The organism is Intestinimonas sp. MSJ-38, assembly GCF_018917925.1.
Taxonomy (GTDB): domain Bacteria; phylum Bacillota; class Clostridia; order Oscillospirales; family Butyricicoccaceae; genus Pseudobutyricicoccus.
The window spans coordinates 1-56,769 of sequence record NZ_JAHLPO010000016.1 but is presented as its reverse complement, the minus strand read 5'-3'; the positions used below and the strand labels follow the sequence as shown (position 1 = coordinate 56,769).

The following is a 56,769-nucleotide window of genomic DNA, read 5'->3' as shown; positions in this document are numbered from 1 at the left end:
CACCACCGCAAGTCTGGTGGTGGCCCAGCTGCTCTATCTGGAGAGCCAGGACCCGGACAAGGATATCAGCTTTTATATCAACAGCCCCGGCGGCTCCATCAGTGCCGGTATGGCCATTTATGACACCATGCAGTATATCAAGTGCGATGTGAGCACCATCTGCATCGGCATGGCGGCCAGCATGGGCTCCTTTTTGCTGGCGGCCGGCGCCAAGGGCAAGCGCTATGCGCTGCCCAACAGCGAGATCATGATCCACCAGCCCCTGGGCGGGATGCAGGGTCAGGCCACCGATATCAAGATCCACGCCGACCACATCATCCGCATCAAGGACCGGATGAACCGTCTGCTCAGCCAGATGACCGGCCAGCCTTTGGAGGTCATCCAGCAGGACACCGAGCGGGATAATTTCATGACCGCGCAGCAGGCTCAGGAATATGGCCTGATCGACAAGGTGTTTGAGCATCGGGAGTAATCTCTGATTTTCAAAATGTCAAACCGATGGAAGAGGTAAGTCATGTCCGAAGAAGAAAAAGAGATCCGCTGCAGTTTCTGCGGCCGATCTCAAAAGGAAGTGCGCCGGATCATCGCAGGCCCCGGGGCCTATATCTGCAACGAATGCATTGAGATCTGCAAAGATCTTCTGGACGAGGAGCGGGCGGAGGAAGCCCGCTCCCGGGGCAAGAAGAAAGAGGATGAACTGCTCCGGCCTGCCGAGCTGAAAAAGATCCTGGACGAATATGTCATCGGCCAGGACCGGGCCAAAGTGGTGCTTTCGGTGGCGGTGTACAACCACTATAAGCGCATCCGCTCTTTGGAAAAAGGCGGCGAGGACGGGACCGATGTGGAGATCCAGAAGAGCAACATCCTTATGCTGGGTCCCACCGGCAGCGGCAAAACCATGCTGGCCCAGACGCTGGCCCGCACCCTCAATGTGCCCTTTGCCATTGCCGACGCCACCACTCTCACCGAGGCTGGGTATGTGGGCGAAGATGTGGAGAACATCCTTCTGCGCCTGATCCAGGCTGCCGATTACGATGTGGAGCAGGCCGAAAAGGGCATCATCTACATCGATGAGCTGGATAAGATCGCCCGGAAGAGCGAAAATCCCTCCATCACAAGAGATGTGAGCGGAGAAGGGGTGCAGCAGGCCCTGCTGAAAATTCTGGAGGGCACTGTGGCCAATGTGCCGCCTCAGGGTGGACGGAAGCACCCCCAGCAGGAGTTCATCCAGATCGACACCAGCAACATCCTCTTTATCTGCGGCGGCGCTTTTGACGGCCTGGGCCAGATCATCGAAAAGCGCTGCGGCAACCAGGGACTGGGCTTCGGCGCCCAGGTGCTGTCCAAAAAGCAGAGTGAGAAAAACGACATTCTCCAGAAGGTGGAGCCTCAGGACATCCTGAAGTTCGGTATCATTCCCGAACTGATCGGCCGTCTGCCCATCATCACCGCTCTGGACCCCCTGGACAAGGAGGCTCTGGTCAGCATCCTCACAAAGCCCAAAAATGCTCTGACCAAGCAGTACCAGTATCTCTTTGATCTGGACGGGGTAGAGCTGGAGTTTGAAGAGGACGCTCTGGAGGCCATCGCCGAAAAGACCATGGAGCGGAACACCGGTGCCCGTGGCCTTCGTTCTGTGCTGGAAGATATCATCACCGGCATCATGTTCGATGTGCCTTCCGACCCCACCATCAGCCGTGTGGTGGTCACCCGGGATGCGGTGGAGAAGAAAGCCGCCCCCAAGGTGGAACACGACCGGAAACCGCCGAAGAAAAAAGGATAACACCGGAATATGTTTAGAAAAAGTGGCTTTCGGGCCACTTTTTCTTTTTCACTCCATTTGAATGAAGAGGCGTCATTTTTTGCGAAGTGCACAATCTTTTTCTGCAAAAACTTGTGAAAATTGCGGCGATGTGCTATACTGATTTTATCTATGATGACTTATATAAAACCGTCCCCCATGGGGATGGGAAGGAGAACTTATGCAGAATACAGAACAAAACACCTCGGCCCGGCCGATGCTGCTGCTGCCCCTGCGGGGCCTGGCGATTTTCCCGGGTATGGTGTCTCATTTTGATGTGGGGAGACAGAAATCCATCAAGACCCTGGAGCTGGCCATGTCCCGGCGGGAGCCGGTGTTTTTGCTGGCCCAGCGGGATATGAAGGTAGACGACCCCCAGCGGGAAGATCTTTATGACATCGGCACTGTGGGCCATATCAAGCAGATCCTCAAGATCCACGGGGATGTGTTCCGCGTGCTGGTGGAAGGGGAGTGCCGGGGCAAATTGCTGGAGCTGACCAGCACGGAGCCGGTGTTCTCCGCCATGGTGGAGCCCATCCAGCCGGAAGAGCCGGCCCATCTCACCAAGCGGGATGAGGCCATGATCCGCAATGTGCAGGAGCTGTTTGTGGATTATACTGATCTGGTGCCCAAGGTCAACAGCGATGTGGTGCTCAATGTGATGGAGAGCCGGGACATGGGTTATCTGTGTGACTATGTGGCCCAGAACACCGCCCTCAAATACCCGGACAAGCAGGAAGTGCTGGAGCAGCTCAACCCCCGCCGCCGGATGGCTTTGCTCATCAAGAAGCTGGCCAGTGAGGTGGATATCCTGCGCATCGAGGATGAGATCCAGAACAAGGTGCGCAGCCAGATGGATCAGAACCAGCGGGATTACTATCTGCGGGAGCAGATCAAGGTGATCAACGAGGAGCTGGGGGAGGACGAGGACACCGCCGCCGAAGCCCAGCGCTACACCGAGCGGATTCTGGCCCTGGGCCTTGAGGAGCGATCGGAAAAGAAGATGCTCAAGGAGGCCGCCCGCCTCCAGAAGCTGCAGCCTTTTTCTCCCGAGGCCGGTGTGGTGCGCACCTGGCTGGACACCTGCCTGGATCTGCCCTGGAAAACCGTGACGAAGGAGAATACCAGCCTGAAAAAGGCGGAAACCATTCTGAACAACCAGCACTACGGCCTGGAAAAGGTGAAGGAGCGGATCCTGGAGCTGTTTGCCGTCAAGCAGAAGGTGGGCAGCATCAAGGGCCAGATCCTTTGTCTGGTGGGCCCGCCGGGCGTGGGCAAAACCTCGGTGGCCCGGTCGGTGGCCGATGCGCTGGGCCGGAACTATGCTCGGCTTTCTCTGGGCGGCGTGCGGGATGAGGCCGATATCCGGGGCCACCGGAAGACCTACATCGGCGCTATGCCCGGACGGATCATCAACGCCTTGCAGCAGGCGGGCAGCCGGAATGCACTGATTCTGGTGGATGAGATCGACAAGATGGCCAGCGATTTCCGGGGCGATCCGGCCTCGGCCCTGCTGGAGGTCTTTGACACCGAGCAGAACCACGCCTTCCGGGATCATTTTGTAGAGCTGCCCTTTGATCTCACCGATATTCTGTTCATCACCACGGCCAACACCCTGGACACCATTCCTCGGCCTCTGCTGGACCGGATGGAGATCATCGAGCTGCCGGGGTACACCGTGGAGGAAAAGGTGCAGATCGCAAAGCGCCACCTGATCCCCAAGCAGATGGAAAAGCACGGTTTGAACGGCAAGGAGTTGAAAATCAGCGAAAACGCCCTGCGGAAGATCATCTCGGGCTATACCCGGGAGGCCGGTGTGCGTACCCTGGAGCGGCAGATCGCCCGGGTGTGCCGGAAAACCGATAAGATCCTGCTGGAAAAGAAGCAGAAGTCAGTGTCTGTGACCCCGGCCAACTTGGGAGATTTCCTGGGCGTGATCCGGTATAAGGAAGAAGTCCATTCCCAGCGCAGCGAATGCGGTGTGGTCAACGGCCTGGCCTGGACCAGCGTAGGCGGCGAGATATTGGAAGTGGAAGTCAATGTGATGGAAGGCAGCGGTAAGCTGGAGCTGACAGGCAACCTGGGCGATGTGATGAAGGAGTCGGCCAAGGCGGCCATCAGCTACATCCGCACCCGCACCAAGACCCTGGGCATCCAGGATGATTTCTACAAGAAGAAGGATATCCATATCCATTTCCCCGAAGGGGCCGTGCCCAAGGACGGCCCTTCGGCGGGCATCACCACCTGCACCGCACTGGTGTCGGCTTTGATGGATGTACCCATGCCCCAGGACATCGCTATGACCGGGGAAGTGACCATCCGGGGCCGGGTGCTGCCCATCGGCGGACTGAAGGAAAAAACCATGGCAGCCTATCGGGCCCACATGAAAACCGTGATCGTGCCTGCGGACAATGAGCCGGATATCAGCGAGATCGATCCGGTGGTGGCCAAAAATCTGCGCTTTGTCTATGCCAAGCACATGGACGATGTGCTGGAGGCCGCTCTGGGCGTGCGCACCGGGCCGGAGGAATCCCCCCAGGTGCTGCCCCATCCCACAAAGGAAAGCGAAAGCCTGCCTTTGCGGCAGTAAGAAACAAAAGGCGGAAATAAGATGAATTTTTCCAAAGCGGAATTTGTGCGCTCGGCGGCATCGTCCCGGGATTTTCCCCGGGACAGCCTGCCCCGGGTGATTTTTGCAGGCAGGTCCAATGTGGGCAAGTCCTCCACCATCAACTGCCTGCTTCAGCGGAAGAACTTTGCAAGGGTCAGCGCCGTGCCGGGAAAGACGGTGTTTGTCAACCTGTTTCTGGTGGACAAGGCGCTGTGGCTGGTGGATCTGCCCGGCTATGGCTATGCTCGGGTGTCCCAGCGGGAAAAAGAACGGTTTTCCCAGCTGATCGAGGAATATATGAACGCTGACAGGTCCAATGTGGGCAGGGCCTATCTCATTGTGGACGCCCGCCACGATCCCACTGCCGACGACCGGCTGATGGCCGATTGGTTCCGGGCCTACGGGATTCCCATGGCGGTGATCGCCAACAAAGTGGACAAGCTGAAAAAGAGCCAGGTGGAGCCCAATATGGAGCGGATCCGCCAAGTGTTGGAACTGGAGGAAAACACCCCGCTGTTTCCCTTTTCCGCCGAAAAGGGGACGGGCCGGGAAGAGGTGCGCCGGGATATCCTGGGGCTTTTGAACCGTTAGAGAGAAAAAGGAGGGGAGATCATGGAAGAATATCAGAGCTTTTCCCTGGGCAGCCAAGGGGAACTGACCATGGGAGGGGTGAGCCTTCCCGCTTTGGCCGAAAAATACGGCACCCCCTTGTATGTGATGGATGAGGAAAAAATCCGCCATACCTGCCGGGCCTATCAAAGGGCCATGAAGCGGAACTTTGGAGATGCGTTCCATGTGTCCTATGCCAGCAAGGCCTTGTGTGTCAAAGGCATCTATCCCATTTTGAAAGAAGAGGGAATGTGTGCCGATGTGGTGTCTGGCGGAGAGCTTTACACCGCTTTGCAGGCCGGGTTTGATCCGGCAAAACTGCATTTTCACGGCAACAACAAGTCCTGGGAAGAGATGGCGATGGCCATCAAGGCGGGCATCGGCTCCTTCATCGCCGACAGCGAGGAGGAGATTCACACTCTTAATGAGCTGGGGGGTCAGCTGGGCAAGACCGTCCAGGTGGCCCTGCGGGTCAAGCCGGGAGTGGACGCCCACACCCATGAGTTTATCTCCACCGGGGATCTGGACAGCAAATTTGGCTTCGGCTATGAAAACGGCCGCGCTCTGAAGGCGGCCTGTCTGGTGTCCAGCCTGCCCCATCTGGAGCTTTGCGGCATCCATTGCCACATCGGCTCTCAGGTGTTCCTGACAGAGCCCTATAAGCTGGCCTGCCGGGTGATGTTCCAGTTGCTCACCGAGATCGGCCGGGAGACCGGAACAGTGCCGCCGGGGCTCAATCTGGGCGGCGGCTTCGGCATCGCCTATGGCCCGGAGGACAAGCCTTTGCCGGTGGATGAGATGATCGACGCCCTGGGGGAAGCGGTGCGGGAAGGATGCCGGAAGCACGATCTGCCCCAGCCCTTCATGACCATTGAGCCGGGACGGAGCATCGTGGGCCCGGCGGGAGTGACGCTGTACCGGGTGGGCTCGGTGAAGCACATTGAGAATGTGCGCACCTATGTGGCCGTGGACGGAGGAATGCCCGACAATCCCCGTTACGCCCTGTACGGAGCCAGCTACCAGGCGGTGAAAGCCACCGATCCCAAAGGGGAGCGCAACCTGCGGGCAGCCATTGCCGGCAAGTGCTGTGAAAGCGGAGACCTTGTCACAAAAGATGCGTTGATCCAGCCGGTACAGGCCGGGGATCTGCTGTGTGTCTTTGCCACCGGCGCCTATAACTATTCCATGGCCAGCAACTATAACCGTCTGCCCCGGCCGCCCATCGTCATGGTGCGGGATGGGAAGGATCGGCTGCTGGTGAAGCGGGAAAGCTATGAGCAGCTGGTGCAGAACGATATGTGAGCAGAACGATATGTGATTGGAACCTTGATAAGGAGACGCCATGTTTGGAAACTCTCTTCAGAAATACATGATCCTCATCCCGGCGGTGCTCATCGCCTTGATGTTTCATGAATTGGCCCACGGCCTTGCGGCATACTGGCTGGGGGACGATACCGCCAAGCGGGCCGGGCGGCTCACCCTCAACCCTCTGGATCATCTGGACCCGCTGGGTACATTGTGTATGATCTTTTTCGGCTTTGGCTGGGCCAAGCCGGTGCCGGTGAACACTAGCCGGTTCCGCCATCGGAAGGTGGGCATGGCCCTCACCGCTCTAGCCGGGCCGTTGGCCAATTTCCTTCTGAGCTTTGTGCTCATCTTGATAGCCCTTCTGATGCAGACCCTGGCTCCCACAAACCAGATTCTGCTGGCTCTCAGCCGGTTTTTCATTCAGACCGGACAGCTCAGCGTCTGCCTGGGCGTATTCAACCTGATCCCCATTCCGCCGCTGGACGGCTCCCGGGTGCTTCAGGTGCTGCTGCCCAACCGGATTTATTATAAGCTTTATCAGTACGAGGCCTATTTCCAGATCGGCCTGATCGTGCTTTTATTCCTGGGGGCCTTCAACAATCTGCTCTACACCCTCCAGGTGGATATGCTCTCCCTCATTGTGGGGGGGGCGGCCCGGGTGCTTTCGGTGCTGGGGCTTCTATGAAAAGCCCGCTGACCTATCATCTGGAGGCCTTTGACGGGCCGCTGGATCTGCTGCTTCATCTGATTTCCAAAAACAAGGTGAGCATTTACGACATCCCCATCGCTCAGATCCTGGAACAGTATATGGATGAGCTGCGCCGGATGGAAGCGATGGATCTGGAAGTCACCAGTGATTTTGTGGCCATGGCGGCCCAGCTGATGTACATTAAGTCCAAAATGCTGCTGCCGGTTTATCCGGAGGAAGGGGAGGAAGATCCCCGGAAGCCCTTGGTGGCGGCCCTGCTGGAATACAAGAAATGCAAAATGGCAAGCGGCCTTCTGGAAGAGCGGATGGAGCTGGGCCGGGACCTTTACACCAAACCCCCAGAGGTGCAGAAAAGAGAAGAACAGCCGGAATACCATTACACCGCCCAGGTGCTGCAAAAAGCCATCGAGACCATTCTCCAGCGCCAGGAGCGGAGGAGCCCGCCTCCTTTGCGGCTGTTTCATGGGGTGGTGGGAAGAGAGCCGGTGCCGGTGGCAGGGAAACTCCAGATGATCGCCCATCGGCTGGCTGTGCAGCACCACCTGGATTTTGAAAGCCTGGTGCTGGAGTGCCGCAGCCGTTCCGAGGTGGTGGCCCTGTTTCTGGCGGTGCTGGAGCTTTCCAAAGCCCATAAACTGGCCATTGTGGAGCAGGAAGAGGGATATCTTTTGACGCTTGCGGGAGAATAGAATGGAAGCCAATGAATTGCAGTGTGCTCTGGAAGCGGTGCTTTTTGCCGCAGGGGAGCCGGTGGCCGTGGATAAGCTGTGCCAGGTGCTGGAAGTGCCGGAGCAGGCTCTCCACGAGGCCGCCCAGGCTTTGGCGGGAGAATATGACTACGGCCGCCGGGGCATCAAACTGGTGCGGCTGGAGGACCGGTATCAGCTGTGTTCCCGGGCCGATTACGCTCCGTGGGTGCGCCGGACGCTGGAGACGCGCCGGGCCCCCACTTTGTCGGCGGCGGCTCTGGAAGTGCTGGCCATTGCCGCCTACCGGCAGCCGGTGACCAGGGTGTATATCGAACAGGTGCGGGGCGTGGACAGCAGCTATACCATTCGTTCTTTGTGCGAAAAGGGGCTGCTGGAGGAATGCGGGAAGCTGGATGTGCCTGGCCGGCCCACTCTCTTTCGCACCACCGGTGATTTTCTCCGTTCCTTTGGCCTTTCCTCCCTTACCGAACTGCCGGAGATCGAGGGGCTGGAGGACGAGCGGATGGAGCAGCTGACCCTGCCCATGATGGAAGAAGAAGCGAAAACGGACACCGAAGGGGCGGAGGCGGCGAACGAGTGAAGATCCTGTTATGGGTACTGATAGGGCTGGGAGGGCTTCTCCTTTTCCTTTTGGTGCTTTTGCTCCTGGTTTTGCTGCTCCCCGCCAGGGTGCGGGTGATGCTGCGGCAGGAAAAGTTCTTTTTATGGGTGGGGTTGGGGCCTTTCCGGCTGCGGCTGCTGCCATGGAAAGAGAAAAAGCCCAAAAAACAAAAAAAGTCTGAAAAACCGGAAGAGGCAAAGCCGCAGAATCGGGAACCCCCACCTTCGCCGCCACCCCAGGCAGAAAGACCCGGGGAGGCGGCCAGGCCGGCGCCTCAGATCCGCAAGGAAAAGGAAAGTACCCCTGTTTCCGGCGGCATGGAGAAACTGGACATCCCCTATATTATGGATCTGATCCATCTGGGGCTTTCGGCCATGGGGCAGTTCCGGCGGGCGCTGCGGGTGGATCGTTTTCTGCTGGATTGTGCCATTGCCACGGGGGACGCCGCCAAAACCGCCATGGCCTATGGGGCCGCTGCCGCGGGAGTGGGGATGTTCCTGCCTTTGCTGGAGGAAAATCTGCGGGTGCGGAAAAAAGACATCCAGGTAATTTGTTATTTTGAAGGAACAGAAAGCCAGATCTTCTTGGAAGTACAGGTATCAGCGCTGGTTTTCCAGCTGCTGATCATTGGAATCAAAGTGCTGCGGGGGTTCCTGCGGCTTCGGAAACAACATGACCAGGAGGCAGTGTCTGTATGAATGAGATCAGCGATGTGATGAAAGAGACCATGTCCAAAATCAAAGAGATGGTGGATGTGAACACCATCGTGGGCAACCCCATCACCACCCCCGACGGAGTGACCCTCATCCCGGTTTCCAAGGTGACCTTCGGCTTTGCCGCCGGAGGCAGCGACGGAAAGACCAAGGAAACCGGCAAGCCGCCGGTGCGTTTTGGCGCGGGAAGCGGCGCCGGTGTGACCATTTCGCCGGTGGCCTTCATCGTCCTCACCGGAGAAAATGCCCGGCTTTTGTATGTAGATCCCCCGGCCAACACGGCGGTGGACAAGATCATCGACCTGGTGCCCCAGGTGGTGGATAAGATCAAGGAATACAAAGAAGGCAAAGAATAATCTTTCCGGCCTGCCCGTAAGTATCCCATGGGCAGGTGAGAAAAATGAAAAAACGATTGACAGCAGCGATTCTGGTGTGTTTGCTCCTTTTTCCCTTGGAGAGCCTGGGAGTGTGGCGGCAGCTGGAGGGAACGCAGGTGTCGGCCAAAGGGGCCGCCTTGTATGACCCCGCGGCCAAAACATTCCTCTATGAAAAGCAGGGGGATACCCAGCTTCCCATGGCCAGCACCACCAAGATCATGACGGCCCTTCTGGTTCTGGAGCATCTTCCGCTGGAGGAGGAGCACATCATAAAGCCGGAGTGGACGGGGATCGAAGGCTCCTCCATCTATCTCAAGGCCGGAGAAAAGCTGACCACCTATAATCTGCTTTGCGGCCTTTTGCTGGAAAGCGGCAACGATGCGGCTGTGGCCCTTTCCTGCCTGGTTTCCGGCAGCGAAGAGGCCTTTTGCCGTCTGATGAATGAAAAAGCGGCAGAATTGGGCCTTGTGAATACCCATTTCCAAAGCGCCAGCGGCCTGGATGGTGATGCACACTATACCACCGCCAAGGATCTGGCCGTTTTGACCGGTGTGGCCATGGCGCAGGAGGAGTTTGCTGCCATCGTTTCGCAAAAGACCATCTCCACCGGGGATCGGGTGATGAAAAACCACAACAAACTGCTGACCCTTTCCCAGGAAGTCTGCGGCGTTAAAACCGGCTTTACCAAAAAGGCAGGCCGGTGTCTGGTTTCGGCGGCCCGGCGGGAGGGGCGGCTGCTCATTGCCGTCACTCTGGGTGCCCCCGATGACTGGAACGACCATCTGCGCCTGTATGACAGCGCCTTTGCTCTGTGTGCTCCCCAGCAAGTGCTGGAGGGCGGAGCGGCGGGAAGCGCACTGGTGCTTTCCGGGGAAAAAAGCCAGGTTGAGCTTTACTATAATGGCTCGTTTGCCCCATTCCTCACAGAGGAAGAAAGGCAAGATGTAAGCGTGCAGGTCACAGGCCCACGGACGGTATGCGCCCCGGTGCAGGCCGGGAAGGTTTACGGCACGCTTCAGGTGCGGCTGGGGGATGGGGTGATCTACGAAACCCCGGTCTATTACAAAGAGACAGTGGAAAAACTGCCTCCGGCCAAAACCTTCTGGCAGAAGATCTGGCAGGGGCGGTGGGGCGGAAAATAAAGAAAAACGGGAAAGGGGGAAGGATCTTGAAGGAAAGACTGCAAAAAATTCTGTCGGCCAGCGGCGTTTGCTCCCGGCGGAAAGGGGAAGAGCTGATCGCCCAGGGGCTGGTGACGGTGAACGGCCAGAAAGCCCAGGTGGGCGACAGTGCCGACCCGGAAAAGGACATCATTGCCGTGCGGGGAAAGCCTTTGGGTCAATCCCCCCCCGGCCTTTACATCATGCTCCACAAACCCCGGGGCTATGTGACCACCGTCCAGGATGAAAAAGGACGGAAAACGGTGCTGGATCTGCTGAGCGGCGTTCCTGGCCGGGTCTATCCTGTGGGGCGGCTGGATATGGATTCGGAAGGATTGCTGCTTCTGACCAATGACGGCGATCTGACCCTCCAGCTGACCCACCCTTCCCATGAGGTGGGAAAGGAATACCTGCTGGAACTGGATACGCCGGAAGAGGACCCGGTGGTGGGGCTGACCCGTCCCATGAGCCTGGATGGACGCCCGCTGGCTCCGGTGCAGGCCAAGCGGGTGAAAGAGGAAAAGGGCCGCACCTTTTTGCTGCTCACCATCCATGAGGGCCGCAACCGGCAGATCCGCCGGATGTGTCAGCAAAGGGGCTACCGGCTGCGCCGGCTCAAACGGGTGGCCATGGGGCGGCTTTCTTTGGGGGATTTGCCGCCGGGGAAATGGCGGCATCTGACGGCCGGCGAAGTGGCCTATTTGAAAAACCTTGGGTCCATAAAGGATAGAGGATAGGGGAAAAAGAGAATGAAACGAATCAACGACGCCATCAACGAATCCTTCGGGGATTTCACCAAAAACCAAAAGGTATTGTCTCAGTTCATCCTCAGCTACTGCGACAAAGCCGCTTTCATGACGGCGGCAGAGATCGCCGCAGCCTCGGGGGTGAGCCAGTCCACCGTGGTGCGTTTTGCCTGGGCCCTGGGGTATGAGAGCTTCACCGCCTTTCACGACGCGCTCCAGAATGAACTGAAATACCGGATCACCGCTTTGGAAAAATTCGAGCTTTTGAACAGCGAGGAGCTCTCCGATTCCTCGGTGTTTGAAAGCCTGGCCCAGGCCGACACCCTGAACATCAAAAAGACACTGGCGGTCAACAGCTCTGATGGGCTGAAGAATGTGTGCACCCGGCTGCAATTTGCCTCCAAGATCTACATATACGGCCAGGGGGCCTGCCAGTGCGGGGCGGTGTACCTGGGTTCCTATCTGCGCACTTTGCTGGGCAGCGTGTGCGTGGTCAATCAGACGGGGGAGGACCCGCTCACTTCCATTGCCGCCATCGGCGGCAGCGATCTGCTGTTTTGCATCAGCCTGCCCCGGCATACCGAGCAGACCCGGATGCTGCTGGAATACGCCCAGGAGCGGGATGCCTGCATCATCACTGTCAGCGAGGGCCCCGAGTCGGAGACGGCGGCCATGGCGGATATCAACCTCAGCGCCGAATGCGGCGATTATGGAGCCGCCGGGTCTCTGGCCCCGCTGCTCACTTTGCTCAACACTCTGGTGTGCCTCATCGTCCGCAGCGATGACAAAGCGGAAAAGCGGCTGCGTCTGGTGGACGAGCTTCCCCGGTATCTGCTGCGGGAGGAAGACCGATGAAAGAGGTTTTGGTCATCGGTGCCGGAGCGGCCGGCATGATGGCGGCCATCTGGGCCGCTCAGCAGGGCTGTAAGGTCACCGTGCTGGAAAAGGGCAGAGGGCCGGGCACCAAGCTGAATATCACCGGCAAAGGCCGGTGCAATGTGACAAACGACTGCGATGTGGACACCTTGATCCGCAATGTGCCCCGCAATGGCCGGTTTCTGTTCAGTGCCTTTCATGGCTTCACTTCCCAGGATGCCATGGCCTTTTTTGAAGAACTGGGCGTGCCGCTGAAAACCGAACGGGGTCAGCGGGTCTTTCCGGTGAGCGACCGGGCCAGGGATGTGAGCGGCGCTTTGCGGGACCGGATGCACCGTCTGGGCGTGAGGGTCATTTCCGCCCGGGCTAAGGAGATTTTAACAGAAGAAGGAAAAGTCTCCGGGGTGCTGACGGCCAAAGGGGAGCGTCTGACGGCCCAGAGTGTCATTGTGGCCACGGGGGGCCTCTCCTATCCCACCACCGGCTCAGACGGAGACGGTTTCCGGATGGCCCAGAGCCTGGGGCACATGGTAGAAAAGCCTCGGCCCTCCCTGATCTGGCTGCGCACCCGGGAAAAAGACCCGGCCCGGCTGGAGGGACTTTCCCTGCGGAATGTGCAGGTGTCCATCCGCAAGGGGAAAAAGAAGATCTATGAGGATTTCGGAGAGATGGTCTTTACCTCCCAGGGGGTGTCGGGGCCGGTGATTCTCAGCGCTTCGGCCCACATCTGCCGGAAACTGCCGGAAGAGGAATTTGATCTGTTCATCGACCTGAAGCCGGCCCTGGACAGAGAGACTCTGGACAAGCGTGTGCTGCGGGATTTTGAAAAGAACATCAACCGGGACTTTATCAATGCCCTAGGTGAGCTTTTGCCCCACAAACTCATCCCGGTGGTGGTGGAGCGCTCGGGTATCGACGGGCGGAAAAAGGTGCATGAGATCACAAAAGGAGAGCGGGAACGCCTTTGTGAGGCTATAAAGGCTTTCCGCTTGACAGTGGTTGATGCAGGCCCTATGGAAGAGGCCATCGTCACTTCCGGCGGGGTGAAAGTGAAGGAAATCGACCCCCGCACCATGGAATCCAAATTGGTGCCGGGTCTTTACTTTGCCGGGGAAGTGATGGATGTGGACGCTTACACCGGCGGCTTTAATTTGCAGATCGCCTGGTCCACCGGCCATGCCGCCGGAATGGCCCAGGGAGAGGAGAGATAAGATATGGGGAAAGAAACCATCAATGTGGCCATTGACGGCCCTTCGGGAGCGGGAAAAAGCACCATGGCCCGGTTGCTGGCCCAGCAGCTTCAATTCGTTTATGTGGACACCGGGGCCATGTACCGGGCCATCGGCCTGTTTGCCCAAAGGGCCGGGCTGAAAGAGGAGAACATTCACCGGCTGGAAGGGATGCTCTGCGGCATTTCCATCGACATCCGCTATGAAGGGGGCTTCCAGCAGATCTTCCTCAATGGGGAGAATGTGTCGGAACGGATCCGTACCGAGGAAATTTCCCGATATGCCTCCCTGGTGTCGGCTCTGCCGCCGGTGCGTCAGTTCCTTCTGGGGCTGCAGCGGCGCCTGGCGGAGGAAAACGATGTGGTGATGGACGGCCGGGACATCGGCACGGTGATTTTGCCCCAGGCCCAGGTGAAGATTTTCCTCACCGCCACGGCGGAAGAGCGGGCCCGCCGCCGTCATCGGGAACTGCTGGAAAAAGGGGAGCAGATCTCCTATGAGCAGGTTTATCAGGATCTGCTCCGGCGGGACGAAAAGGATACCACCCGGGCGGCGGCTCCCCTTCGTCCGGCGGAGGACGCCGTGCTCTTCAACAGCACGGAATACAACCTGGAAGAGACACTGTGTGAGCTGAAAAAAATCATAAGGGAGAAAACCGGCCATGCTGTATAATCTCATTGTGTATGTGGTGTATTTTGCCCTGCTTCCCATTTACCGGCTCAAGGTGAAGGGGGCGGAAAAGATCCCGGAAGGGGCCGCAGTGGTTTGCGGCAACCACACCGCCCGGGTGGATGCAGTGGTGCTGTTTCTGGCTCTGTTCCTGAATGGGAACCGGCCGGCCATCATCGGCAAGTCCGAGTTGTTCCGCAATCCCATCGCCCGGTGGTTCTTCACTTATATGGGCGCATTTCCCGTGGATCGGGGCAAGGCCGACCTGATGGCCATCAAAAAAGCCCTGACTGTGCTGAAACAGGGACAGAAGCTGATTATTTTCCCTGAGGGCACCCGGGTGAAGGAAGGAATGAGCGGAGAGGCCAAAAGCGGCGCTGCCATGATGGCCGTCCGCACAGGAAGCCCGGTGCTGCCGGTGTACATCACCCCTGGCCGGAAGGCCTTCCGGGGCTGCACCGTCACCTTCGGCGATCCCTTCTACCTGCCCAAGCCGGAAAAAGGAGAGCACGACCCTTACAAAAAGGGCGCCGACCAGATCATGGAGAAGATCTGGGAGATCGGCAAAAGCCGGGGGGAGGCAACACCTCGTGGCTAAGATCACTGTGGCCAAAAACGCCGGATACTGTTACGGCGTGCGACGGGCCATTGAAAAGGCCGAAAGCCTAGGTGGAAAAGGGCAGAAGGTGTATACCGCCGGGCCTTTGATTCACAACAAATTCGTCGTGGAGCAGCTTGAGGGGAAGGGCATCTTTTCCCGGGAGGACATTGAGAGCATCCCCGACGGGGCCGCTGTGGTAGTGCGGGCCCATGGCATCACTCTGGAGCAGCAGCGGCGGCTTCTGGAAAAAGGCTGCCAGCTGGAGGACGCCACCTGTCCCCATGTGGGGCGTATTCACCGGATCGTGGAGGAAGAGAGCGAGAAGGGACGGCATATTCTGCTCATCGGCGCGGGAAAACATCCCGAGGTTCTGGGCATTGCTTCCCGGTGCAAAAGCTGCACGATACTGGAAAACCCGGCCCAGGCAGAGGAGTGGGCAGAAAAAAACAGTCAAATAGCTGTATCGGTGGTGTCTCAAACCACCTTCAATCGTGAAATTTTTGTAAATTGCACAAAAATATTAAAAAACGCTTGTAAAAGCATCAACATCTTTGATACAATATGTAATGCTACGGATGAACGCCAGAAAGAGGCGCGCACCCTGGCATCCGGATCTGACCTTGTGATCGTTATCGGCGACCAGACGAGCAGCAATTCGCGCAGGCTCTACGAAATCTGCCTCCAGGTATGCCCCGATACCCTTTTCGTGGAAAACGCCAAAGGGATTCCTGAAGGGTATGGCCGCGGGAAACAAGCGATTGCCATCGCCGCCGGTGCGTCCACGCCAGATCTGATAATTAAGGAGGTATATGACAAGATGACTGACGAAATGAACATCCAGGAAACAGAAAGCTTCGCTGAGCTGCTGGAGCAGACTCTGAAAACTTTACATACAGGAGAAAAGGTGACGGGCGTTATCACACAGATCAACCCCACGGACATCCATGTGGACCTGGGCGTCAAGCAGGCCGGCTACATCCCCACCACTGAGCTGAGCGACGACCCCAACTATGTGATCGCTGACAACATCCACATCGGCGACGAGATCGAAGCCTATGTCATGCGCGTCAACGACCAGGAAGGCACCATCATGCTGTCCAAGAAGCGCCTGGACGCTGTGAAGAACTGGGAAGTTTTGGAGAAGGCTGTGGAGACCGGCGAAGTCTATGACTGCGTCATCACCGATGTGAACAAGGGCGGCGTTATCGCCAATGTGCTGGGCATCCGGGTCTTTATCCCCGCCAGCCAGACCGGCCTGCCCCGGGAAGCCGACCTGTCCCAGATGGTCAAGACCCATCAGAAGGTGCGCATCACCGAAGTGACCCGTCCCCGCCGCCGCGTGGTCGGCTCCATCAAGGCTCCTCTCATGGAAGCCCGCCGGGAAGCTGCTGCTAAGATCTGGGAAGAGATCGAAGTGGGTTCGGTGTACACCGGCACTGTCAAGTCCTTCACCTCCTATGGCGCCTTTGTGGACATCGGCGGTGTGGACGGCATGATCCATATCTCCGAGCTGAGCTGGTCCCGTGTGAAGCATCCCTCTGATGTGCTGAAGATCGGCCAGACCGTTGAGGTGTATGTCATCGCTCTGGACAAGGAGAAGAAGAAGATCTCCCTGGGCTACAAGAAGGCCGAGGACAACCCCTGGACCAAGTTCGAGTCCAACTACAATGTGGGCGATGTGGTTCCTGTGAAGATCGTCAAGTTCATGCCCTTCGGCGCCTTTGCTGAGGTTCTGCCCGGCGTGGACGGCCTGATCCACATTTCCCAGATCGCTGACCGCCGCATCGGCAAGCCCGAAGAGGTGCTGACCATCGGCGAGACTGTCAATGCCAAGATCACCGACATCGACAGCGAGAAGAAGAAGATCTCCCTGAGCATCCGCGCTCTGCTGGACGCTTCCAACACCGAGCCCGAAGAGGTGGAGGCCGAGGAGAACGACGCCGAATAAGACCTGATAGGGTCCATTGATTTGCCTGACAGGGCGTGGGGATAAGCCCCACGCCCTTTTTTGGTACTTTCCCCTGAAAAAACGCATAGAATGGCTTAAGGCCAATCAGGGGGAGGCGAGGAAATGGGCCAGAGGAGAAGACGCCCCCGGCGTCAGATCTTTTTTTATGTGCAGCACAAGGGCAATGCCCGTCTGGCGGCCTTGTTGGCTCTGAGCACTTTTGCGGCCCTGGCTTTTTTGCTCATGGATCTTCAGCTGCGCCCTCAGATCCGGGAATGGGGCCAGGCCCGGGCCCGGTATCTGGCCACCCAGGCCATCAACCAGGCCATCAGCCAGGAACTGGAGGAAAACGGGGAGGAATACCAGGACCTGGTCCGGTTTGAAAAGGATCAGTTCGGGCAGATACTGGCGGTGCAGACCGATGTGGTCAAGGTCAACACCATGAAATCCCGTATGATTGCCCGGGTGTCGCAGAAACTAAACGATGCGGCGGCCGCGGTGATCCGCATCCCCCTGGGCAATGCCACCGGTATGGATCTGCTCTATGGCCGGGGACCGAAGATCCCATTGCGGATGATTCCCCTGGGCAGCGCCAATGCAGACTTCGTCAGCGTCTTTACCAATGCGGGCATCAACCAGACCCGGCATCAGGTGGTCATTGAAGCGGAAGTGGAGCTCAATGTGCTGGCTCCCGGCTCCGAGACCACTCTGACGGTGAGCAGCCAGATCTCGGTGGCCGAGACTGTGCTCATCGGCAATGTGCCCGACAGCTATACTTACCTGGACACCCAGGGAGAAAACTTGCTGCAGGATTATTCTCTTTTGAAAAACAAAGGGGATCAGGCGCCCTGATCCTCTGGGACGGAGGAAATGCCATGACCGTCAAGGAACAAATGGATCGGCTCACCGATGAGCTGATTGTTCATGCCAAAAAATATTACGAAGAGGATGCCCCGGAGATCTCCGATTTTGAATATGACGCTCTGTCCCGTCAGCTGCGCCAGCTGGAGCAGGAGTATCCCCAGTGGGCCAGAGCCGATTCTCCCACCCAGCGCATCGGCGGCGAACCTTTGGAGGGGTTTGACGAGGTGCGCCACGATTACCCCATGGAGAGTTTGCAGGATGTGTTTTTCTATGAGGAACTGTGGGACTTTGACCGGAAGATCAAGGAGCAGTTCCCCCAGGCCCTCTATTCGGTGGAAGTGAAGATCGACGGCCTTTCGGTGGCCCTGGATTACCGGGATGGGCTTTTTTATCAGGGAGCCACCCGGGGCAATGGAGTGGTGGGGGAGGATATCACCCAAAATCTGCGCACCATTCACAGCATCCCGTTGAAGATCGATACATCCATCCCCCGGCTGGTGGTGCGGGGAGAGGTGTATATGCCCTTTGAGGCCTTCCAGCGGCTCAACGCCCTGCGGGAAGAAGAGGAACAGCCTCTGTTTGCCAATCCCCGGAATGCGGCGGCCGGCTCCCTCCGTCAGCTGGATCCGGCGGTGGCCGCAAAGCGCGGCCTGCGCATCCTGTGCTTCAACCTGCAAAATGCCCAGGAGGCGGGCTTCGGGAGCCACTATGACTCCCTGGAAAGTCTTTTGGCCCTGGGCTTCCCGGTGGTGGAGCCCAGACTGCGCACCGGTTCCATGGATGAAGTGATCCGATTCATCGAAAAGGCCGGAGAAGAGCGGGACAAGCTGTCTTTTGGTATCGATGGCATCGTTATCAAGGTAGACCAGCTGGCCTATCGGGAGGAGTTGGGCAGCACGGCCAAGGCTCCCCGCTGGGCGGTGGCCTACAAATATCCTCCAGAGGTGAAGGAGACCCGGCTGCTGGATATCACCATCCAGGTGGGACGCACCGGGGTGCTCACTCCCAACGCCGTGCTGGAGCCGGTGCGCCTGGCCGGAACCACCGTCAGCCGGGCCACGCTGCACAACCGGGATTTTATCAAAAGCAAGGACATCCGCATCGGGGACATCGTCCGGGTGCGGAAGGCCGGGGAGATCATCCCTGAAGTGCTGGAAGTGGTGCGGGAGAAGCGGGAAGGGGAACTGCCGGAGTTCCATATGCCGGAGACTTGCCCGGTGTGCGGCGCCCCGGTGCTGGAGGACCCGGAGGAAGCCGCCGTCCGCTGCACCGGCGCCGAGTGTCCCGCCCAGTTGGCCCGGAACATCACCCACTTTGCCAGCCGGGACGCCATGGACATCGAGGGCCTGGGCCCGGCCATCGTTCACAGTTTGCTAAGAAATGGGCTGATCCGCTCCCAGGCCGATCTGTACTTCCTGAAAAAGGAGGATGTGGCCGCCCTGGAAGGAATGGGGGACAAATCGGCGGAAAATCTGCTGTCCCAGCTGGAAAAGAGCAAGGAAAATCCCCTGGAGCGGGTGCTTTATGCCTTTGGCATCCGCCATGTGGGCCAGAAGACCGCTCAGGTGTTGGCCCGGCACTTCCCCACCATGGAAAAGCTGGAAGCAGCCACTGTGGAAGAACTGACCGCCGTACGGGACATCGGAGGCAAGACCGCTATCAGCCTGCATCAGTGGATTCATTCCCAGCAGGGACAGCATCTGATCCATCGGCTGGAGGAAGCGGGGGTCAACTTTACCCAGCCCCAGACTCAGGTAGGGGATCTGTTCGCCGGAAAGACCTTTGTGCTCACCGGCACCCTGCGTCATTTCTCCCGCTCCCAGGGGCAAAAGCTCATTGAAAGCCTGGGAGGGAAGGCATCCTCCTCGGTGTCCAAAAAGACCAGCTATGTGCTGGCCGGGGAGGAAGCAGGCTCCAAACTGGAGAAGGCCTTGTCTTTGGGCGTGCCCGTTTTGTCCGAAGAGGAATTTCTTCAGATGCTGCCGCCAGAGGCTCTGACCGAACAAGGAGAAACCAAATGAAAAAAGAGGAACGGGAAAAAGCAATATTTGTCGTCACCGTTTGCCTTGTAGGCGCCATCGTCATTTGCTCTATTCCCTATTTCTTTCGTCTGTTTTTGAATTAACGCTTTTGCCACTTTCTCGACATACTCGCCCGCCGGGTTCCCCGGCGGGCTTCAGACTGTCGAAAAACTTATATAACGAAAAGGGTCGTCCGCCCTACCCCTATCAATCCGCAAAAAGCCGCGACCTGTGCGTGGCTTTTTGCACTTCTCAAGGGGCAAGTGTGCGCCAAAGGCGTGCACGCCGCCCCTTGCAAAAATTCGAAAAAGTGGCCTAAGCCACTTTTTCGACGCGCTCTCGCCCGCCGGGTTCCCCGGCGGGCTTTTTCTTTTGCCAAAAGGACAAGGGGTTCTAAAACGGGAGGACGAGCCGTATATCTTCTTATGGGAGGGACACGGAATGAAAGAGGAAAAACAAAGGAAAGATCTGTTTCAGATGGTGCTGGGGCTTCTGCCTCAGAATCTGGCCCGGGCCGCGGATACCCTGGACGAAGGAGAAAGGCTTACCTGCGAAGAACTGCGTCTGCGGGCCGGACAGCCCTTTCTGGCCCGGGCAAAAGGAAAATGGGTCACGCTGCCCCGGGGCGGAGAGCCGGCAGAGGTGACGGCCGGGGACCTGGATCATCTGCTGGCCCGGTGCACCAGCTATTCGGTGCATACCTACGCACCCCAGATCACCCAGGGCTATGTGCCTTTGCCGGGAGGATGCCGTCTGGGCGTGTGCGGCGAGGGTATTCTGGGAGATCGGGGAGAGATCACCGCTTTCCGCCGGTATTCCAGCGCAAATCTTCGCCTGGCCCGGCAGGTGCCTCACTTGGCCCAACCTCTGCGCCCCTGCCTCACAGAAGAAGGCCAGCTGCAAAGTGTACTGGTGCTTTCGCCGCCGGGAGGGGGCAAAACCACTTTGCTGCGGGAGCTGGTGAAGCTTTATTCGGAGGAAGGCAGCGTATCTTTGGTGGATGAGCGGGGAGAGGTGGCGGCCTGCCGGGAAGGGGTGCCCCAATACGATGTGGGGAGCCAGACCGACATTCTCACCGGCTGCCCCAAGGGACCGGCCATGGAGGCCATGGTGCGGGCCATGGGGCCGCAGTGGATCGCTTTGGATGAGATCACCGGAACGGAAGACTGCGGCGCGATGCTGCTGGCCCGGGGCTGCGGCTGCGGTTTTCTGGCCACGGCCCACGGCAAGGAACCGGAAGATCTGTGGCGCCGTCCGGCCTATCGCAGGTTGGTGGAGGAAGGGGTCTTTTCCCGCCTGGTGCGCATTGTTTCCCGGGAAGGGAAGCGGGTCTATGAAGTCTATGCCATCCGAAAGGAGGACAGTGCAAATGCTGAAAGTGTTGGGAGCGCTGCTCATTACCGGAGGCTTGGGGGCGGCTGGATACTTGACCAGCTTTCTCTTGGCCAAAAGAGCGTCAGCCATCCGGTCCTTTGTGGACGGGCTGACATTGCTCTCCAGTGAGATCGGAGAAAAGCGGACGCCCTTGCCCCGGGCCGCAGCTCTTTGCGCCCGGGAAACCCGAGGGGCCGGGGGACGGTTCTGGGAGGAATTCTGCCGCCTTTTGGACAAGGAACCGGGAGAAGATCTGGCCATGCTCTACCGAAAGGCTCTTTTCCAGGGGGATTGGGGGCTGGAGGGCGGCGATCTGCGGGAGCTGGCCGCTCTGGGGCCGGTCCTGGGCCGCTACTACGGAGATATCCAGGTGCAGGCCATCGCCCAGTGCCAGAAGCGGCTGGAGCGCAATCTTCTGGCGGCGGAGCAGGAAGTAAGCAGCCGGGGCCGGATCGCCCGGGCCGCAGGATTTTCCGCCGGTATCGCTCTGGCGCTGCTGGTGATCTGAAAAAACAGGAGAGAAAACCATGCAGATCGATCTGATTTTCAAAGTGGCAGCCATCGGCATCATTGTGGCGGTGCTGGGCCAGCTGCTCATCCGCTCCGGGCGGGAGGAACAGGCCATGCTCACTACCCTGGCCGGGCTGATCGTGGTGCTGATGATCATCGTCCAGCAGATCGGCCAGCTGTTTGAAACCATCAAAAATGTCTTTGGGTTTTAAATATGGAGCTTGTGATCAAAAGCGCAGCACTGGCCCTGGTGGCTCTGGTGCTGGCGGTATTCCTTCACCGGTACAGCCCTCAGATGGCGCTTCTCACCGCTCTTTGCGCCTGTATGCTGCTGTTATTCTGGCTCATTCCCCAGCTTTCCGCCCTGGTTTCGGCGGCGGGAAACCTGGCCGCCCAGGCCGGGCTCTCCCAGGGGGAACTGCTGCCTTTGGGCAAGGTGATGGCGGTGGCCATCTGCACCCGGCTGACATCGGAACTGTGCCGGGACAACGGAAACCGGGCCCTGGCCGCTCAGGTGGAGCTGTGTGGCGCCGTCTGCGGCCTTTTGTGCGCTCTGCCCTTGGTGAAACAGGCCCTGGGGCTTTTGGGAGCCATCTGAAAAAGAAGGGAGGAGCCATGAAAAAACTGTGCCTTTTGCTGCTTCTTCTGCCTTTGCTGATTCTGCCGGTGCGGGGAGCAGGGCTGGAAGAGGTGCGGGATCAGATGCCGGAAAGCGTGCAGGAAGTTACCACCGATCTGGGGGATTCCATGGTGTCCTCCTCCGGTCGCTCCCTGCTGGAAAAAGGGGTGGGGCTGTGGCGGCAGCATCTGCGGGAGTCCTGCAAGGCATCGCTGTCCATTTTGGCGGTGTGCGTGCTTCTGGGGCTGGGGCAGAGTTTTGCAGGAGCCTCGGGCATTACCCTGCCGGGAAACCTTTTGTCCATGGCAGGGGTGTGCGCCGTGGCCCTTATCGCCCTAGCGGGCACAGGGAGCCTGCTCACCGCCTGCCAGGAAGCTTTGGAGGAAATGGACGCCTTGCTCAAAGGGATGATGCCTGCTTTTGTGTCAGCCATGGCAGCCTCGGGCAATCCGGTATCTTCGGTGATGGCCTCCAGCGCCACGCTGATGGGGGCGGGACTTCTGCTCTCTTTGGGAAAGAACCTGGTGTTTCCCGCCATCCGGCTGTTCATCATTTTGTGGGCCGCAGGGCTGATGAGCGAAAACCCCACCTTGCAAAAGGCGGCGGGTTTTCTCCGGTGGCTGTGTTTTGCCTCATTCAAAATTCTGCTCATCGGCTTTACCATGTATATCACCATGTCCGGCGTCATGTCCTCCGGGGCCGACGCCGCAGCGGTGAAAGCGGCCCGGGTGACCATTTCCGGGGTGGTGCCGGTGCTGGGTTCTATTTTGTCCGACGCCTCCGACACCCTGCTCACCGGCGCACGGGTGCTGAAAAACGGGGTGGGGGTCTTTGGCATGATTGCGGCAGTGGCCGTTTGCCTGTCTCCCTTTATCCGCTGTCTGTGCTTTTCTCTGGTTTATAAGGCGATGGCTGCTTTGGGCCATTCCTTTTCCGGCGGCACAGTCTCCCGGATGCTGGACGGCGTGGGGGATGCCTATGCCATGGCCCTGGGGCTGCTGGGCAGTTGCTGCGCCCTGGTGTTCATTTCCATGGTGGTGTGTACGGCGGTGGTGAATGGCACATGATGGAGAATATTCTGTTTCTGGCCCGGCGGCTTTTTCTCTGCGGAATGCTTTCGGCCCTGGGCATGACCCTGGTGAAGGGAAGCAGCCAGGAAAACACCATGCGCCTGTGCTGCGCCTGTCTGATGGTCATCACCATTTTCGGTGCGCTGCCCCAGATGAAAACCGGGATGGATTGGTCCTTTCCCCAGAAGGAAACCATGGAACAGGCCGCCCAAAGAGGTCTGGAAGAAGGGTGGGAGAGCCAGAAGGAGCTGATCTGCACCCAGGCGGAGGAATATCTGGAGAGCCGTGCCCTGGATCAAGGGATCTCGTGCCGGGCCGTAGTGGAAGGGGAGATCGACGAAGAGGGCGTTTTTTCGGTAAAGAAGGCAGAAATTCTCCCGGCGGCTTCCCTCAGTGCCCGGGAAAAGGAGACCCTGCGCCGTTTGGCAGAGGAAAGCCTGGGGCTTGCAGGAGAGCAGGTCATCATCGGAGAAGGAGAGGGACATGGAGAAGAAATGGACGATGCCGGAATATATCCGGAAGGCCTTTGATAGATATAAGTATGTCCTGCTGGTGTGCTGCATAGGGTTGGTGCTGGCCCTGTGGCCTTCCGGCGGGGGAGGGACAGCAAAGCAAACGGAAGCGGAAGGGTCAGGCGTCCTTTGGGAAGAAGCCGCCCCCGATGCTTTGGAAGAGCAGCTGGCCCGTCTCCTGGGCAAGATGGAGGGAGTGGGCCGGGTGGAGGTGCTTCTCACCCTTCGCCAGGGAAGCCGGCAAAACTATGCCTATAACAGCAGCACCAGGGAAGATGGAGGTGAGGCCCAGTTCGGGAGAGAAGAGCAGAAAGAGCTGGTGGTCATCAGTCAGGGTGGGGAAGAAAGCCCGGTGGTGTCTAGCGTCAGCGGTCCGGAATACCAGGGAGCGGTGGTCCTGTGCGACGGGGCCGACGACCCCAGGGTGTGTCTGGAAATCACCCAGGCCATTCGCTCGCTGACGGGGATCACCTCCGATCACATCAAAATTTCCAAAATGAAACAGTAGGAGGAAGCACGGTATGGTCATCAAAAGAAAAAGCGCGATTTATTCGGTGATCGCCCTCATGCTCTGCGTGGCGGTCTATCTCAACTGGAGCTATCAGCGGGGCGGAGAAGGAGGGGAGACAATGCAAACCAGCCAGACCGACGACAACAAGATCCTGGGAGAGAGCCAGCTGGTGGATAAGACCGAAAGCGGCGAGGAGCCTCTGGAAACCGCTTCGGGAGAGAAAGAGCAGCCAGAGGGCGAGACCACGGCCGCTTCCGACTATTTCTCTCAGGCCCGGCTTTCCCGGCAGCAGGCCAGAGACGAGGCGGTGAGCATTTTCAAGCAGACCAGTGAGAATCCTTCTGCTGACGCCCAGTCCAAGGAGCAGGCCGAGGCCTCCATTGCCACCATGGCGGAAAACGCCGTGAAAGAGGCCCGCATCGAAAACCTGGTGGTGGCCAAGGGATTTGCCGACTGCGTCACCTTCATCAACGAAGAAGGGGTCAATGTGATCGTGCAGAAAACCGAAAACAGCCTGGGGGAAGAGGATGTGGCCAAAATAAGGGACATCGTCATGAGTGAAACCGATTTTGCCGCCGATGTGATCAAAATTATTGAAACCGCCTGATTTCTCTTGCATGAAGGCCCCGGATAGGGTACAATATATTGTACATATTCATCCGAGGAGGAATGAGACATGAGCGATGTAAAGGAGTACTGGCCCTGCGCCGGAGAGATCGCCGATGGCAATATAAAGATTTCTGAGGATGTGTTGGCTTCCATCGCCACCATTGCCGTCACCGAGACCGAAGGCGTGGCGGCGGCCGCTTCCACCGTGGGGGCGGAGATCACCGAGATGTTCAGCGGCCGCAAGGGCAGTACGCCTCGGGGCGTCAAGATCCGTTTTGACGAGGAAGTTCAGGGTTGTGTGGTGGAATGCAGCGTCATTCTCAAATATGGCAGCTCGGTCACCGAAACCGCAGGCAATCTGCAGAAAAATGTGAAGACCGCCATCGAATCTATGGCCGGCATCAAAGTGGCCCGGGTGGATGTGCAGGTCTGCGGCATCCAGCTGCCCAAAAAACAGTAAAAGCCCCATCGCCTTCCGCGCCAGAAGAGCCGGCCGCCCAAGCGGCCGGCTTGAGCGTGTCGAAAAAGTGGCTTAGGCCACTTTTTCGAGTTTTTGCAAGGGGCTGTATGCACGCCTTTGGCGCACACTTGCCCCTTGAGAAGTGCAAAAAGCCACGCACAGGTCGCGGCTTTTTGCGGATTTATAGGGGTAGGGCGGACGACCCTTTTCGTTATATAGGTTTTTCGACAGTCTGAAGCGGAGAGGATGTGGTCCTCTCCGCTTTTTTATCGGCTTTCCCGCAGTGTGCGGAAAAATTCTTCCAACAGGCAGGAGCATTCCGCCTCCAGCACACCGGCCACCACCTGGGGACGGTGGTTGAAATCCTCCCAGAACAGGTCCAGCACGCCTCCCATGGCTCCTCCTTTGGGGTCCCGGGCCCCGAAAAACACCTGAGGGATGCGGGATTGCAAAATGGCCCCGGCGCACATGGGACAGGGTTCCAGGGTCACATACAAAGCGCAGTCGGAAAGACGCCAGCGGCCTAAAGTCTGGCAGGCCTCATTGATGGCTTCGATCTCGGCATGGAGAAGGGCATTTTGCTTTTCTTCCCGCCGGTTGCGGCCCCGGCCTACCACCTGGTCACCTTGTACTACCACGCATCCCACCGGCACATCCCCGGTGTCCAGAGCCTGCCGGGCCAGTTCCAGGGCCTGCATCATATACTCTTTGGGTTCCATGAGAAAAGCCCCCTTTTGACAGCAAAGATCATTTGCATTATACTGCAAAGAAGCAAAGAAAAAAAGGTGGTACAGCATGGACGAGATGAAAGAAGAAATGGAGAAGATCCTCCATACATTAAAAGAAAAAGGGGTAGACTTCGAGGAATATCACCACGAGGCGCTGGACAATGTGCTGCAGCGGGAAGAGAAAGATCTGTGTTTTGACGCGAAGATCTGCAAAAACTTGTTTGTCACCACCCGGAAACGGGATCGGGTGTTTTTGGTGATGGTGGAAGCCCATAAGAAAGCCGATCTCCACCGGTTGGCCCAGGCCCTGGGAACCACCCATCTGGGGTTTGCGCCCCAGGAACTGTTGGCAGAGCGCTTGGGGCAGAAGCCCGGGGCCGTAGGCCCCCTGGGTATCCTCCACGATCGCCAGGGAACGGTGGAAGTGGTGTTTGACGAAAGCCTGCGCCAGGCCAGCCGGGTGGCCATGCATCCCAGCGTCAATACAGCCACCGTGGTGCTGCCTTTTGAGCAACTGGAAGATCTGATTCGAAAAAATGGAAATTTAATCTATTTTATGAATTTTTAACAAAAAATATGGAAAAAACTCCTTGTTTGTCCATCTTTCTGGTGGAGATGACCCAAGAATTTGGTAAAGAGCGAGAAAAAAGTTTGCAATTTGTTTGTAGAATCTCCGGGAGGATTGTATTATAATGTGTCATATCAATGCGTAAGCCCGGCTATTTGCCGGAAATACAGGCTCCCGACCGCCGGCAAAGACCGGCCAGACAGAAAGGGGAAGATTCCTGATGGAGACCCTGATGAAATACAAGGCCAAGCCGCTGTTCTCCCGATCCAAAGAAAAGGATCGTGCTGCTGAAAAAAAGGGTAAGGGCGGCAATGTGCTCAGTTGGGCACCGGTTCAGATCTTGCTGCTGGCCTTGGGACTCAATCTTTTGATCGAACTGCTCAACCACAAGGGATTGGGCGGGCTGCTGTCCTTTATCGGCGAGCACCCGTTGGCGTTTTTTGCCAACTGTTTGATCATTCTGGTGACGCTGGTTCCCGCCCTGTTTTTCAAACGGCGCATATTCTATATGGGCATGGTGGGCATCGTCTGGGCCATTGGCGGTATCGCCAACGGTATTATTATCCTCAACCGCATGACTCCCTTTACCACAGCGGACCTGGCGGTGTTCGCCACCGGCTTTGAGATCCTGCCCACCTATTTCACCAAGTTTGAAATAGTGCTGCTGGTCCTGGCCGCTGTTGTGGTGATTACAGCTGCGGTTCTGCTCTTTTTGAAAGGACCCAAGAGCAAGGACCCCCTTCCCCGTCGTTTGCTGGTGGGCGTGGCGGCCACTGTGCTGACAAGCTGTGCTTTGGGCCTGACCATCAAGCAGGGGCTGGAAGGCGGCGGCCTTTCCACCATCTTCAGCAATCTGGCCTATGCTTATGAAGACTATGGCTTTGGTTATTGCTTTGCCAACACCTGGCTCAATGTGGGCATCCGTACCCCAAAGGACTATTCCGCCGAGGACATGGGCCGGATCATGAGCGAGATGGATGACAATGCCGCAGCGCTCCCCCAGGGAGAAGCCATGACTGATGTGAATGTGGTCTATGTGCAGCTGGAATCCTTTTTTGATCCTCAGCAGATCAAAGGGCTGGAGTTCAATGAGGACCCGCTGCCTAACTGGCATGCACTGCAGGAAGAGTACACTACAGGCTTTCTCACAGTACCGGTGGTGGGGGCCGGCACGGCCAACACCGAGACTGAAGTGCTCACCGGTATGAGCACCCGGTTCTTTGGTCCTGGAGAATATCCCTATAAGACTGTTCTGACGGAAAATACCGCCGAAAGTGTGGCCTATATTCTGAAGGATCTGGGGTATGGCACCCATGCGGTGCATAATCACCGGGGTGTTTTTTATGGCCGGAACAAGGTCTATAAGAACCTGGGATTTGATACCTTTACTTCTATGGAATATATGTCCAACACATCCATGACTCCCAAGAACTGGTGTAAGGACAAGGTGCTCACTGGAGAGATCGAAGCGGCGCTGGATTCCACCGATACGCCGGACCTGGTGTACACGGTTTCGGTGCAGGGGCACGGCAAATACCCTACTGTTCCGGAATTGGAGGACCCGGCCATCACCGTGGAGAGCATTCCCAATGAGGAGCAGCACTATTCCATGGAATACTACGCCAACCAGATCCATGAAATGGATGAATTCATCGGCGAGCTGGTGGAAATGCTGGAAAATCGGGATGAGAAAACCATTCTGGTGCTGTATGGCGACCATTTGCCTGCTTTGCAGATGGACGAGGATACTCTGCTGACCCATGACCTTTACAAGACCGAATACCTGATCTGGAACAATTTCGGCCTGGAGAAAGAGGACGAGGGGATCAAAGCCTACCAGCTCACTTCCAAGGTGCTGGCCAGCATGAATATCAGCGACGGCATCTTCAACCGGTATCATCAGACCTGCAAGGATGAGAGCACCTATCTGCTGGACCTGCGGAAGCTGCAGTATGACCAGCTGTATGGGGAGCATTATGTCACCGGTGGCGAGCCGGCTTATGAGCCTACCGATATGAAGATGGGTGTGCGGCCTATTCGGGTCACTGGTTATATCAAGCTGGAAGAAACCTGGTATCTGGAGGGTGAAAACTTCACGCCTTACAGTAAGGCTACGGTCAATGGAAAGATTCTGGAGACCGAATATCTCAATGGCCACCTGTTACGAGTGATCGACGATAAACTGATCCAGGAAGTGGATGAGGTGAGCGACATCAAGATCAGCCAGGTGGAAAAATACAAAGAAGTGCTCAGTGTAACGGAATAAGGAAAGAAGGCTGTCCCAGATGGCCCGATGTCAGTAAGTTAAGCTGACAAATCCTCCTACCCTCAGAAATGAGAGGGTAGGAGGATTTTTTTCGTAATAATTCAAAACAGGGCTTGACAAAAGCATCATTTCGTGCGGCCATTTTGCTAACTTCGGTTAGCAAAATGGCCTTTGTAGTTAGAAGCGTGTCCCGACACGCCAAACTACGAGGAGGCTTACTTATGAATCCAAAAACCGTAAAAAAAGCGCTGAAAGATGCAATTCAAGCTATGACAGACTACAAATGGCTCTTTTCCGCAAGACCCGGCAAAGACAATACCAGGAACAGGAAGTTTCCCTTTCAAAAAGTGATTCCCTTCATCCTGGCCTTTAGAGGCGGAACGCTTAACCACGAAATTATGGATTTCTTTGGCTTGGATCCCTCTGCGGGAACTTCTTCTGCTTTTATCCAACGACGATCTACAATCCTTCCAGAGGCGTTTGAATCCCTATTCCATGACTTCTCCAGAAGTGTCGACGAAAACAAGCTGTACAGAGGCCTCCGTCTTCTTGCCGTTGACGGCTCCGATTTGCAGATCGCAGCCAATCCCAAAGACCCGGATTCCTACTATCCGGGGGTAAACGGGCAGAGAGCATACAACCTGCTGCATATCAACGCTATGTATGATTTGCACCAGCACATTTATGTGGATGCCCTTGTTCAGAAAAGCAGAAAGGCTGACGAATCCGCTGCATTAACTGCCATGGTAGATCGCTCTGCTATTGAAAGTGCTTTGCTCCTTGCGGACAGAGGCTATGAATCCTATAACAATCTTGCTCACATTCAGGAGAAGGGCTGGAATTTCTTGATCAGAATCAAGGACGGCACAGCAACTTAAAACACACTCTGGGACTTCTTCATTTACACGCAAAAAAGGTGGAGTTCGTTCTCCAGGAGATTTTTGCCAAACTCACCATGTACAACTTCTGCGAATTGATTACACAGTCCGTAGTCATCCGGCAGGCACAGAAAACGCATACCTATAAGGTTAATTTCTCTGATGCAGTACATATTTGCAGACAATTCTTCCTTGGAGATGTCCCTCCACCCATTCTTGAAGCCATGCTTATGAGATATATTTCGCCCATTCGCCCCGGTCGAAAAGATACTCGTAAGCTTACGCAGAAATCTTCTGCCAGCTTCACCTATAGAGTAGCATAATTCTTGTGATTTGAACATTCTTTTTAAAGCGGATTTTCCGATCCGCTTTGTTGTCATGCCCTAATGTCGCAAAAGACAGCACACAGCTTGCTTTCGCTTTGCTGTGTGCTGTCTTTGTGAGGTTCCTTACTTGCTAACTAAGTGACATTGGGCAATGAGCCTCAGGGATTTTTATATGGGGAAAACTTATTTTGTCAGATAGCTGTAAGCGGCCTGGGCATAGGCAGCAGCGCCGGCGGCCAGACCGTCTTCGTCGAAGATGATCTTGGGATGGTGCAGGGGATAGACCTGCTCCTGGTGGCTGGTGCTGCCCACAGAGAAGGAGCAGGAGGGCACCCGGGAGCTGATGAAGGAAAAGTCCTCGCTGCCCATGCTCTTGGTATAGGACATGGGAGGAATGTCCACGCCTTCCTGGCCGATGGTCTCCTGAAGCCAGGTGTGCAGCTGCTGGCTGAACTCCGGATCGTTGATGAGGGGAGGAATGCCCCGGGGACGGTCAAAGGTCAGCTGGCAGCGGTAGGCATCGGCGATGCTCTGGGCCACCTGCTGCATCCGGTCCAGGGTAAACTGGCGGGCTTCGTCGTTGAAGGTGCGCAGAGTACCGGTGAACTCGCAGTCCTCAGGGATGATGTTGCTGGCTGTGCCGGAATGGAAGGTGCAGATGGACAGGGCGGTAGGCTCCTGCACATCCACTTCATACCGGCCGATGTCCCCAAAGGCCTCAGCGATCTTGATGGCGCAGGTGATGGGGTTGATGGACTGATGGGGCCGGGCGCCGTGGCCACCTTTGCCGTGGAGATGTACCACGAACCGGTCACTGGAAGCGCTGCAAGGCCCGCTTTTCAGCATGATCTGGTTGGTCTTGACAATGTCGGAGGCCATGTGGGCCATCACAGCCACATCGGGCTTGTATTTGTCCAGAAGGCCGTTTTCCACCATCATCCGGGCGCCGGTGCCGTCGGTGCCCTCTTCGTCGGGCTGGAACATCAGGATCACCTGGCCTTGCAGTTCCTCTTCGTGCTTTTTCAGCAGGGCGGCAGCGGTGAGCAGCATGGAGGTGTGGCAGTCGTGGCCGCAGGAGTGCATGACCCCGTCACATTCCGAGGCAAAGGGCAGACCGGTCTCCTCGCCCATGGGCAGGGCGTCCATATCGGCCCGGAGCAGGATCTTTTTCCCTTCTTTTTTGCCGATGACGCCCACAATGGCGCAGGGGCCGATCTCTTCCCAGGAGATGCCCATGTCATCCAGGGCTTTTTCCACCAGGGCCGTGGTCTGGGGCAGACGGCAGCCCAGCTCGGGATGGTGATGGATCTGCCGGCGCCAGGCCAGCAGCTGTTCGTTCATCTCTTTGGCCTCTTTGTACATCATGTGGATTCACTCTCCTTTCTGAGTTATTTCAAATAAGACAGGGCGGCCTGGGCATAGGTGGCGGCCCCATAGGCAAAGGCTTTTTCGTCAAACTGCACCTTGGGATGGTGAGCGGGGAAGTGGGGGATGTCCGGATTGGAGGCCCCCAGGCTGAGGGAGCAGGAGGAGATCTTCTGGGACACATAGGCGAAGTCCTCGCTGCCCATCATTCGGCTGCTGTCCAGAGGCAGCACTTCCACCCCTTCCAGATCTCGTTTCAACATGGCATACAGCTCATCGGAGAAGGTTTCCTCGCTGTAATTGCTGGGGGTGGAGAAGTCATTATAGAATTCAAAGGTGCACCGGTAGAGGGAGCAGATTTTTTCCACCGTTTCCTGGATGCGGCTGAGCAGATTGGCCCGCACTTCTTCGTTGAAGGTGCGCACGGTACCTCGGATCTCGCAGTCGTTGGGAATGATATTATAGGTGGTGCCTGCATGAATGGAGCAGGTGTTGACCACGGTGGGCTGCTGGGGGTCCACTTCGTAGCGGCCGATGTCGGTGAAGGCCTCCACGATCTTGGCGGCGGCAAAGATAGGGTTGATGCTGTTTTGGGGAGAAGCGCCATGGCCGCCCTTGCCGTGGAGGATGATCCGATAATTGTCGCTGGAAGCGGCAATGGTGCCCCGGCTCAGCTTGACCTGGCCGGTCTGATAGGGCTCACCGGCGATGTGGATGGCCACAGCGTGATCGGGCTTGGGATTTTCCAGGCAGCCGTCCTCGATCATGGAGCGGGCGCCGGACAGTGTCTCCTCGCCCGGCTGGAACATCAGGATCACAAGGCCCTGGAGCTCCTCTTCATGGGCTTTCAGCAGTTTGGCTGCACCCAGCAGCATGGCGGCATGGGTGTCATGACCACAGGCGTGCATTTTCCCCGGGCACTGGGAGGCATAGGGCAGGCCAGTGTCCTCGGTGAGGGGCAGAGCATCCATATCTCCCCGGAGAAGGATGCTTTTGCCTCCTTCTTTGCCGATATAACCCAGCACGCCGCTCTGGCCGCAGGGACGGAAACGGACGCCCATTTTCTTCAGTTCTTCCTGGACTTTGGCAGCGGTTTTGGGCAACTCCAGCCCCAGTTCGGGATTTTCATGGAAATACCGGCGCCAGCCGATGATCTCTTGCTCCATGGCCTGGGCTTCCTGCAAAAGGCTCATAGGTAACACTCCTTTTTGGATTATTTTCTTATTTTATTCCGCATTGTTTAAGTAAGAAAGGGCGATCTGCACATAGGCGGCAGTGCCATAGACAAAGCAGTTTTCGTCAAAAACCACTTTGGGATGGTGGCCGGGATAGGCCTGGCCTTCCGGGCTGGTGCTGCCCAGGGAGAGCATGGCTGAGGGGATGCGCTGGGTGACAAAGGAAAAGTCCTCGCTGCCCATGGCTTTGCCGGTCTGGAGGGGAATCAGGTCGATTTCCGGCAGATCCTTTGTCAGCAGATCCTGGAGCTTCTGGCAGAAGTCCGGGTCGCTCTTGGTGCTGGGAGCGCTTTGGCCGATGTACCACTCGGCCTGGCAGCGATAGAGCTCAGCCACCTGGTGCATGGCCTTCTGGAGCCGGTCCAGCAGCCAGGTCCGCTCTTCTTCGTCAAAGGTGCGGATGGTGCCCATCACCTGGCACTCATTGGGGATGATGTTGTAGGTGGAACCGGCGTGGAGGGCGCAGATGTTCACCACAGTGGGCTTCTGGGGATCGATCTCATAGCGGGCGATATCCTCAAAGGCTCCGATGAGTTTGACGGCGGCATAGATGGGGCTGATGCTGTCTTGGGGAGAAGCGCCGTGACCGCCCTTGCCGGTGAGAGTCACCCGGAAGCCGTCGCTGGAAGCCATGCAGTTGCCGCTTTTGATGGCCAGCTGGCCGGTTTGCAGACGGTCGGCGGCGATGTGAATGGCGATGGCCCGCTCCGGTTTGGGATCTTCCAGGCATCCGGCGGCGATCATATCCCGGGCGCCGGTGAGCCCTTCTTCGTCGGGCTGGAACATGAGAATGGCAAGGCCGGGTAGTTCGCTTTCATGCTCTTTCAGAATTTTGGCCGCGCCCAGCAGCATTGCGGTATGGGTGTCGTGGCCGCAGGAGTGCATGGCTCCGGGGCACTGGGAGGCAAAGGGCAGGCCGGTTTTTTCCTCCATGGGCAGTGCGTCCATGTCAGCTCGCATCAATATGCTATGGCCGCCCTTTTTGCCGATATAGGCCATAAAGGCGTTGGGGATCACTTCCCGGTATTCCACGCCCCATTCATCCAGCTTCTGCCGCACCAAAGCGGCGGTCTGGGGCAGGTTTTGCCCAATCTCCGGATGCTGGTGGATCTGCCGCCGCCAGGCGATGATCTCCTGTTCGATGGCACGGGCTTCCTCAAATGCGTTCATAACATCTCCTCCTTTTGCGGATACACTTTTCTATTTTTCAAAAAGAATCTCCAGAATGGTCTCTTCGGTATGGGTCATGCCGGGGCAGGCAATGCGCCCCATATTCTGCATGGTTTTTTCCGGGGTGCTGCCCAGGATGCTGTGGCGGCTATCCACGGCTAGGGACTGGAGGGCCAGGCGGCTCATATCCCAGGCGCACTGTACACCGGCTCTGGCCTTGAGGGCACAGCCCTGGTTTCCGCCGTGGCAGATCATGCCGGTGAGGGAAGCGGCCATGTTCTGTACCGCCAGGGCGATCTGCTCATCGCTTCCCCCGAAGAGCAACACCAGGCCGCAGGCCGTACCGGTGCCACCAGCCAAAGCACAGCCGCACAGGGCAGACAGGCGGCCGGAATATTCTTTGATGTAAATGGTCACAAGACAGCTGAGAGCCAGAGCACGCAGCAGTTCTTCCCGGCTCTTCCCACTTTTTTGGGCCGCGCCCAGCAGGGGCATGGTGGCCAGAATGCCGTGGCTGCCGCTGCCGGTGAGGCTCATGGCTGGGGCCGAGGCTCCACGCACCCGGGCTTCGATGGCGCCGCAGGCCAGGTAGGTCATCTCATCCAGGATACTCTCCCGATTTCCTGCCAGCACCCGGGTCAAAGGCAACTTATTTTCCTGCTCTCCCGCCTGTAAAAGGGCCTGATTCATGGCAAGGGCATCCTCCAGGAAGCGGAATTCTTCCATGGGAGCCTGGCGCACATACTGGCACAGCTCCTGCAGGGTATAACCGCAGATCTCCTGGCAGGGATCCTGCTGCTGGGGAGAGGGAGGATCGTTTTTTAGAACCACGCCGTCCTTTTCCAGATAGGTCAGGCCGGTGTGGGTGTTTTCCAACCGGGCCACGCCCTGGTGGCCGCCTCCTTTCACCCGGGCTTCGATGAAGATCTCCGGGGCCAGGCGGCACATTTCCACTGTAACGGCTCCTTTTTCCAAAAGGGCCTGGGCCTGTGCATGGACGCCCTCCGGCAGATTTTCCAAAGCGGCCAGACCTTTTTCGGCATCGCCGCCCAAGGCTCCTAGGGCCGCCGCCCAGGCGCAGCCTTCTTCCTCTGTGCCGGGAATGGCGCAGGTGAAGGCGTTTTTATAGATGCCGGAATTGACTCCCAGCCAGATTTTTTCCACCTGGGGCACCTGGGCCCGGGCCAGAGCGCAGGCATAGGCAATGGCGCCCGGTTCGGTGACGCCATAGGCCGGGGCCATATCCTGATAGATCAGTTGGGCCAGCTGTTTCATAAAAGCTCTCCTATAAATTCAGTGTGCGGACAAATTCCATTTCCCATGATACACCCCTGGGGGAAAAGGTTCAACCGATTGGGGAAATTTACCTGGGATATCCCAGAAGATTTTGCAGGGCCGGGGTGATAGCCCCATCGCACTCAGCAGGGGAAAGACCCTGGTCTTTCAGCTGCTGCCGCTGCTCTTTCAGCTGCCGGTAGGCCGTCAGCATCTGCTCATCACGATAAAGGAGAGCCACGGCTTTGCCTTCCAGATCCTCTTCCCGGGCCAGTTGGGAGGGGAGAAAGGCGGAGTCGATCCACACCGACACACCATAGTGCCCGGCCACCTCATAAAGGGCCTTTTCCAGCTGGGGCAGGTCCTTTTGATCAATGGGCGGGGAGAGGGCCAGTTTTTTTACTCCTTGCTGCACCATTTCGCAGAAGGCCGCCGCCATGCCCAGCTGAAAAGAAAGCAGATCGAACGCTTTGTAAGACGATGTCATGCTCCATTCCTCCTTGGGTGATTATGAATAAAAGAACGGGGATTCATCAATAGAAACGATTGGACATATGGAATAAACTGTGGTATCTTGTAATCACAGCAGCGAGACAGGAACGGGAGCCTGTTTCTCAAAACTCCATCATTTAAATGGCAAAACCCAGGGCAAAGCCCTGGGTTTTGTGTTTTGTTATGCTTCTTTGGTGGCAGCGCACACTGTGCCGGTGGCAGCATCCAGCGTGACGCAGGAGCCGCTCTTCAAAAGGGCGGTGGCGTTGACAGCCCCCACCACGGCAGGGATGTCCAGGGCCAGCGCCGAAGTGGCGGCATGGGAATCCAGCCCTCCCTGCTCGGTGATCAGACCGGAGAGACGGCGGATGGCGGGCATCATTTCGTTGGTGGTATAGGGAACGGCCAGGATGTCACCGTTGGAGACACTTTTCAGCGCTTCCTGGGCATCTTTGCACACCACCACAGGGCCGGTGACGCATTTCCGGGTGACGCCGGTGCCCGAAAGCAGCAGATCACCGATGACTTCCACTTTCAAAAGGTTGGTGGTGCCCGAGACACCCAGAGGCAGACCGGCGGTGAGCACCACCATGTCGCCGTTTTTCACAAGGCCGGCCTTTTGGGCGGCTTCCACTGCACCGGCAAAGAGGGCGTCGGTGCTGTCGGCTTCCGGAACCACCAGGGGGCAGACACCCCATACCAGGCTGAGCCGCCGCTGGCTGCGCACGCTGTTGGTACAGCAGATGATGGGCACCGGGGGACGGAACCGGGAGATCATCCGGGCGGTGCGTCCCGATTTGGACACCGGAATGATGGCAGCGCAATGCAGGCTGGTGGCCGTGGTGCAGGTGGCATAGGAAATGGAGCTGGTGACGCTGGGTACCGCCGAGGGGGCCTCTTCCCGCAGCCGGTTCTGATAGTTGATGTTTTCTTCGGTGGAAAGGGCGATGGCCGCCATGGCCTCCACGGCCTCCACCGGATACAGGCCAGCCGCTGTTTCGCCGGAGAGCATGACGGCGCCGGTACCGTCATACACAGCGTTGGCCACATCGGAAACCTCTGCCCGGGTGGGGCGGGGATTTTTCATCATGGAATCCAGCATCTGGGTGGCGGTGATGACGATTTTTCCCTGGCTGTTGGCCTTTTTGATCATCATCTTCTGGATGGGGGGCAGCTTGTCAAAGGGAATTTCCACCCCCATATCGCCCCGGGCCACCATGACGCCGTCGGACACAGCCAGGATCTCGTCGATGTTCTCCAGGCCTTCGGCGTTTTCAATTTTGGAGATGATCTGGATGTCGCTTCCAGCCTGGCGGAGGATGCGGCGCACCTGCATCACGTCATCGGCCCGGCGGACAAAGGAAGCGGCGATATAGTCATAATCGTTCTTGACGGCGAAGAGCAGGTCTTCTTCGTCCTTTTTGGACAGATAGGGCATGGAAAAGCGCACGCCAGGCAGGTTGACCCCTTTCCGGTCGGAGACCGTGCCGCCGTTGAGCACCCGGCAGACGATATCGGTGTTTTCCACCTTTTCCACCGTCAGGCCGATCAGGCCGTCGTCCAGCAAAATGGTGCAGCCGGGCTGTACATCTTCATACAGGCGCTCATAGGAGATGCCGCAGCCCGTTTCATCACCGGGCTCGTCGGTGCGGCGCAGAGTGAACAGTTGGCCTTTTTCCAGCTGCACTTTTTTATTGGCAAATGTCTTGAGGCGGATCTCCGGGCCTTTGGTGTCCAGAAGGGCGGCCACCGGCAGGGAAAGCTCCCGGCGCAGGGCGTCGAAGCGGTCAAACCGTTCCTGCTGCTCTTCATGGGTGCCGTGGGAGAAATTGAATCGGGCCACATTCATGCCCGCCTCCATCATCCGGCGCAGGATGGCCGGATCGTCACAGGCGGGGCCCAGGGTACAGACAATTTTTGTTTTTCGCATGATTTTTTTCCTCTTCTTTCTTTCCGCGCGCCTTTTTCGGCAGCGGCCCGGCGCGGTCGGGCCGATCTGCTCACGGGATAAAGCCATATACAAAGATATGGTACCACCCCCCAGCGGCCATCGTCAAGGCAAATCCACCAAACAAGAGGCAAAAAAGACTTTTCAAATTCTTAACAAATTACACATGACAGAAGCGGGCTTTTATCATATGATATAGATAGATGAAAGGAATGGCCTTTCATTCAATCTTTCGCCGGTTTGATCCGGCCTGTAAAATCTTTTAGGAGCTGATGAAGAAAAAATGCTGCTCATTCCCCATATTCGCATTGCCCGTCGTGTCAGCGGAGTTCTTCGGGAGCGTTTTCAGGTTCGCCTGTCCCCGGTGGTCTTCGCCTTTGGGAGCATTTTCCCCGATCTGGCGAAAAATGCCGTCACCGGTTATCACGACATCAATGAAGCAGTGAGCCGGGTGGAAGGGTTTTTGGCCAAGCGTCCCAAGAGCCGGCTGGTTCAGAGTTTCCGCTTGGGGGAGATTTGTCACTATACCGCCGATAGTTTCTGTCGGGTGCACATCCACCACGATCAGTATACCCTGAAAGAGCATATGCTGTATGAAATGCGCCAAAGCCGTCAGATGAAGCGGCAGCTGCCTCTGGCCGGAAAGCTGGCCATGGAAGATGTGTATCCTTCCCGCAGCGGCGCCTTGGAGCGATTTTTCAGCGAGCAGCGGGAATTTGCTGCCCAGAAGCACAGCTATGAGGAAGAGACCAATGCCGTTGTCCGTGGCTGTGTGCTGGTGCTTCACAGTCTGGCCCGTCAGCCTTGGGAGGAAGCCCGTCCCGTGGCCCTGGTCCAGGCCGGATCGTAAGTCCAGTTTTTGATCATCTGCTAAGCCGTACCCACAGTGGTACGGCTTTTGCTTTGAAAACAAATAGTATTTATCCTAATAGGATAAGCATTTCGTTATATTCTAATTGTAAACTTTTCCACCAAGGGGAAGAAAAGCGAAAAAATGGTTTTTTTCCAGCCCATTTTTCCTGTATAATAAAATGGTTGGGGAAAAGAACACCAACTTATTACCTGGAATACAAACAAAGGGAGTATGATACAGTGGAAAGATTAGTGGGAACCGTTTCCCGGGGCATCCGCGCCCCCATTATCCGGGAAGGGGACGACATCAGCAAGATCGTAGTGGACAGCGTGCTCAGCGCTGCGGAAAGCAGCGGCTTCCAGATTCATGACCAGGATATCATTGCCGTGACCGAAGCGGTGGTAGCCCGGGCCCAGGGCAACTATGCTACCGTGCAGCAGATCGCCCAGGACATCAAGAGCAAATTCGGCGGGGAGACCATGGGTGTGATTTTCCCTATCCTCAGCCGTAACCGTTTTGCCATGTGCCTCAAGGGCATTGCCATGGGCGCCAAAAAGATTGTGCTCATGCTCAGCTATCCTTCCGATGAAGTGGGAAATCACCTGGTGGATCTGGATGCTCTGGACGAAAAGGGCATCAACCCCTGGACCGATGTGCTCACTGAAGAGCGATTCCATCAGCTGTTCGGGCCGGCCCGCCACACCTTCACCGGGGTGGACTACATCGCTTATTACAAAGAGCTGATCCAGAGCTGTGGCTGTGAGGTGGAGGTCATTCTGGCCAACGACTGCCGCACCATTCTGGACTATACCAAAAAGGTCCTTTGCTGCGATATTCATACCCGGGCCCGCACCAAGCGGCTTTTGCAGAAGGCCGGGGCCGAGACCGTCTATTGCCTGGACGAGATCCTCACCCAGCCGGTGGACGGCAGTGGCTGTAACGAGCAGTTCGGTCTGTTGGGCTCCAACAAGGCCACCGAGGAGCGGGTCAAGCTCTTCCCCAGAAACTGCGCTCCGGTGGTGGAAAGCATCCAGAAGCAGATGAAGGAACGCACCGGAAAGCATGTGGAAGTGATGATCTACGGCGACGGCGCTTTCAAAGATCCGGTGGGCAAGATCTGGGAACTGGCCGATCCGGTGGTGGCCCCCGCTTATACCGCCGGCCTGGAGGGTCAGCCCAACGAAGTCAAGCTGAAGTACCTGGCGGACAACGACTTTGCCGATCTGGAGGGCCAGGAGCTGAAAGACGCCATCTCCGATTACATCCGGCACAAGGATGCCGATCTCACCGGCAAGATGGTCTCTCAGGGCACCACACCCCGCCGTCTCACCGATCTGGTGGGCTCGCTGTGCGATCTGACTTCCGGCAGCGGCGACAAGGGCACTCCCATCGTTCTGGTGCAGGGTTATTTCGACAACTACACCAAATAAACAGGGCAAAAATACCAAAAAAACAGAGCCAAGTTTGGCTCTGTTTTTTATTTCCAAATATTGACGGGGGGGGTACTGTTATACTATAATAAAATAAAAAAATAATTTAATGACAAAGGAGGGGCAAAAATGAAAAAGAAAATGATGGTGGCTGTGGTGCTGGTGGCTGTTGTGGCCGTGGTAGGTGTGGTCTTCTGGCGGCGCAATGCAGCCGGAGAAAAGGAGGACGAAGCCTTTCTCCAATGGATTCGCCCCTTCTACCAGGAAGAACAGGACAATTACATCTTCCAGGATGCCCAAGGGGCGGACATCACCCAGAAGGTGATGGAGGATACCCAGGATTGGGCCAAGGCGGAAAAATGGGGCAAAGTGCAAAGCTATGTGCTGGAAAACATCACAAAAGCCTGGCATGAGACGGTGAAGGCCGAAAAGGGCCGGGTACAGCAGACCGCCGTGTTCGGCCAGAGCACCGGCGACAAAGGTCCCTGGGTCTTTTTCACCCTGGAAGGCACCGTGTATTATAACCAGGCCACTGGCCAGATTACTTCCCAGGAGCAGGGAAGTCTGAAAGACATCTGGCTGCTGCCCCGGGACGACAAAGCGGTGACGGGCCAGTCGGTGACTGGAGACATTTCCACCGATGAAAAATCGGCCGCTTACACCGGTTATGTGGAAGTGGGAGACAAGGGTAAATTCTATGGGGAAATGAAAGTGGAAGTTCCCCAAGGCTAAGGAAAAGCAAAGGCCTGCTGCAAACTGCGGCAGGCCTGAGCGTGTCGAAAAAGTGGCTTAGGCCACTTTTTCGAGTTTTTGCAAGGGGCTGGCGGCGAGCCGGCCCCGTGTCGGGACAGCCATACTGCGCTCCCGCGCTGGGCCGGTTGTACGCAGAAAAGCAAAGAAAGTATGGCCGTCCGGCCACCGGACCAGCGGGGCGCCCCGCCCTTGAGAAGTGCAAAAAGCCACGCACAGGTCGCGGCTTTTTGCGGATTGATAGGGGTAGGGCGGCAGGCCTTTTTCATATATTTGGTTTTAGCGGCTGAGCAGCCCCACATTCACATCTTCGGCAAAGTTTCCGGTCTGATAGAGCACCAGGATCTCATCGGCGCCGCATTGGGCGGCGTATTCGCTGATGGGGGTGCGGTTATACCGGGGATCGAACACATAGATCTCCTCGTAGCTTTCCGCCAGATAGGGAAGCAGGCTGTTGGCAAAGGAATCCTTGACCACCAGAAGAGTGCCATGGGCCTCCTGGTTTTCGTTGCGGATGGTGAGGGCCGGCGGGTTTCCGCCGAAGAACAGGGAGTATTTGTCCTTCTGATCCAGATAGGAGCGGTCGTAGATGGAGGTAGGCTCCTTGCCCGGCTGTTCCATGGTCAGGCCGGGGAAATCATACCAGGTGATGGTGTCCGGCTCATAAAAGCGTGCTCCCGCCTGGCTGTACAGGGTGCCGTAGAAGTCCGGAGTCTCTTGCTTGACGGCCTCCAGCTCTTCCTGGGTGAGAATCTCGTCCTCCCGTCCTGCGGCCTTCATATAGGCTTCGTAGGCCAGATAAGCACCCTTTGTGGTCCAGTGGTGGTCGGTGCGGTAGTAGATGTATTCCTCCCGGGCGTCCAGAAGGGCTTGGGCCACCGGGATGTTCTCCGCCTGCTGCAGCTGAGAAGCCCGATCCAGAAGCTGCTGCTGGTCATAGCTGGGGGCGTTTGCGGGCAGCTCATCCTGGTAGATGTACGCACTGGTGGGCACCAGCATAAAGCGGGTGGGCAGGCCAGTGTTCTGGGCCAGGGCGTCAATGGCGGCAAAGTTTTGTTCCACCCGGGTTTCATCCGGGGGATCAAACCGGGCAATCAGCCGGTCGCCGGCAAAATAGATGCCGTTGTTTTCCTGCTTGAGCATGGCCCGCTCGCAGATGTATTTCAGGCCCACCCAGGTGTCCCGCAGGGGGAATTGGTCGGTGAGGTAGGTCTCGAAGTCCTGGGTCCACTCGCCGGAGAAAAGACCCTTCCAGGAGAAGTCCGGCCGCTGGGCCAGGGTACGGTTTTCCATGGGGGAAAACTCCCGGTCGGGCCAGCACAGATTGAGCACGGCGCACACCAGAACGAAAAGGACGAACAGCCCGCACAGGGCAATGGATTGTTTTTTGCTCATAAATCGATCCTCCTAAAAGCGGAAATAGAGGAAGGGGTTATAGGAGGCGTCCACCAGATAGGCGGTGGACAGCAAAAGCCCCAGGAAACACAGGGCCATGGCCGCGCCCCACCGATGGGAGGGCTTGAGCCGCAGCCAAAGTTTTTTGCCCAAAGGCAGGCTGGCCAGGACCAGAATCAGCAGCAGAGGCAGGTAAGAGACCAGCCGGTACAGACTGGCGCTGTCCCACAGCCCGTTTCCGCCGCCAAACATGGCGCCGATATAGCCGAAGGCCCGGGAAATATCCTCATTGGCAAACAAGGCCCAGCTGATGAGCACTAGAAACAGGGTGTAAATATGCCCCAAAGCGGCAGGGGCCTTTTTCAGAAGGGAAAGGAGGAAGGCCTTTTCCACCATCAGAAGCACGGCGAAGAACAGGCCCCAGCACACATAGTTCCAGGAAGCGCCATGCCAGATGCCGGTGAGCATCCACACAACGAAGATGTTCCGATAGGTTTTCAGCAGGCCTTTCCGGTTGCCCCCCAGGGGGATATATACATATTCCCGGAACCAGGAGCTGAGGGAGATGTGCCAGCGCCGCCAGAATTCGGTGATGCTCCGGGAGATATAGGGATAGTCAAAGTTGATTTTGAACTCAAAGCCCAACATACGCCCTAAGCCGATGGCCATGTCGGAATAGCCGGAGAAGTCAAAATAGATCTGGAAGGCAAAGGCCAGGACGCCCAGCCAGGCTCCCAGCACCGAAAGGGAAGAGGGGTCCATGGTTTTGTAAATCTCCCACAAGGCGCCGATGTTGTTGGCCAGCAGGACCTTTTTTGCCAGGCCGCACACAAAGGTCTGTACACCCTGGGCAAACTGCTCCACGCTTTCCCGGCGCTCCCGCAGCTGGTCGTCCACATCCTTATATTTGACGATGGGGCCAGCGATCAGCTGGGGGAACAGGGTGACGAAGGTGCCGAAGGACACGATGTCCTTCTGGGCCCGGGCGTCTCCCCGGTAGACATCGATGGTATAGGACATGGTCTGGAAGGTGTAGAAGGAAATGCCGATGGGCAGCCCCAGACCCAGGGGCTCCAGAAAGCTCAGGGCGGGGAACACAGCCCGGAGATTGGTGACGATAAAGTCATAGTACTTGAAAAAGACCAAAAGCCCCAGGTTGATGATCACCGAGCTGGCCACTACTTTCCGGCAGAACCGGTCGTTTTCCCGGTGGCGGGCAATGAGCAGGCCATGGCTGTAATCCACCAAAATGGAGAAGATCATGATGAGCACATAAATGGGCTCGCCCCAGCCATAGAAGATCAGGTTGAGAACCAGAAGGGCCAGGTTCCGCCATCGGCGGGGTGTTATGTAATAGATGCCCAGAGTCAGGGGCAAATAGAGAAACAAAAAGAGTATGCTGCTGAAAACCATCGCTCCAACGCTCCTACTTGGATTTTTTCAAAAAAAGAAGGGGCCGGGGTGACCCGGCCCGCCGGTTAGAATGCCTTTTCAAAAGCCGCTACGGCCTCGTCAGCCTGGGGAGAGACCACATAAAGGATGAAATCTCCTTTTTCCACAGTGCGGCTGTCTTTCACCGTGTCATACACCTCGGGCAGATACTGCTTCCAGGTGCTTTCCAGATCGGCCTGCCGTTTTTCGATGGCGCTGCGCACAGCGTCCATGTGCCCTTCTTTCACCTGAGCCACAAAGAATTCGTCGGCCTGCACATTGGTTGCGGCAAGTTCCCAGGCGTAGGATGTGAGGTCATCGGGGGAAAGACCGTAGAAGCTTTGCAGCAAAGTTTCATCTCCCGCCTCAAGCATGGGCAGATTTTCTTCTCCCACAGCGGTTTTCATGCTTTCCAGAAGCTGATCGGGGGTTTGATCGGTGCTGCTCTCCTTCTGGGTGCAGCCCCAGAAAGGGAAAGCGAAAAGGGCACAAAGGCAAAGCGCCAGCCATCGTTTCATAGATAAAATCCTTTCTTTTTGTCATAGTATTCTTTTAGACGCAGGCCGAAGGCCGTTTGTTTCTTATTTTGGGAAGGAAAACAGATTTTATGCAAAACGCCCAAAAAAGCGCCCGGAATTTCCGGGCGCTTTTTCTGCTTTTTCGAGGGATCAATAGGCAATGCCGAAGATCACCATATACTTGGCAGGCTTGCCGCAGACGGGGCACACATCGTCGATGTGCTCCTGCTCAAAGGGGATGCAGCGGGAGGGCATGCCAGTTTCGTTTTTGATGACCTCTTCGCAATGCTCGTCGCCGCACCACATGGCCTTGACAAAGCCTACGCGCTTTTGCAGGATGTCCTTCATCTCCTGGATGTTGTGGGCCGGGGTGATGTTGCCTTCCAGATTGGCCTTGGCCTTTTCGTAGATGGCCTTGGCGAAGTCCTTCAGCATCTGCTGGGTGCTCTCCACCAGATTGTCCAGAGCCACCACGGTCTTTTCCCGGTTGTCACGGCGCACCAGTACGCAGTTGCCGTTTTCAATATCCCGGGGCCCGATTTCCAGACGGAGGGGCACGCCCTTCATCTCGTACTGGGCATATTTCCAGCCGGGGGATTGGTCGCTGTCGTCCAGCTTGACCCGCAGGCCGGCCTTTTTCAGTGTTTCAGCAATCTCGGCGGCCTTTTCCAGCACGCCGGGCTTGTGGGCGGCCACCGGCACGATGACCACCTGGATGGGAGCGATGGCCGGGGGCAGAACCAGGCCTTCGTTGTCGCCGTGGGTCATGATGATGCCGCCGATGAGGCGGGTGGAGATGCCCCAGGAAGTCTGATGGACATACTGGAGCTTGTTTTCCTTGTCGGTGTACTGCACACCGAAGGCTTTGGCAAAACCGTCGCCGAAATAGTGGGAAGTGCCGCTCTGCAGAGCCTTGCCATCGTGCATCATGGCCTCAATGGTGTAGGTCTCCATAGCGCCGGCAAACTTCTCCCGATCGGTTTTCCGGCCCTTGATCACCGGCATGCACAGATATTCGGTTGCCAGCTTTTCATACAGGTCCAGGATGTCCAGGGTTTCCTTCCGGGCGTCCTCTTCGGTGGCGTGGGCGGTGTGGCCCTCCTGCCACCAGAATTCCCGGGTGCGCAGGAAGGGGCGGGTGGTCTTTTCCCACCGCACCACGCTGCACCACTGGTTGTACAGCTTGGGCAGGTCACGCCAGGACTGGATGATGTGGGCGTAGTGCTCGCAGAACAGAGTCTCGGAAGTGGGGCGGACGCACAACCGCTCCTCCAGCTTTTCGCTGCCGCCATGGGTGACCCAGGCCACTTCGGGAGCAAAGCCTTCCACATGGTCCTTTTCCTTGTTCAGCAGGGATTCGGGAATGAAAATGGGCATTGCCACATTCTCATGGCCGGTCTCTTTGATCATGCCGTCAAAGATCTTCTGAATGTTTTCCCAGATGGCCTGGGCATAGGGGCGCATGATGACGCAGCCACGCATGCTGGAATAGTCGATCAGTTCGGCTTTTTTTACGATGTCGGTATACCACTGGGCGAAGTCTTCATCCATGGGGGTGATTTCCCGCACCATTTTTTTGTCGTTTGCCATATTATATCCCTCTTATCGCTCCATAAATTGACGCATATTCGTAAAATGCGTCAATATTATATCAGTATTTTGGAAAAATGGCAAGGGAAAGCCACTATCTCCCGGATAAACTGCCATTATCTCCTCCGGTATTCCCGCAAAAGGGAAGCGGAAAGGCCGCTGAGGGCCAAAAGGGCCGCCAAGTTGGGCAGGGCCATCAGGCCGCAGCACAGATCGGCCAGCTCCCACATCTTTCCCACATCCATCAAAGCGCCCAGAAAAACGCACAGGCACACCCCCAGCCGGTAAGGAGCGATCCCCAGCTTTCCAAAGAGATACCGGGCATTGGCTGCGCCGAAAAAATACCAACCCAGAAGGGAGGAGAAAGCAAAAAAGAAGATGCACAAGGCGATAAAGGGACCGCCCCATTTTCCCAGCACCGCCGAAAAACCGGCCTGAGTCAGGGCTGCGCCGGTGAGAGAGGCATCGGGGGTGAGGACACCGGTGACCAGGATCACCAGGGCGGTGAGGGTCAAGATCACAAAGGTGTCGATAAAAACCCCCAGCATAGCCACATACCCTTGCTGCACCGGATGCTCCACCCGGGCCACCGCGTGGGCATGAGGGGTGGAGCCCACTCCGGCTTCGTGGGAGAAAAGCCCCCGGGCCAGCCCCAGGCGCATGACTTTTTTGGCGGTGACGCCGACGATGCCACCGGCCAGGGACTGGGGAGCAAAGGCACCCACAAAAATCGAGGAAAGGGCGGGGAGAAGGTTTTCACGGAAGCGGAACAGGACAAAAGCAGAACCTAGCATATAAAACAGGGCCATCACAGGCACCAGACGCCCGGTAAGGGCGGCCAGACGGCGGATGCCGCCGGAAAAGGACACAAAGCACAAAAGCGCCACAGCGATGCCGGTATACAGCGGGGGCATGCCGAAAGCGGCCTGAAAGGATTCCCCGATGGCGTTGGACTGGACCATGGCCCCTACAAAGCCCATGGAGAATACCACCAGAAAGGCAAAAATCACCGCCAGCAGCCGTCCGCCCAGGCCGGGAAAGGCGGCCTTGATGTAATAGACCGGCCCACCGGTGACGGTGCCGTCCACCTTCCGCCGGAATTTCTGGGCCAGTACTGCCTCACCAAAGGCGGTGGCCATGCCAAAGAAGGCGCTGACCCACATCCAGAACACCGCTCCCGGACCGCCCACGGCAATGGCTGCCGCCGCACCCGCCAGATTGCCGGTGCCTACCTGGGCGGCTACGGCAGTCATCAGCGCGCTGAAGGAGCTCATGCCATCCTGGGAGGCCTTCTGGGAAAAGGCCCCGTGAAACACCTGACGGCAGGCGGGGAAAAAGCCCCGCAGCTGCACAAAGTTGAAGCGGAGAGTGCAAAATACCCCAGCACCTCCCAGAGCCAAAAGAAGGAAGGGGTCCCACAAAAAGGCGCTGATTTTGTCAAATTGCTGCCAGAACAGATCCATTTTCAGTCCCTCGCTTTTCTGTTTTCTCAGAAAAGTCTATGAGAAAATGGAGTAAACTATGAAAAAATCCCCCAAAGGCAGCGCCTTTGGGGGATTGAGTGTGTCAAAAAAGTGACTTTTGCCGCTTTCCCGAAAAACTATTACATGGCCCGGGTCTTTACTTCTTCGCCGATCTTCTCCATGAACTCTTCCAGGCTCATCACCTGAGTCTCGCCGGTTTTCCGGCTGCGGACGGCCACCTGGCCGCTTTCCGCTTCCTTGTCGCCCAGCACCAGCATATAGGGGATCTTCTCCAGCTGAGCTTCCCGGATCTTGTAGCCGATCTTTTCGCTGCGGTCGTCCAGCTCACAGCGCAGGCCCATGGCGGTGAGCTTCTCCATCACCTGGACGGAATACTCGTGAGTCCGGTCGGTGATGGGCAGCACCTTCACCTGCACAGGAGACAGCCAGGTGGGGAAAGCGCCGGCAAAATGCTCGGTGATGACGCCGATGAACCGCTCGATGGAACCCAGCAGAGCCCGGTGGATCATGACGGGACGGTGCTTGTGGCCGTCTTCGCCCACATATTCCAGATCAAACCGCTCGGGCATCTGGAAGTCCAGCTGGATGGTGCCGCACTGCCAGGTGCGTCCCAGGGAGTCGGCCAGATGGAAGTCCAGCTTGGGGCCATAGAAGGCGCCGTCGCCGGCGTTGATGACAAAGTCCTTGCCCATCTCCTGGATGGCGGCCTGGAGGGTGTCCTCGGCAAAATGCCACACTTCTTCTTCGCCCATGTGGTCCTCCGGCATGGTGGACAGCTCGATGCGATAGGTCAGGCCGAAGGTGGAGTAGATCTCGTCAAACAGCCGCACCACATTTTTGATTTCTTCCTTCATCTGGTCGCGGGTCATGAAGATGTGGGCGTCGTCCTGGGTGAAGCAGCGCACACGGAACAGACCGTGGAGAGCGCCGGACAGCTCGTGACGGTGCACCAGGCCCAGTTCGGCCATGCGCAGAGGCAGATCACGGTAGGAATGGGGCTGGTTCTTATACACCAGCATGCCGCCGGGGCAGTTCATGGGCTTGACGGCGTAATCCTCTCCGTCGATCTTGGTGGTGTACATATTATTTTTGTAATGATCCCAGTGGCCCGAACGATGCCACAGCTCCTGGTTGAGGATGATGGGGGTGGAGATCTCCACATAGCCATAGCGCTTGTGGCACTCACGCCAGTAATCCAGCAGAGTGTTTTTCAGCACCATGCCCTTGGGCAGGAAGAAGGGGAAGCCGGGGCCTTCCTCGGTCATCATGAACAGGCCCAGCTCTTTGCCCAGTTTCCGGTGATCCCGCCGCTTGGCCTCTTCGATCTTGGCCAGATAGGCGTCCAGCTCATCTTTCTTGGGGAAGGCCACGCCGTAGATCCGCTGCAGGGTCTGACGGCTGCTGTCGCCACGCCAGTAGGCGGCGTTGCAGGCGGTGAGCTTGATGGCGTTGCCTTTGATGCGGCCGGTAGAGTCCACATGGGGGCCGGCGCACAGATCGGTGAACTCGCCCTGCTTGTAGAAGGAGATCACTTCGTCCTCCGGCAGATCCTGGATCAGCTCCACTTTGTAAGGCTCGCCTTTTTCCTCCATGAAGCGGATGGCCTCTTCCCTGGGCAGCTCGAACCGCTCCAGCTTCAGCTTTTCCTTGCAGATCTTCCGCATCTCGGCTTCCAGCTCGGAAAGCTGATCCTCGGAGAAGGGTTCAGGCATATCAAAGTCATAGTAGAAGCCGTTGTCGATGGCAGGACCGATGGCCAGCTTCACTTCCGGATGCAGCCGCTTCATGGCCTGGGCCAGGATGTGGGAGCAGGTGTGCCAATAGGTCTTGCGGTATTCTTCGTTTTCAAAGGTGTACTGGTCGTTCTGGTTTTCGCTCATGGCAAAATTCCTCCTTTTGCGGGGCGGCGGATAATGAATGAAAAACAAAAAAAGCCTCACCCCTGAAATTTTTCAGGGGTGAGGCTTTGAAAAGTCCCACGGTTCCACCCTGCTTGCGCCAAAGGCGCCGCTTGTGACCTCTGTAACGGGAGGACCCGTCCCGCTTATGTCGCGGGCAGCTCGGAAGTGGTCAGGCCGCGGCCGCCGCAGGATGCTCGCAGCAAAATGCATCCCTCTCTGAACGGTGCTTTGCGGTTTCGTCTTCGTCAAAGCCGATTTAATAAGGACACTATATCACCGGTGGGGAGGCTTGTCAAGGCGGATTTTAGCCCATCAGAAGAGCCATGACGGCCTTCTGGGCATGGAGACGGTTTTCCGCTTCGTCGAAGATCTCCTGGGCATGGCCTTCGAAGACTTCTTCGGTGATCTCTTCGCCCCGGTGAGCGGGCAGGCAATGCTGGATCATGCAGTCGGGTTTGGCCACCTTCATCATTTCGCTGTTCACCTGGAAACCGGCAAAGGCCTGTTCCCGCTGGGCCTTTTCCTGCTCCTGGCCTATGGAGGCCCACACATCGGTGAAGATCACATCGGCGTCCTTGGCCGCTTCCATGGGGTCCTGGGTCATGACAAATTTGGCATCGGTCACCGTTTCGGCATAGGCCAGCACATCGGGATGGGGCTGATAGGAAGCGGGACAGGCGATGGAGACATCCATGCCGCATTTCAAGCCGCCTACGATGATGGAGTTTGCCATGTTGTTGCCGTCGCCGATGCAGCAGATCTTCAATCCTTCCAGCTTGGCCTTGTGCTCCCGGATGGTCATCAGGTCAGCCAGCACCTGGCAGGGGTGAGCCATGTCGGTGAGACCGTTGATCACGGGGATGGAGCCATATTTGGCCAGGTCTTCCACTTCCTGCTGGTCAAAGGTGCGGATCATGATGCCGTCGCAGTACATGAGTAAAACCTTCGCTTGTTTACGACTATATGCATGAATATGCAATCATCAGATTGCGCAAGATGAAAAGGGGTTTTTGAGAAAAATGTATATTATATCAACATGGCGTTTAAATATTCACAATGCGCCATCGTGGAAAAAGGGCTATAATAGGCTCCAAAGGAGGGGAGACTGTGGTCATTGCCGATCTGCATATCCATTCCCGTTACAGCCGGGCCACCAGCCGGGATGGAGATCTGGAGCATCTGGATCTGTGGGCCCGGAAGAAGGGGATCGGCCTTGTGGGGACGGGGGATTTTACCCACCCGGCATGGAGAATGGAACTGAGAGAAAAACTGGAGCCCGCCGAAGAAGGGCTTTATGTGCTGAAAAAGCCCTACCGTTTGCTGGATGAGGGAGAAAGTCCTCGGTTTGTGGTCACCGGAGAAATCAGCTCCATTTATAAAAGGGACGGAAAGACCCGAAAGGTTCATAATCTGCTGCTGTTGCCCTCTTTGGAAAAGGGGGAGGAGCTTTCGGAGAGGCTTTCCCAGGTGGGGAATCTGAATGCCGACGGCCGTCCCATTCTCAAACTGGACAGTGAGGATCTGCTGGGGATTCTGCTGGACACATCCCCGGAAGGAGAGCTGATTCCGGCCCATATCTGGACGCCCCATTTTTCCATGTTCGGGGCCTTTTCTGCCTTTTCCACTTTGGAAGAGTGCTTCGGCGATCTGGCGGGGCATATCCATGGCATAGAGACCGGCCTTTCTTCTGACCCGCCTATGAATGCCGGTGTGTCTGCCCTTGAAGGGCTGCGGCTTATTTCCAACTCTGATGCCCATTCCCCGGGAAAACTGGGGCGGGAGGCCAGTCTCCTGGAGATCGATCTGTCTTATCAGAATTTGCTGGACGCCATCCGTCAAGGGGAGGAAAGTGGATGGCGGGGCACCATTGAATTTTTTCCCCAGGAGGGCAAATACCACTGGGATGGCCACCGGGCCTGCGGGGTGTCCATGGCGCCGGAGGAAGGGGAAAAACGGGGCAACATTTGCCCGGTGTGCGGCAAAAAGATGACGGTGGGGGTGTGCCACCGGGTGCTGGAGCTGTCCGGCGCTGGAAAAGCAGACATGGCCCCCTATGAGAGCCTGGCTCCTTTGCCGGAGACCATTGCCGCCTCTTTAGGGGTGGGAGTTACATCGGTGAAGGTGAAGCGGCTGTATGAAAGCTTGCTTTGTCAGTTGGGGCCGGAGTTTTTCATTCTGCGTCAGGCCAAAATAGAGGATGTGGAGAAAGTGGCCGGGGCCTGTGTGGCTCAAGGGCTTTTGAACCTGAGAGAGGGAAAGGTGTGCTGGGAACCGGGGTATGATGGAGTCTACGGTAAACTTCACCTTCTCACAGAGCAGGAACGAGAAGAGCTGAAATAAAAAAAGAACTGCTTGGAGGCAGTTCTGAGCGTGTCGAAAAAGTGGCTTAGGCCACTTTTTCGAGTTTTTGCAAGGGGCTGTATGCACGCCTTTGGCGCACACTTGCCCCTTGAGAAGTGCAAAAAGCCACGCACAGGTCGCGGCTTTTTGCGGATTTATAGGGGTAGGGCGGACGACCCTTTTCGTTATATAGGTTTTTCGACAGTCTGAGAACTGCCTGGAGGCAGTTCTTTTTATGATAAGGGTTATTGACGGGAGGGGATCTTCATCGCTTTGCGCAGCAGCAGAAGCCCCAGAGGAAACAGAAGGGAGAGCGCGGCCACGCCGGCCCGGGAGGTGTTGAACAGCTGGGTGGAGAATCCCATGATCATAGCGCCGGTAAAGGAGGCGCTTTTTCCAAAGATATCGAAGAAACCGAAAAATTCCGCCGAACGCTCTTTGGGAATAATCTTGGCGTAGTAGGAGCGGGACAGGGCCTGAATGGTACCCTGGAACACTGCCACACACACGGCCAGGAACCAGAATTCCCAGGCGCGGTCCAGCTGTAGGGCAAATACCGTCACAAAGAAATAACCCAGAATACAGACCTGGATCAGGTTTTCCGGCTTGTAGCGGCGGCAGAGCTTGGCGAAAAACAGGGAACAGGGAAATGCTACCACCTGGGTCAGAAGCAGGGCCAGCACCAGGTTGGTGTCGGAGATGCCCACATCCTTGCCGTAAGAGGTGGCCAGGTCAATAATGGTATAGACCCCGTCAATATAGAAGAAAAAGGCCAGCAGGAACCAAAAGATCTTTTTTTCCTTGCGGATGTCCCGCAGGGTGCGCCCCAGACGGCGGAGACTTTCCTTTACCGCACCAGGGGCCCGGGGAACAAAGTGGACCTGCTGGTAGTTTTTCAGCAAAGGCAGGGAACAGCCGATCCACCACAGGGCGGTGATCAAAAAGGCAATACCGGTGGCGGTGGCCGTGCCTAAGCCGGTTTGCTCGGCCGTCAGGATCAGGGCCAGGCAAAGGACAAAGGGAAGGCAGCTGCCCAGATATCCCCAGGCATAACCCTTGGAGGATACCATGTCCATACGGCTGTCTTCGGTCACATCGGAGAGCATGGCGTCATAAAACACCAGACTGCCGGAAAAACCGATCTTGGCCAGGATGAACAGCACCAGAAATCCCATCCAGCCCAGAGGCATGGGCAAGGCCAGGCAGCCCGCCGCGCCCAAAGCCAGCATGGCGGTAAAAAGGGGCTTTTTAAAACCTTTGGTGTCGGCCAGAGCCCCCAGGGTGGGGCCCAGGAAAGCCACTACCAGCGTACAGAAGGCGGCGGTATAGCTCCAATAGGCGGTGGCGTCGTGGTCGGCCACTCCGGCGGCGGAGGTGAGGTTTTTGAAAAAGATGGGCATGATGGTGGAGGCCATCAGCACAAAGGCCGAGTTGCCCACATCATATAAAACCCAGCTGCGTTCCAGGGGAGTCAGGCGGTCCCGGTTTTTCATAGGGCGTCTCCTCCAAAGGTGAGGTTCAGCCGGGAAGAGAAGGCGTCGCCATTGTCCAGGGCCTCGAGGAACAGGGCTATCTGGGAAGCGGTCTCTGCCACTTCGCCCTCCAGAAGCTCCATCAGCACCCGGCTGGTTTCCAGACAGGCCGGATAGGGCTGGGGACGAAGGATCAGGCCGTGAAATTTGTCATACAGCCCGCCCAGACGCATTCCACCCAGTAAAATCCTCTGAAGAGGTGCCGAGGGATTGGAGAGCACACGGCAAATTTTTTTCATGGAGGAAAGGCAGGTCTGCCACTGCCGGGCGGTGGTGCCCGGGTAGAAAGGTTCGATGACAAGGCCCAGAGAGCGGCTGGGCTGAATATGCTGTAAGGGGTCAAATACCCCGGGCGTCAGCCGTTCTTTTTCCATCAACGCCCGGTCCAGCTCGGTTTCGATCAGGTGATGGGACAGGCTGAGGTGGCCGTCAATATAGGGATGGCACCGGGAATCCAGCATATAATGGCACAAAAAACCGGCCAGATAGCTGCGGCGGGAGGGCGTGGCCATGGTATGCATTACAGAGCGGGCCTTTTCAAAAAAGACGGTGCCCGGTTCATCGTGGATGGCGTTTCCCAGACGGGAGACGGCATTGGGGGTGAGGGGATGGTAATAAAACAGGGGGTCGGGGCCGTGAAGCCCCACATAAAAGGCGGCCTGATCGGCCGATACCTTTTTGGCCAGATCCTCCGGCAGGGCCTGGAGCACCTTGCGGCCAAAAACAATATGGGCATAATGAGTGGGCATGAAGTCACTTCCTTTATTCTATGGATCATGCTCTGACAGGATAGGGCGCGTTTGTAAGCCGGGGAAAAAGAAGAAATAAATTCCCGGTAAAACATCCCTTCCACCAGACGATTTTAGTATAACAGCCCGGGCCTTGCGGCGCAAGGGCGGAGAAAAGGGGAGAAATTTGTAACACAGTTGTCACTTTACAGAAAGCTTTCTCCGTGGTAGCATAAAAAGAGACAGAAAGGGGGCCGCGCAATGGCCGACGGGACAAAACTGCTGGCGCAGAACAAAAAAGCGCGGCATGACTTTTTTGTGGAAGAGACCTACGAAGCGGGTATATCCCTGGCGGGCACCGAGGTGAAATCCATTCGGGCCGGCCGGCTCAACCTGAAAGATTCCTATTGTAGCGTCAAAGACGGGGAATTGTTTGTTCTGGGGATGCACATCAGCCCTTATGAGCAGGGGAATATCTTTAATAAAGATCCCATGCGCCCTCGCCGCCTTCTGATGCACAAAAGGGAGATCCTCCGGCTGTATGGGCTGGTGAAAAAGGATGGTTACGCCCTGATTCCTTTGTCGGTCTATTTGAAGCGGTCCCGTGTGAAGATTTCCATTGGGCTGTGCAAGGGCAAAAAGCTCCACGATAAGCGGGAGAGCATCGCCCGGCGGGATGCCCAGCGGGAGATTGACCGGACCATGAAAGAGCGGCGGTAGCATCCGCTCAGAGAGTTGTGATTTTGTTTTGGGGACGCCAAGGTTTCGACGGGGACTCTGAAACAGGTTTAGCGGGCAGAGGCGCATACCCTCTTTAAAATGTGCAGTTTATAAATTAAACAACAACTCTAAAGTAGCTTACGCTGCCTAATTAAAGGCGGCCGTCCTCGCCGGAAGGGCCACGAGCCGGATGAGGGCGTGGATTAGTGGCGTCCGTGAGTACGCAAAGCTTTGAGCGTGCCATGCATCATGAAGCTACCAATGGATAAAGCCTGACGAGCGGCGTTGCCCTGCGGGAATGTAAAAGATCGTCTGCGCCCGGAGAAGGACCTGTGGATCGGTTTTCGGACAGGGGTTCGATTCCCCTCGTCTCCACCAGCATAAAAAGCAGCTGCAAAAGCAGCTGCTTTTTTATTTTTGCCCAATGGCGTGTTTGTAGAGGTCCTCAATTTGACTGATATTTTCTCTTGTATCTTTTGAGCGTGATATATTATAATAGGTTAAAGTGGTAGGGGCCACTTTTTTTATCGCACTTGGCCGGATTTTGTTTTGCTCCAGGGAGAGGAGATGCCATGTCTGAAACACGAAAGGTTTATATAGGTCGGCTGATTGGACGCTGTGTGATTTTTGTGATTTGCCTATTCATGTATCTATTCCGGCGGGATTTCTTCACGGTTCTGGATGGGATGAATTTTTTCAAAGAGTTTTCCCTTCTGCACCTTTTGTGGGGTGTGTGGGTGGTGGACATGACCCTTCAGATTATCCCCATCAAAAATAAGGTGCCTCTGGGATCGCAGAAGTTTTTTCCAGTCGTTTCAAACGCTGCATTGCAGTGCTGCGAATGTACCGACAAGCTTTGTGCCCAGTACTGCCAGAAACTCCGTTCTTAAATACAGAAAACGATACAAAGAGAAACGCCGCACAATCATGGATTGGCGGCGTTTTTTGCTGTCAACGGGAAAATCATCCAGCCTGGTGGATCTTCAAGCGCAAATGATCGGCTACCATAGAAATGAATTCACTGTTGGTAGGTTTGCCTCTGCTGCCGGAGATGGTGGCGCCGAAATATTCTTGCACGGCGTTTAAATCGCCCCGGTCCCAGGCGGATTCGATGGCATGACGGATGGCCCGCTCCACACGGGAACCGGTGGTGGAGTGGCGCTTGGCCACAGTGGGATAAAGCTCCTTGGTCACTGCGTGGATCACATCGGTATTCTGTATGGTCATGACAATGGCTTCACGCAGATAGCGGTGCCCCAGAATATGAGCAGGAACTCCCAACTGATGCATGGCTTCAGTAACCAAGAGGGTAATGTCGGTGTTGGCCGGTTGGGGAGTGGGTTGGCAGATTCGCTGCAAAAGCACAGATATGTCAAAAGGTTTGGGCATAAAGTGCTGAGCGCCCAGAGCGGAAGCCTCGGCCAGGATCTGGGGACTGGAAAAGGAAGGAGTTACAATAAAAAGCGGACACTTCTCAGGCAACGCGGCAATTTGACGCAGCGCCGCAAGACCGTCCAATTTGGCTAAAACGGTGTCGGTCACTACCACATCGGGATGGAGCTGCTGCACCAAAGCGACCAGCTCTTCGCCGTTGCCGGCCCGGCCAATCACCTGAACGCGGGGATCCTCCTCCAGCTGGCCAGCCAAAAGACTGAGAAATTCAACACTGTCATCTGCAATAATCACGGTGGTCTTGCTGTTCATGTTCACTCTCTCCTCGGTATTTTATCAACAATAAAGAATAGAAAGAATAAAGGGATCTGGGAAAATATTCTGCGCATATAGTACAATAGCATAGCAGACGCTGGCAAACAATATCACATATAGTAGGATTTGGTAGCAAATTATCTAAAAACAATTAGTAATATATAGGAGATATATACATTCTGTGGAAGGGGATGGAAAAGCATATAATATATATAATAATGAGAAACAGAGCCTTTTCAGGCCACGCAAAAAGAAAAGCAAAAAAGATGGAGAAAAGTGTTGACAAAAGGAGAAAAAAGCGATATACTAACCAAGCTGTCCCGCGAGGGACGGTGAGGATCGGAAAACTGGTCAAGAACTTCGAAAAAAGTTCTTGACAAAGAGATTCAGATCTGATAAAATTATCAAGCTGCACTTCGCAGGACGCCAACGAAATCAACGGTTCTCGGTTGAATCCGAAAGAAACCTTGAAAAAAGTAGTTGACAAACGCGAGTGAGTGTGGTAAGATAATCAGGCATCACAGTGAGGGACACGATCCCGAGCGAAGGGTGCAAGACAAATTAGCACATTGTAAATTAAACAACGCCAAAAGAGACAAGGACCCTGAGAGATTTATTTGAGTTTCAAAAGTGAGTACTTTTGAAACAACAAGGTTTTAAGCTGAGATAAACAGCTCTAAAAAGGCATGAGGCACTTCGGTGCTTGATGAATAATTTTTTAGAGAGTTTGATCCTGGCTCAGGATGAACGCTGGCGGCATGCCTAACACATGCAAGTCGAACGGAGCACCCCTGACAGAGATTTCGGTCAATGGATGGGAATGCTTAGTGGCGGACGGGTGAGTAACGCGTGAGGAACCTGCCTTTCAGTGGGGGATAACACATCGAAAGATGTGCTAATACCGCATAACATAGCGATGGG

52 protein-coding genes, 1 rRNA gene, 1 other RNA gene and 1 pseudogene (1 of these 55 only partly in view) are annotated in these 56,769 nt (G+C 56.6%); 38 read left to right on the top strand and 17 right to left on the bottom strand.

Going from position 1 to position 56,769, the window contains the following annotated elements; translation table 11 throughout:
- The 28 genes from clpP to KQI26_RS10565 all read left to right on the top strand — a co-directional run.
- Positions 1 to 472, top strand: the 3' portion of a protein-coding gene (gene clpP, locus KQI26_RS10695) for an ATP-dependent Clp endopeptidase proteolytic subunit ClpP (RefSeq protein ID WP_118425939.1). 113 nt of this gene lie to the left of the window's left edge; only the last 472 of its 585 coding nucleotides appear in the window; the start codon falls outside the window, past its left edge; its stop codon occupies positions 470 to 472.
- 42 nt (positions 473 to 514) lie between these two features.
- Entirely contained in the window at positions 515 to 1,783 is a 1,269-nt protein-coding gene (gene clpX / locus KQI26_RS10690) for an ATP-dependent Clp protease ATP-binding subunit ClpX (RefSeq protein WP_216504406.1), read from the top strand.
- Between the two features lie 199 nt (positions 1,784 to 1,982).
- Complete coding sequence (gene lon / locus KQI26_RS10685; RefSeq protein ID WP_216504405.1) at positions 1,983 to 4,391, top strand: endopeptidase La; 2,409 nt, start codon at positions 1,983 to 1,985, stop codon at positions 4,389 to 4,391.
- A 21-nt stretch (positions 4,392 to 4,412) separates the two neighbouring features.
- Positions 4,413 to 5,003, top strand: coding sequence for a ribosome biogenesis GTP-binding protein YihA/YsxC (gene yihA, locus KQI26_RS10680; RefSeq protein WP_216504404.1), 591 nt, complete (start codon positions 4,413 to 4,415; stop codon positions 5,001 to 5,003).
- 21 nt (positions 5,004 to 5,024) lie between these two features.
- Positions 5,025 to 6,323: a diaminopimelate decarboxylase gene (gene lysA / locus KQI26_RS10675; protein WP_216504403.1), complete on the top strand. Its 1,299-nt coding sequence runs from the start codon at positions 5,025 to 5,027 to the stop codon at positions 6,321 to 6,323.
- A gap of 40 nt (positions 6,324 to 6,363) precedes the next feature.
- Entirely contained in the window at positions 6,364 to 7,014 is a 651-nt protein-coding gene (locus KQI26_RS10670; protein WP_216504402.1) for a site-2 protease family protein, read from the top strand.
- Positions 7,011 to 7,727 (top strand): ScpA family protein, encoded by a 717-nt coding sequence (locus KQI26_RS10665; RefSeq protein WP_216504401.1) that lies wholly within the window; start codon positions 7,011 to 7,013, stop codon positions 7,725 to 7,727. Before KQI26_RS10670 ends, KQI26_RS10665 begins: the two co-directional genes overlap by 4 nt.
- Position 7,728: 1 nt before the next feature.
- Positions 7,729 to 8,328: an SMC-Scp complex subunit ScpB gene (scpB, locus tag KQI26_RS10660; protein ID WP_216504400.1), complete on the top strand. Its 600-nt coding sequence runs from the start codon at positions 7,729 to 7,731 to the stop codon at positions 8,326 to 8,328.
- The gene (locus KQI26_RS10655) at positions 8,325 to 9,047 is read left to right on the top strand and encodes a DUF2953 domain-containing protein (protein ID WP_216504399.1); all 723 of its coding nucleotides are present in this window, start codon (positions 8,325 to 8,327) and stop codon (positions 9,045 to 9,047) included. The genes scpB and KQI26_RS10655 overlap by 4 nt, the downstream gene beginning before the upstream one ends.
- The gene (ytfJ, locus tag KQI26_RS10650) at positions 9,044 to 9,418 is read left to right on the top strand and encodes a GerW family sporulation protein (RefSeq protein WP_216504398.1); all 375 of its coding nucleotides are present in this window, start codon (positions 9,044 to 9,046) and stop codon (positions 9,416 to 9,418) included. Before KQI26_RS10655 ends, ytfJ begins: the two co-directional genes overlap by 4 nt.
- A 44-nt stretch (positions 9,419 to 9,462) precedes the next feature.
- Positions 9,463 to 10,581 carry a D-alanyl-D-alanine carboxypeptidase family protein gene (locus tag KQI26_RS10645; protein WP_216504397.1) on the top strand — a complete coding sequence of 373 codons (1,119 nt, stop codon included), beginning with the start codon at positions 9,463 to 9,465 and terminating at the stop codon, positions 10,579 to 10,581.
- 26 nt (positions 10,582 to 10,607) lie between these two features.
- A complete protein-coding gene (locus KQI26_RS10640; RefSeq protein ID WP_216504396.1) occupies positions 10,608 to 11,336 on the top strand; it encodes a pseudouridine synthase in 729 nt (242 codons plus the stop codon).
- Positions 11,337 to 11,348: 12 nt separating this feature from the next.
- Entirely contained in the window at positions 11,349 to 12,200 is an 852-nt protein-coding gene (locus KQI26_RS10635) for a MurR/RpiR family transcriptional regulator (protein ID WP_118746856.1), read from the top strand.
- Positions 12,197 to 13,432 carry an NAD(P)/FAD-dependent oxidoreductase gene (locus KQI26_RS10630; protein ID WP_216504395.1) on the top strand — a complete coding sequence of 412 codons (1,236 nt, stop codon included), beginning with the start codon at positions 12,197 to 12,199 and terminating at the stop codon, positions 13,430 to 13,432. Before KQI26_RS10635 ends, KQI26_RS10630 begins: the two co-directional genes overlap by 4 nt.
- A 3-nt stretch (positions 13,433 to 13,435) precedes the next feature.
- Complete coding sequence (gene cmk, locus KQI26_RS10625; protein ID WP_216504394.1) at positions 13,436 to 14,122, top strand: (d)CMP kinase; 687 nt, start codon at positions 13,436 to 13,438, stop codon at positions 14,120 to 14,122.
- On the top strand, positions 14,112 to 14,717 hold the full coding sequence (locus KQI26_RS10620; RefSeq protein ID WP_216504393.1) for a 1-acyl-sn-glycerol-3-phosphate acyltransferase: 606 nt from the start codon (positions 14,112 to 14,114) through the stop codon (positions 14,715 to 14,717). Before cmk ends, KQI26_RS10620 begins: the two co-directional genes overlap by 11 nt.
- Positions 14,710 to 16,668, top strand: a complete 1,959-nt coding sequence (locus tag KQI26_RS10615) for a bifunctional 4-hydroxy-3-methylbut-2-enyl diphosphate reductase/30S ribosomal protein S1 (protein ID WP_118746860.1) — start codon at positions 14,710 to 14,712, stop codon at positions 16,666 to 16,668. Before KQI26_RS10620 ends, KQI26_RS10615 begins: the two co-directional genes overlap by 8 nt.
- A 123-nt stretch (positions 16,669 to 16,791) precedes the next feature.
- Complete coding sequence (yunB, locus tag KQI26_RS10610; RefSeq protein WP_216504392.1) at positions 16,792 to 17,520, top strand: sporulation protein YunB; 729 nt, start codon at positions 16,792 to 16,794, stop codon at positions 17,518 to 17,520.
- A 23-nt stretch (positions 17,521 to 17,543) separates the two neighbouring features.
- The gene (ligA, locus tag KQI26_RS10605) at positions 17,544 to 19,553 is read left to right on the top strand and encodes an NAD-dependent DNA ligase LigA (RefSeq protein WP_216504391.1); all 2,010 of its coding nucleotides are present in this window, start codon (positions 17,544 to 17,546) and stop codon (positions 19,551 to 19,553) included.
- A 441-nt stretch (positions 19,554 to 19,994) separates the two neighbouring features.
- Entirely contained in the window at positions 19,995 to 21,056 is a 1,062-nt protein-coding gene (locus KQI26_RS15360) for a stage III sporulation protein AB (RefSeq protein ID WP_253292797.1), read from the top strand.
- Positions 20,962 to 21,435: a stage III sporulation protein AB gene (locus KQI26_RS10600; RefSeq protein WP_253292798.1), complete on the top strand. Its 474-nt coding sequence runs from the start codon at positions 20,962 to 20,964 to the stop codon at positions 21,433 to 21,435. Before KQI26_RS15360 ends, KQI26_RS10600 begins: the two co-directional genes overlap by 95 nt.
- 19 nt (positions 21,436 to 21,454) lie before the next feature.
- Positions 21,455 to 21,649: a stage III sporulation protein AC gene (gene spoIIIAC, locus KQI26_RS10595; protein WP_118425974.1), complete on the top strand. Its 195-nt coding sequence runs from the start codon at positions 21,455 to 21,457 to the stop codon at positions 21,647 to 21,649.
- A gap of 2 nt (positions 21,650 to 21,651) precedes the next feature.
- Positions 21,652 to 22,035 carry a stage III sporulation AC/AD family protein gene (locus KQI26_RS10590; RefSeq protein WP_216504390.1) on the top strand — a complete coding sequence of 128 codons (384 nt, stop codon included), beginning with the start codon at positions 21,652 to 21,654 and terminating at the stop codon, positions 22,033 to 22,035.
- 17 nt (positions 22,036 to 22,052) lie between these two features.
- On the top strand, positions 22,053 to 23,123 hold the full coding sequence (locus KQI26_RS10585) for a stage III sporulation protein AE (RefSeq protein WP_216504389.1): 1,071 nt from the start codon (positions 22,053 to 22,055) through the stop codon (positions 23,121 to 23,123).
- Positions 23,120 to 23,656 (top strand): hypothetical protein, encoded by a 537-nt coding sequence (locus tag KQI26_RS10580; RefSeq protein ID WP_118746866.1) that lies wholly within the window; start codon positions 23,120 to 23,122, stop codon positions 23,654 to 23,656. The genes KQI26_RS10585 and KQI26_RS10580 overlap by 4 nt, the downstream gene beginning before the upstream one ends.
- Positions 23,610 to 24,146, top strand: coding sequence for a hypothetical protein (locus KQI26_RS10575; protein ID WP_216504388.1), 537 nt, complete (start codon positions 23,610 to 23,612; stop codon positions 24,144 to 24,146). Before KQI26_RS10580 ends, KQI26_RS10575 begins: the two co-directional genes overlap by 47 nt.
- Before the next feature lie 13 nt (positions 24,147 to 24,159).
- Positions 24,160 to 24,756, top strand: a complete 597-nt coding sequence (locus KQI26_RS10570) for a SpoIIIAH-like family protein (RefSeq protein WP_216504387.1) — start codon at positions 24,160 to 24,162, stop codon at positions 24,754 to 24,756.
- Between the two features lie 69 nt (positions 24,757 to 24,825).
- Positions 24,826 to 25,218: an Asp23/Gls24 family envelope stress response protein gene (locus KQI26_RS10565; RefSeq protein ID WP_118425985.1), complete on the top strand. Its 393-nt coding sequence runs from the start codon at positions 24,826 to 24,828 to the stop codon at positions 25,216 to 25,218.
- A 266-nt stretch (positions 25,219 to 25,484) separates the two neighbouring features.
- On the opposite strand, the gene KQI26_RS10560 is transcribed toward KQI26_RS10565, so the two are convergent.
- Positions 25,485 to 25,937: a nucleoside deaminase gene (locus KQI26_RS10560; protein ID WP_216504386.1), complete on the bottom strand. Its 453-nt coding sequence runs from the start codon at positions 25,935 to 25,937 to the stop codon at positions 25,485 to 25,487.
- 76 nt (positions 25,938 to 26,013) lie between these two features.
- On the opposite strand from KQI26_RS10560, the gene KQI26_RS10555 reads away from it, so the two are divergent.
- The 3 genes from KQI26_RS10555 (at position 26,014) to KQI26_RS10545 (ending at position 29,658) form a co-directional block, all read left to right on the top strand.
- Positions 26,014 to 26,514 (top strand): YbaK/EbsC family protein, encoded by a 501-nt coding sequence (locus KQI26_RS10555; protein WP_216504385.1) that lies wholly within the window; start codon positions 26,014 to 26,016, stop codon positions 26,512 to 26,514.
- Positions 26,515 to 26,734: 220 nt separating this feature from the next.
- Positions 26,735 to 28,780, top strand: coding sequence for an LTA synthase family protein (locus KQI26_RS10550; protein ID WP_216504384.1), 2,046 nt, complete (start codon positions 26,735 to 26,737; stop codon positions 28,778 to 28,780).
- A 221-nt stretch (positions 28,781 to 29,001) separates the two neighbouring features.
- On the top strand, positions 29,002 to 29,658 hold the full coding sequence (locus KQI26_RS10545) for a transposase (protein ID WP_216504383.1): 657 nt from the start codon (positions 29,002 to 29,004) through the stop codon (positions 29,656 to 29,658).
- Between the two features lie 509 nt (positions 29,659 to 30,167).
- Here KQI26_RS10545 and KQI26_RS10540 read toward each other — a convergent pair.
- From KQI26_RS10540 to pyk, 6 genes are all read right to left on the bottom strand, one after another.
- The gene (locus KQI26_RS10540) at positions 30,168 to 31,349 is read right to left on the bottom strand and encodes a M20 family metallopeptidase (RefSeq protein WP_216504382.1); all 1,182 of its coding nucleotides are present in this window, start codon (positions 31,347 to 31,349) and stop codon (positions 30,168 to 30,170) included.
- Between the two features lie 23 nt (positions 31,350 to 31,372).
- Positions 31,373 to 32,542, bottom strand: coding sequence for a M20 family metallopeptidase (locus tag KQI26_RS10535; protein ID WP_216504381.1), 1,170 nt, complete (start codon positions 32,540 to 32,542; stop codon positions 31,373 to 31,375).
- 33 nt (positions 32,543 to 32,575) lie between these two features.
- A complete protein-coding gene (locus tag KQI26_RS10530; protein WP_216504380.1) occupies positions 32,576 to 33,754 on the bottom strand; it encodes a M20 family metallopeptidase in 1,179 nt (392 codons plus the stop codon).
- 30 nt (positions 33,755 to 33,784) lie between these two features.
- The gene (locus tag KQI26_RS10525; protein WP_216504379.1) at positions 33,785 to 35,029 is read right to left on the bottom strand and encodes a serine dehydratase subunit alpha family protein; all 1,245 of its coding nucleotides are present in this window, start codon (positions 35,027 to 35,029) and stop codon (positions 33,785 to 33,787) included.
- Positions 35,030 to 35,117: 88 nt separating this feature from the next.
- Positions 35,118 to 35,516 carry a hypothetical protein gene (locus KQI26_RS10520; protein ID WP_216504378.1) on the bottom strand — a complete coding sequence of 133 codons (399 nt, stop codon included), beginning with the start codon at positions 35,514 to 35,516 and terminating at the stop codon, positions 35,118 to 35,120.
- Between the two features lie 186 nt (positions 35,517 to 35,702).
- Positions 35,703 to 37,451, bottom strand: coding sequence for a pyruvate kinase (pyk, locus tag KQI26_RS10515; RefSeq protein ID WP_118428626.1), 1,749 nt, complete (start codon positions 37,449 to 37,451; stop codon positions 35,703 to 35,705).
- Positions 37,452 to 37,752: 301 nt separating this feature from the next.
- Between pyk and KQI26_RS10510 the strand changes: the two genes are divergently transcribed.
- From KQI26_RS10510 to KQI26_RS10500, 3 genes are all read left to right on the top strand, one after another.
- The gene (locus tag KQI26_RS10510) at positions 37,753 to 38,319 is read left to right on the top strand and encodes a zinc dependent phospholipase C family protein (RefSeq protein ID WP_216504377.1); all 567 of its coding nucleotides are present in this window, start codon (positions 37,753 to 37,755) and stop codon (positions 38,317 to 38,319) included.
- A 242-nt stretch (positions 38,320 to 38,561) separates the two neighbouring features.
- The gene (locus KQI26_RS10505; RefSeq protein WP_118428623.1) at positions 38,562 to 39,752 is read left to right on the top strand and encodes a coenzyme F420-0:L-glutamate ligase; all 1,191 of its coding nucleotides are present in this window, start codon (positions 38,562 to 38,564) and stop codon (positions 39,750 to 39,752) included.
- Positions 39,753 to 39,881: 129 nt separating this feature from the next.
- Positions 39,882 to 40,484, top strand: a complete 603-nt coding sequence (locus KQI26_RS10500; protein WP_216504376.1) for a hypothetical protein — start codon at positions 39,882 to 39,884, stop codon at positions 40,482 to 40,484.
- 297 nt (positions 40,485 to 40,781) lie between these two features.
- Here KQI26_RS10500 and KQI26_RS10495 read toward each other — a convergent pair whose 3' ends face one another.
- The 7 genes and pseudogenes from KQI26_RS10495 to argF all read right to left on the bottom strand — a co-directional run.
- The gene (locus KQI26_RS10495) at positions 40,782 to 41,897 is read right to left on the bottom strand and encodes a DHHW family protein (RefSeq protein ID WP_216504375.1); all 1,116 of its coding nucleotides are present in this window, start codon (positions 41,895 to 41,897) and stop codon (positions 40,782 to 40,784) included.
- A gap of 12 nt (positions 41,898 to 41,909) precedes the next feature.
- Positions 41,910 to 43,310 (bottom strand): MBOAT family protein, encoded by a 1,401-nt coding sequence (locus KQI26_RS10490; RefSeq protein ID WP_118747345.1) that lies wholly within the window; start codon positions 43,308 to 43,310, stop codon positions 41,910 to 41,912.
- A gap of 65 nt (positions 43,311 to 43,375) precedes the next feature.
- Positions 43,376 to 43,846 carry a DUF4358 domain-containing protein gene (locus KQI26_RS10485; protein ID WP_216504374.1) on the bottom strand — a complete coding sequence of 157 codons (471 nt, stop codon included), beginning with the start codon at positions 43,844 to 43,846 and terminating at the stop codon, positions 43,376 to 43,378.
- A 150-nt stretch (positions 43,847 to 43,996) separates the two neighbouring features.
- The gene (gene proS, locus KQI26_RS10480) at positions 43,997 to 45,436 is read right to left on the bottom strand and encodes a proline--tRNA ligase (protein WP_118428618.1); all 1,440 of its coding nucleotides are present in this window, start codon (positions 45,434 to 45,436) and stop codon (positions 43,997 to 43,999) included.
- A 116-nt stretch (positions 45,437 to 45,552) separates the two neighbouring features.
- Complete coding sequence (locus KQI26_RS10475; RefSeq protein ID WP_216504373.1) at positions 45,553 to 46,899, bottom strand: sodium:alanine symporter family protein; 1,347 nt, start codon at positions 46,897 to 46,899, stop codon at positions 45,553 to 45,555.
- A 140-nt stretch (positions 46,900 to 47,039) separates the two neighbouring features.
- Entirely contained in the window at positions 47,040 to 48,800 is a 1,761-nt protein-coding gene (gene thrS / locus KQI26_RS10470) for a threonine--tRNA ligase (RefSeq protein ID WP_216504372.1), read from the bottom strand.
- 325 nt (positions 48,801 to 49,125) lie between these two features.
- Positions 49,126 to 49,770: pseudogene (gene argF, locus KQI26_RS10465) on the bottom strand (ornithine carbamoyltransferase); the annotation flags it as partial.
- 158 nt (positions 49,771 to 49,928) lie between these two features.
- Here argF and KQI26_RS10460 point away from each other — a divergent pair.
- Positions 49,929 to 51,161 (top strand): endonuclease Q family protein, encoded by a 1,233-nt coding sequence (locus KQI26_RS10460; RefSeq protein WP_216504370.1) that lies wholly within the window; start codon positions 49,929 to 49,931, stop codon positions 51,159 to 51,161.
- Positions 51,162 to 51,406: 245 nt separating this feature from the next.
- On the opposite strand, the gene KQI26_RS10455 is transcribed toward KQI26_RS10460, so the two are convergent.
- Both KQI26_RS10455 and KQI26_RS10450 read right to left on the bottom strand, forming a co-directional pair.
- Complete coding sequence (locus tag KQI26_RS10455; RefSeq protein ID WP_216504369.1) at positions 51,407 to 52,654, bottom strand: MFS transporter; 1,248 nt, start codon at positions 52,652 to 52,654, stop codon at positions 51,407 to 51,409.
- Positions 52,651 to 53,442: a zinc dependent phospholipase C family protein gene (locus KQI26_RS10450; RefSeq protein ID WP_216504368.1), complete on the bottom strand. Its 792-nt coding sequence runs from the start codon at positions 53,440 to 53,442 to the stop codon at positions 52,651 to 52,653. The genes KQI26_RS10455 and KQI26_RS10450 overlap by 4 nt, the downstream gene beginning before the upstream one ends.
- 240 nt (positions 53,443 to 53,682) lie before the next feature.
- Here KQI26_RS10450 and smpB point away from each other — a divergent pair, with 240 nt between their 5' ends.
- Entirely contained in the window at positions 53,683 to 54,141 is a 459-nt protein-coding gene (smpB, locus tag KQI26_RS10445) for an SsrA-binding protein SmpB (RefSeq protein WP_118428605.1), read from the top strand.
- Positions 54,142 to 54,171: 30 nt separating this feature from the next.
- Positions 54,172 to 54,519: a transfer-messenger RNA gene (gene ssrA, locus KQI26_RS10440) on the top strand.
- Between the two features lie 585 nt (positions 54,520 to 55,104).
- Here ssrA and spo0A read toward each other — a convergent pair.
- Complete coding sequence (gene spo0A, locus KQI26_RS10435; RefSeq protein WP_216504367.1) at positions 55,105 to 55,845, bottom strand: sporulation transcription factor Spo0A; 741 nt, start codon at positions 55,843 to 55,845, stop codon at positions 55,105 to 55,107.
- Between the two features lie 718 nt (positions 55,846 to 56,563).
- Here spo0A and KQI26_RS10430 point away from each other — a divergent pair.
- Positions 56,564 to 56,769, top strand: a 16S ribosomal RNA gene (locus KQI26_RS10430); the annotation flags it as partial.

Excerpts from the sequence above, each read along its gene's own strand:
- clpX (WP_216504406.1), top strand. The coding sequence starts at position 515 with ATGTCCGAAGAAGAAAAAGAGATCCGCTGCAGTTTCTGCGGCCGATCT.
- lon (WP_216504405.1), top strand. The coding sequence starts at position 1,983 with ATGCAGAATACAGAACAAAACACCTCGGCCCGGCCGATGCTGCTGCTG.
- yihA (WP_216504404.1), top strand. The coding sequence starts at position 4,413 with ATGAATTTTTCCAAAGCGGAATTTGTGCGCTCGGCGGCATCGTCCCGG.
- lysA (WP_216504403.1), top strand. The coding sequence starts at position 5,025 with ATGGAAGAATATCAGAGCTTTTCCCTGGGCAGCCAAGGGGAACTGACC.
- KQI26_RS10670 (WP_216504402.1), top strand. The coding sequence starts at position 6,364 with ATGTTTGGAAACTCTCTTCAGAAATACATGATCCTCATCCCGGCGGTG.
- KQI26_RS10665 (WP_216504401.1), top strand. The coding sequence starts at position 7,011 with ATGAAAAGCCCGCTGACCTATCATCTGGAGGCCTTTGACGGGCCGCTG.
- scpB (WP_216504400.1), top strand. The coding sequence starts at position 7,729 with ATGGAAGCCAATGAATTGCAGTGTGCTCTGGAAGCGGTGCTTTTTGCC.
- ytfJ (WP_216504398.1), top strand. The coding sequence starts at position 9,044 with ATGAATGAGATCAGCGATGTGATGAAAGAGACCATGTCCAAAATCAAA.
- KQI26_RS10645 (WP_216504397.1), top strand. The coding sequence starts at position 9,463 with ATGAAAAAACGATTGACAGCAGCGATTCTGGTGTGTTTGCTCCTTTTT.
- KQI26_RS10635 (WP_118746856.1), top strand. The coding sequence starts at position 11,349 with ATGAAACGAATCAACGACGCCATCAACGAATCCTTCGGGGATTTCACC.
- KQI26_RS10630 (WP_216504395.1), top strand. The coding sequence starts at position 12,197 with ATGAAAGAGGTTTTGGTCATCGGTGCCGGAGCGGCCGGCATGATGGCG.
- cmk (WP_216504394.1), top strand. The coding sequence starts at position 13,436 with ATGGGGAAAGAAACCATCAATGTGGCCATTGACGGCCCTTCGGGAGCG.
- KQI26_RS10620 (WP_216504393.1), top strand. The coding sequence starts at position 14,112 with ATGCTGTATAATCTCATTGTGTATGTGGTGTATTTTGCCCTGCTTCCC.
- yunB (WP_216504392.1), top strand. The coding sequence starts at position 16,792 with ATGGGCCAGAGGAGAAGACGCCCCCGGCGTCAGATCTTTTTTTATGTG.
- ligA (WP_216504391.1), top strand. The coding sequence starts at position 17,544 with ATGACCGTCAAGGAACAAATGGATCGGCTCACCGATGAGCTGATTGTT.
- KQI26_RS15360 (WP_253292797.1), top strand. The coding sequence starts at position 19,995 with ATGAAAGAGGAAAAACAAAGGAAAGATCTGTTTCAGATGGTGCTGGGG.
- spoIIIAC (WP_118425974.1), top strand. The coding sequence starts at position 21,455 with ATGCAGATCGATCTGATTTTCAAAGTGGCAGCCATCGGCATCATTGTG.
- KQI26_RS10590 (WP_216504390.1), top strand. The coding sequence starts at position 21,652 with ATGGAGCTTGTGATCAAAAGCGCAGCACTGGCCCTGGTGGCTCTGGTG.
- KQI26_RS10585 (WP_216504389.1), top strand. The coding sequence starts at position 22,053 with ATGAAAAAACTGTGCCTTTTGCTGCTTCTTCTGCCTTTGCTGATTCTG.
- KQI26_RS10580 (WP_118746866.1), top strand. The coding sequence starts at position 23,120 with ATGATGGAGAATATTCTGTTTCTGGCCCGGCGGCTTTTTCTCTGCGGA.
- KQI26_RS10575 (WP_216504388.1), top strand. The coding sequence starts at position 23,610 with ATGGAGAAGAAATGGACGATGCCGGAATATATCCGGAAGGCCTTTGAT.
- KQI26_RS10570 (WP_216504387.1), top strand. The coding sequence starts at position 24,160 with ATGGTCATCAAAAGAAAAAGCGCGATTTATTCGGTGATCGCCCTCATG.
- KQI26_RS10565 (WP_118425985.1), top strand. The coding sequence starts at position 24,826 with ATGAGCGATGTAAAGGAGTACTGGCCCTGCGCCGGAGAGATCGCCGAT.
- KQI26_RS10560 (WP_216504386.1), bottom strand. The coding sequence starts at position 25,937 with ATGGAACCCAAAGAGTATATGATGCAGGCCCTGGAACTGGCCCGGCAG.
- KQI26_RS10555 (WP_216504385.1), top strand. The coding sequence starts at position 26,014 with ATGGACGAGATGAAAGAAGAAATGGAGAAGATCCTCCATACATTAAAA.
- KQI26_RS10550 (WP_216504384.1), top strand. The coding sequence starts at position 26,735 with ATGGAGACCCTGATGAAATACAAGGCCAAGCCGCTGTTCTCCCGATCC.
- KQI26_RS10545 (WP_216504383.1), top strand. The coding sequence starts at position 29,002 with ATGAATCCAAAAACCGTAAAAAAAGCGCTGAAAGATGCAATTCAAGCT.
- KQI26_RS10540 (WP_216504382.1), bottom strand. The coding sequence starts at position 31,349 with ATGATGTACAAAGAGGCCAAAGAGATGAACGAACAGCTGCTGGCCTGG.
- KQI26_RS10535 (WP_216504381.1), bottom strand. The coding sequence starts at position 32,542 with ATGAGCCTTTTGCAGGAAGCCCAGGCCATGGAGCAAGAGATCATCGGC.
- KQI26_RS10530 (WP_216504380.1), bottom strand. The coding sequence starts at position 33,754 with ATGAACGCATTTGAGGAAGCCCGTGCCATCGAACAGGAGATCATCGCC.
- KQI26_RS10525 (WP_216504379.1), bottom strand. The coding sequence starts at position 35,029 with ATGAAACAGCTGGCCCAACTGATCTATCAGGATATGGCCCCGGCCTAT.
- KQI26_RS10520 (WP_216504378.1), bottom strand. The coding sequence starts at position 35,516 with ATGACATCGTCTTACAAAGCGTTCGATCTGCTTTCTTTTCAGCTGGGC.
- pyk (WP_118428626.1), bottom strand. The coding sequence starts at position 37,451 with ATGCGAAAAACAAAAATTGTCTGTACCCTGGGCCCCGCCTGTGACGAT.
- KQI26_RS10510 (WP_216504377.1), top strand. The coding sequence starts at position 37,753 with ATGCTGCTCATTCCCCATATTCGCATTGCCCGTCGTGTCAGCGGAGTT.
- KQI26_RS10500 (WP_216504376.1), top strand. The coding sequence starts at position 39,882 with ATGAAAAAGAAAATGATGGTGGCTGTGGTGCTGGTGGCTGTTGTGGCC.
- KQI26_RS10495 (WP_216504375.1), bottom strand. The coding sequence starts at position 41,897 with ATGAGCAAAAAACAATCCATTGCCCTGTGCGGGCTGTTCGTCCTTTTC.
- KQI26_RS10490 (WP_118747345.1), bottom strand. The coding sequence starts at position 43,310 with ATGGTTTTCAGCAGCATACTCTTTTTGTTTCTCTATTTGCCCCTGACT.
- KQI26_RS10485 (WP_216504374.1), bottom strand. The coding sequence starts at position 43,846 with ATGAAACGATGGCTGGCGCTTTGCCTTTGTGCCCTTTTCGCTTTCCCT.
- proS (WP_118428618.1), bottom strand. The coding sequence starts at position 45,436 with ATGGCAAACGACAAAAAAATGGTGCGGGAAATCACCCCCATGGATGAA.
- KQI26_RS10475 (WP_216504373.1), bottom strand. The coding sequence starts at position 46,899 with ATGGATCTGTTCTGGCAGCAATTTGACAAAATCAGCGCCTTTTTGTGG.
- thrS (WP_216504372.1), bottom strand. The coding sequence starts at position 48,800 with ATGAGCGAAAACCAGAACGACCAGTACACCTTTGAAAACGAAGAATAC.
- KQI26_RS10455 (WP_216504369.1), bottom strand. The coding sequence starts at position 52,654 with ATGAAAAACCGGGACCGCCTGACTCCCCTGGAACGCAGCTGGGTTTTA.
- KQI26_RS10450 (WP_216504368.1), bottom strand. The coding sequence starts at position 53,442 with ATGCCCACTCATTATGCCCATATTGTTTTTGGCCGCAAGGTGCTCCAG.
- smpB (WP_118428605.1), top strand. The coding sequence starts at position 53,683 with ATGGCCGACGGGACAAAACTGCTGGCGCAGAACAAAAAAGCGCGGCAT.
- spo0A (WP_216504367.1), bottom strand. The coding sequence starts at position 55,845 with ATGAACAGCAAGACCACCGTGATTATTGCAGATGACAGTGTTGAATTT.